The sequence below is a fragment of the Pseudomonas sp. QC2 genome, assembly GCF_002859085.1.
In the GTDB taxonomy this organism is placed as follows: Bacteria; Pseudomonadota; Gammaproteobacteria; order Pseudomonadales; family Pseudomonadaceae; genus Aquipseudomonas; species Aquipseudomonas petroselini.
The window spans coordinates 230,687-282,369 of record NZ_PKKS01000002.1 but is presented as its reverse complement, the minus strand read 5'-3'; the positions used below and the strand labels follow the sequence as shown (position 1 = coordinate 282,369).

Sequence of the window (51,683 nt, the reverse complement as noted above, 5' to 3'; positions counted from 1 at the left end):
ACCATGCTGGCAGCCTTGAGCTTGAACTCACTCGAATAAGATTTACGCATATCCAAACACCTCAGATTTGGGCGCTATCATAGCGCCCGATTGAAGTGTCCAAAATCATTAGGCCAGTTCAGCTTGCCCCCGATTGCAGTGTGTCAGTCCCAGTATCTTTGACTGATACACCGCTATCGGGGGCAAGCCCCCTCCCACAGTTTGATCCCATTTCAACTTGAGATCAGGATCAGACCTGCAGGTAATCCAGGATCCCTTCAGCCGCATTGCGGCCTTCGAAGATCGCGGTCACCACCAAGTCAGAACCGCGCACCATATCGCCGCCCGCAAAAATCTTCGGGTTGCTGGTCTGGTGCTTGTACTTCCCTTGCTCCGGGGCAACCACGCGGCCCTGGCTGTCGGTCTGAATCTCGAACTGCTCGAACCATGGCGCCGGGCTTGGGCGGAAGCCGAAGGCGATGACCACGGCGTCGGCCGGGATGATCTCTTCGGAGCCGGGGATCGGCTCGGGGCTGCGACGGCCACGGGCGTCCGGTTCGCCAAGACGGGTCTCGACCACCTTCACGCCTTCAACGCGGTCTTCACCGACGATGGCAATCGGCTGGCGGTTATAGAGGAATTTCACGCCTTCTTCCTTGGCGTTCTTCACCTCTTTGCGCGAGCCCGGCATGTTGGCTTCGTCACGGCGATACGCACAGGTCACCGACTTGGCACCCTGGCGGATCGACGTACGGTTGCAGTCCATCGCGGTGTCACCACCGCCGAGTACCACGACCTTCTTGCCTTTCATGTCGACGAAGTCTTCCGGCGATTTTTCAAAGCCCAGGTTGCGGTTGACGTTGGCGATCAGGAAGTCGAGCGCGTCATACACACCCGGCAGGTCCTCACCGGCAAAGCCGCCCTTCATGTAGGTGTAGGTGCCCATGCCCATGAACACGGCATCGTATTCTTCAAGCAACTGCTCCATGGTGATGTCTTTGCCGATTTCGGTATTGAGGCGGAACTCGATACCCATGCCGGTGAACACTTCACGACGGTTGCTCAGTACGGTTTTTTCCAGCTTGAACTCGGGGATGCCGAAGGTCAGCAGGCCGCCGATTTCCGGGTTCTTGTCGAACACCACCGGGGTCACGCCGCCACGCACCAGTACGTCGGCACAGCCCAGGCCCGCCGGGCCCGCGCCGATGATCGCAACGCGCTTGCCGGTCGGCTTGACCTTGGACATGTCCGGACGCCAGCCCATGGCGAACGCGGTGTCGGTGATGTACTTCTCCACCGAACCGATGGTCACCGCGCCGAAGCCGTCGTTGAGGGTGCAGGCACCCTCGCACAGACGGTCCTGCGGGCACACCCGGCCGCAGACTTCCGGCAGGGTGTTGGTCTGGTGCGACAGCTCGGCGGCGGCGAGGATGTTGCCCTCGGCCACCAATTTCAGCCAGTTGGGAATGAAGTTGTGCACCGGGCACTTCCATTCGCAATACGGGTTACCGCACCCCAGGCAGCGGTGGGCCTGGTCGGCCGAGTGCTGGGGTTTGAAGGGTTCGTAGATCTCCACGAACTCTTTCTTGCGTTGACGCAACAGTTTCTTCTTCGGATCTTTGCGCCCGACATCGATGAACTGGAAGTCGTTATTCAGACGTTCAGCCATGTTAAAACCTCATCAAACTCTTCAGGCGCATATCACTGCGGGTTGGCACGGATGCTGGAAAGCAACGATTTCAGGTTGGCAGCCTTGGGCTTGACCAGCCAGAAACGACGCAGGTAATCATCGAGGTTCTCGGCGAGGTTACGACCCCATTCGCTGCCGGTCTCCTCGACGTACTCGTCCAGCACGTGCTGCAAGTGGTTCCGGTAGGATTCCATGGCTTCGCCGCTGATCCGCTGGATCTCGACCAACTCGTGGTTGACCTTGTCGACGAAAGTGTTGTCCTGGTCGAGCACGTAGGCGAAACCGCCGGTCATGCCCGAACCGAAGTTGTAACCGGTCTTGCCCAGTACTGCGACAAAGCCCCCGGTCATGTACTCACAGCAGTGATCGCCCGTGCCCTCCACCACGGTGTGGGCACCGGAGTTACGCACGGCGAAACGCTCACCGGCGGTACCGGCGGCGAACAGCTTGCCACCCGTGGCGCCGTACAAGCAGGTGTTGCCGATGATGGCACTGTCCTGGGTCTTGTAGACGCTGCCTTTAGGCGGAACGATCACCAGCTTGCCGCCGGTCATGCCCTTGCCCACGTAGTCGTTGGCGTCGCCTTCCAGGTACATGTGCAGGCCGCCGGCGTTCCACACGCCGAAGCTCTGCCCAGCGGTGCCCTTGAAGCGGAAGGTGATCGGCGCTTTCGCCATGCCCTGGTTGCCGTGCTTGCGCGCGATTTCGCCGGAGATGCGTGCACCGATGGAGCGATCGCAGTTGCAGATATCCAAGGCGAATTCGCCGCCGCTGGCGTCATTGATCGAGGAGCCGGCCATGTCGACCATCTTCTCGGCCAACAGGCCTTTGTCGAACGGTGGGTTGCGGTCAACCTGGCAGAATTGCGGCTTGTCGGCCGGGATGTGATCGCTGCCCAACAGCGGCGTCAGGTCCAGGTGATGCTGCTTGGCGGTCTGGCCTTCGAGGATGTCCAGCAGGTCGGTACGCCCGATCAGCTCTTCGAGGGAACGCACGCCCAGCTTGGCCAGCCACTCACGGGTTTCTTCGGCCACGTAGGTGAAGAAATTCACCACCATGTCGACGGTGCCGATGTAGTGATCCTTGCGCAGCTTCTCGTTCTGAGTGGCGACGCCGGTGGCGCAGTTGTTCAGGTGGCAGATGCGCAGGTATTTGCAGCCCAGGGCGATCATCGGTGCAGTGCCGAAGCCAAAGCTTTCGGCGCCGAGGATCGCGGCCTTGATCACGTCGAGGCCGGTTTTCAGGCCGCCGTCGGTCTGTACCCGAACCTTGCCGCGCAGGTCGTTACCGCGCAGGGTCTGGTGGGTTTCCGCCAGGCCCAATTCCCACGGTGCACCGGCGTACTTGATCGAGGTCAGCGGCGAAGCGCCGGTGCCGCCGTCGTAGCCGGAGATGGTGATCAGGTCGGCATAGGCCTTGGCCACACCGGCGGCGATGGTGCCCACGCCGGCTTCTGCTACCAGTTTCACCGAGACCAGGGCCTGCGGATTGACTTGTTTCAGGTCGAAAATCAGCTGCGACAAATCTTCAATCGAATAGATGTCGTGGTGCGGTGGCGGCGAAATCAGCGTCACGCCCGGCACTGCATAACGCAGCTTGGCGATCAGACCGTTGACCTTGCCGCCTGGCAGCTGGCCGCCTTCACCGGGCTTGGCGCCCTGGGCGACCTTGATCTGCAGCACTTCGGCGTTGACCAGGTATTCCGGGGTTACACCGAACCGGCCGGTCGCGACCTGCTTGATTTTCGAGCTCTTGATGGTGCCGTAGCGCGCCGGGTCTTCGCCGCCTTCGCCGGAGTTGGAACGCGCACCCAGGCGGTTCATGGCTTCGGCCAGGGCTTCGTGAGCCTCAGGCGACAAGGCACCCAGGGAAATGCCGGCGGAGTCGAAGCGCTTGAGGATCGATTCCAGCGGCTCGATTTCGCTGATAGCCAACGGCGTGTCCAGGGTTTTCACCTTGAACAGGTCGCGGATCATCGACACAGGGCGGTTATCCACCAGCGCGGTGTATTCCTTGAACTTGGCGTAGTCGCCCTGCTGCACGGCGGCTTGCAGGGTGCTGACCACGTCCGGGTTGTAGGCGTGGTATTCGCCACCGTGTACGAATTTGAGCAGGCCACCTTGCTGGATCGGCTTGCGCGCGCTCCAGGCTTCGGCTGCCAGGGCTTTCTGTTCGGCTTCGATGTCGACGAAACGCGCACCCTTGATGCGGCTCGGTACGCCACGGAAGCTCAGGTCGCACACTTCTTCAGACAGGCCGATGGCTTCGAACAGCTGTGCGCCACGGTAAGAGGTGACGGTGGAGATGCCCATCTTCGACAGGATCTTCAGCAGGCCCTTGGTGATGCCCTTCCGGTAGTTCTTGAACACCTCATAGAGGTCGCCCAGCACTTCACCGGTACGGATCAGGTCGCCCAGCACTTCGTAGGCCAGGAACGGGTACACAGCCGAGGCGCCGAAGCCGATCAACACCGCAAAGTGATGCGGGTCGCGGGCAGTGGCGGTTTCCACGAGGATGTTGGAGTCGCAGCGCAGGCCTTTTTCGGTCAGGCGGTGGTGCACTGCACCGGTAGCCAGCGACGCGTGGATCGGCAGCTTGCCCGGCACAATGTGACGGTCGGTCAGTACGATCTGGGTACGACCGGCGCGCACAGCTTCTTCGGCCTGGTCGGCGACGTTACGCACAGCGGCTTCAAGGCCGAGGCTCTCGTCGTAGTTCAGGTCGATGATCTGGCGGTCGAAGCCTGGGCGCTCCAGGGTCATCAGCGAGCGCCACTTGGCCGGCGAAATAACCGGCGAGCTGAGGATCACGCGAGAAGCGTGCTCAGGCGATTCCTGGAAGATGTTGCGCTCGGCACCGAGGCACACCTCCAGGGACATCACGATGGCTTCGCGCAGCGGGTCGATCGGTGGGTTGGTCACCTGGGCGAACTGCTGGCGGAAATAGTCGTACGGCGTACGCACGCGCTGGGACAGCACGGCCATTGGCGTGTCGTCGCCCATGGAGCCGACGGCCTCGTAGCCTTGCTCACCGAGCGGGCGCAGCACCTGGTCGCGCTCTTCGAACGTGACCTGGTACATCTTCATGTACTGCTTGAGCTGGTCGACGTCATAGAAAGCCGAACCGTGGTCATTGTCTTCCATGGTCGCCTGGATGCGCAGGGCGTTCTTGCGCAGCCATTGCTTGTACGGGTGACGGGACTTCAAGCGGTTGTCGATTGCGTCGGTGTCGAGGATCTGCCCGGTTTCGGTGTCCACGGCGAGGATCTGGCCAGGGCCTACGCGGCCTTTGGCGATGACGTCTTCGGGCTGGTAGTTCCACACGCCGATTTCCGACGCGAGGGTGATGAAGCCGTTGGTGGTGGTCACCCAACGCGCCGGGCGCAGACCGTTACGGTCGAGCAGGCACACCGCGTAGCGGCCGTCGGTCATGACCACACCGGCCGGGCCGTCCCACGGTTCCATGTGCATCGAGTTGTACTCGTAGAACGCACGCAGATCCGGGTCCATGGTTTCGACATTCTGCCACGCAGGCGGAATGATCATGCGCACGCCACGGAACAGGTCGATGCCGCCGGTGACCATCAGCTCGAGCATGTTGTCCATGCTGGAGGAGTCGGAGCCCACGCGGTTGACCAGCGGGCCGAGCTCTTCCAGGTCCATCAAGTCGTTGGCGAACTTGGTGCGACGGGCCACGGCCCAGTTGCGGTTGCCGGTGATGGTGTTGATCTCGCCGTTGTGGGCGAGGAAGCGGAATGGCTGGGCCAGCGGCCACTTCGGCAGGGTGTTGGTGGAGAAGCGCTGGTGGAACACGCAGATTGCGGTTTGCAGGCGCTCATCGCTCAGGTCTGGATAGAAGGCGGTCAAGTCCGCCGGCATCATCAGGCCTTTATAAATGATGGTCTTGTGGGAAAAGCTGCAGATGTAGTGTTCGGTGTCGGCGGCGTTGGACACCGACGAGCGACGACGGGAGGTGAACAGCTTGATCGCCATGTCCTGGTCGCTGAGGCCGTCGCCGGCGATGAACACTTGTTCGATCTGCGGCAGGCGCTCCAAGGCCAGGCGGCCGAGCACGCTGGTGTCGATCGGCACTTTGCGCCAGCCGACGAGTTGCAGGCCGGCAGCGAGGATCTCGCGGTTCATGTTCTCGCGAGCGGCTTCGGCTTTGACCGGGTCTTGGTTGAAGAACACCATGCCCACGGCGTACTGCTTGGGCAGGTCGGCCGCAAAGTGCTCTTTGGCGACAGCGCGCAGGAACAGGTCGGGCTTTTGAATCAGCAAGCCGCAACCGTCACCGGTCTTGCCGTCGGCGTTGATCCCACCGCGGTGGGTCATGCAGGTCAGGGCCTCGATGGCCGTTTGCAAAAGGGTATGACTGGGCTCGCCCTGCATATGGGCTATCAGGCCGAAACCGCAGTTATCCTTGAATTCATCGGGTTGGTACAGACCTGCTTTCATAGACACTTTCTCACCAGGCTGCCTCTTATACCGAGGCAAATTTCTTTTCAATTCAACCGGTTACCTTCCACGTCGAACGTACGCCGACTTAGCGGGGGCAAAAGGGAGGTCATTGTACACACCGACACAGACGCCCACAAATTTAGCGACGAAATGTCGCAAATCTATGTCGCATTTATGAAAGGTTTAAAGCGATATGCTGTGCTAGTCAAAACTTTTTTAATTCTGACCGCTACGACTCAAAAGCCACTGTGACGCAGACACCACAAAGCGCGCGGCCTGGAGGGGCTGCACGCCTTGCGATCTTTTTTGAGGTGCCGGGAGGGCGGCCTGGGTAAGGCCGCCGGATCTTCAGCGAGTTGCTGCCAGTTCTTGTTGAACGCTGGCGACAGTGCGAGGCCAAGGTTTACCAGCCTGAACCTTCGCTGGCAAGGCTTTGATGGCAGAATCAGCTGCAGCACGGCTGGAGAAGTTGCCGTAGGTGATCACGTAGAGAGGCTTGCCGTTGAGCACTTTCTTGAAATAACGGTACTCGCCGCCCTGCTCTTTCACGAACGCCTGGGCGTTGGCTTCGGAGCTGGTGCCGAGGATCTGCACCACGAAGTTGCCGGTAGGTTGGCTGGCGTACCAGCTGCTGCCAGCGGCGCCGGCTTTGGCGACAGTGGCGGCGGGTTTTTCAGCAGGCTTGGCCGCTGGCGCTGGCTTGGCGGCCGGTGCAGGGGCGACAGGCTTGGTAACCGGTGCCGGCTTCGCGGTGGCGACCGTTGGCGCAGGCGTTGGCTTGGCGGCTGGCTGACCCGCTGGCACGCCCGCAGGCGGTGCAGTCGTGGTCACGGTCGGCGGCGTGGCGCTGGAGCCTTCCACCGGCACACCGTCGTCACCTTCGGAGATACCACCGGCTTCTTCGGCGAGTGGGCCGCGCATCACAGGTTGGCCCACCATCGGCAGGCTGGTCGGTTGACCGGAGTTGGCAAATTCGACATTTGGCGTGGGCTTGCCCAGTGGCAACTGCGCCTGTTCGGTTGGCGCGCCGGCGGTCGTCGGTGCCTTGCTGCGGCCTGGGATCAACCAGGCGGCGGCGACAGCGACCACAACAACGGCGGAAATAGCCAATACGTGTTTCTTAGGCATCGTGAACCCCATCTTTGGACGCTTGACCGCAGTGCGGCTGGCAATCATGGCTTCGATCATGGCATCGCGGGCGACCTGGTTGATGGTGCCAGGCCAGCCGTCGGAGCTTTCGTGAATATCAGAGATCTGTTGAGCAGAGAAAAGTTCGATGCCCGCCCCTGCGCCTTCCAGGCGTTGAGCCAGGTATTCGCGGGTTTCTTCCTCTTCGTACGGCTGCAACTCGATAACGTGGAACAGCTCCTGCTCACCGCTGATCTGCTCCAGGTCGGCGATCAACGACGACTCACCAAACAGGAACACGTGCGGGCGACCTTCCGGCGTACCCGCCGCCAGCGCCAGCAGCGCTTCAAGGGCGGATTCGTCGAGCTGCTCGGCATCATCCACCAGCAGGTAGACTTCCTGGCCGGTCAGGCCCAGCTGCACGACCTGCTTGAGGATCGCGTTCGGCTCAGCGGTGGCCACCTCCAGCGCTTGGGCGACCTGGCGCAACACGCCCGCCGCATCACCGGCACCACGGGCCGACACCACCACGCTCTGTACCGACTGCTTGTTGGTGCTGGCCACCAAGGCCTGGCGCAGCAGGGTCTTGCCGCTGCCCAACGGGCCGGTCACGACCAGCAGCAGTTGGCTGTAGCGCGCCAGATGGTGCAACTGACCCAGCACCGGTTTGCGCTGGGCCGGGAAGAATTTGAAACCAGGCACCCGCGGAGCAAAAGGGTCGTGGCTTAACTGGTAGTGGCCGAGGAACGCCTCGTCGGCATGCAAACTAGTCATCGGGTCTTATTAACCTTTCAGCTGAGCCAGGGCGCGGTAATCCGCTCCCAGCGTGGCCTGTAAAATCTCTTTCGGATAATCGTCGGTCACGACCGCTTCGCCCATGTGGCGTAGCAGCACCAGTCGCAGTCGACCGTCGATCACTTTCTTGTCTATCGCCATATGTTCGAGGAAGTCCGCCTCGGTCATTTCCTCAGGCGGAATGACCGGCAAACCGGCGCGCTGGAACAGACGGATGCCACGATCACGCTCTTGGGCGCTGATCCAGCCCAGGCGCTGCGACATGTCCAATGCCATCACCGTGCCAGCCGCGACGGCCTCCCCATGCAACCACACACCATAGCCCATGTGCGTTTCGATCGCATGGCCGAAGGTGTGGCCCAGGTTCAAGGTGGCCCGTACACCGGACTCCCGTTCGTCGGCATTCACCACCAGCGCCTTGGCGGCACAGGAGCGCGAAATCGCCTCGGTGAGCGCCACTTGGTCGAGGTTGCGCAACGCATCCACGTGTTCTTCCAGCCAGGTCAGGAACGGCTCGTCGCAGATCAACCCGTACTTGATGACTTCCGCCAGGCCCGCCGACAACTCACGCGGTGGCAGGGTATTGAGGGTCGCGGTGTCGATCAGCACGGCTTGCGGCTGATAGAACGCACCGACCATGTTTTTGCCCAGCGGGTGGTTGATACCGGTCTTGCCGCCCACCGAAGAATCGACCTGGGACAGCAGGGTGGTCGGCACCTGGATAAAGTCCACGCCACGCTGGTAGCAGGCCGCTGCAAAGCCGGCCATGTCGCCGATCACACCGCCGCCCAGGGCGATCACGGTGGTGCGGCGGTCATGGCGAGCGGTGAGCAGGCCATCAAAAATCAGTTGCAGGGTTTCCCAGTTCTTGTGGGCTTCGCCGTCGGGCAAGATCACAGAAATCACTGAGTACGCCGCCAGGCTGCGGTTCAGACGCTCAAGATACAACGGCGCGACCGTTTCGTTGGAGATGATCGCCACTTGCCGCCCGGCAATATGCGGTGCGAGCAGCTCGGGTTGGTCCAACAGACCTTCGCCGATATGGATCGGGTAGCTGCGCTCGCCTAAATCGACCTTAAGTGTCTGCATGTGTCCCCGCGTTGAAGATGTATTGACGACCGGCAACGCCAAGCGCTGGCGTCACCTGATGGCTCTACGCCACACCCCACAGGGTGATAGCGCGCCGCCGAGAATAGCGCATTTCGGGCCTGGCTTTAACGGGGTGGCAGCCGTTGCAGGCGCTCAAGAATGTCGAGGACCACCATTCGAGGTGGCCGCTCATCGGTTTCTACCACCAGATCGGCGATTTCCCGATAGAGCGGATCACGCAAGGTGAGCAGGTCTCGCAAGGTTTTCTCCGGGTTGGCCGTACGCAGCAACGGACGATTGCGATCTCGGGCAGTGCGGCCCACCTGCTGCTCAACCGACGCATGCAGGTACACCACCCGACCACCGGCATGCAGCGCACGACGGTTTTCATCGCGCATCACTGCACCACCGCCCGTGGCCAATACCACGCCATCGCAGCCGCACAGCTCGGCGATCATCGCCTGCTCGCGGTCACGAAAGCCCAGCTCGCCTTCCTTATCGAAGATCCATGGGATATTGGCACCCGTGCGCAATTCAATTTCCTTGTCGGAATCTTTGAATGGCAGGCGCAGCTCTTTGGCCAGCAAACGGCCGATGGTGCTTTTTCCAGCCCCCATCGGTCCTACAAGAATCAAATTTCGCACAGAATCAACGACTCACAGCAATCGCCTGGTTATTCATAATACGCGGAGTCAGGAATACCAGCAGCTCGGATTTTTTCTCCGCCACCACATCGCGCCGGAAAAGGCGGCCAAGATACGGCACATCGCCCAAAAATGGCACTTTATCTACCACTTTGCTTTGGGTATTGGAGAAAACCCCGCCGATGACAATGGTCTCGCCGTCCTTGACCAACACCTTGGCGTTGACCTCGTTTTTCTTGATCGGCGGCACATCGTTGAGTTTGTTGAGGTAGTCAGGCTCATCCTTGGTGACCTTGACCTCCATGATCACCCGGTCGTCAGGGGTGATCTGCGGGGTGACTTCCAGCGACAACGAAGCCTCCTTGAAGGACACCGACGTGGCGCCACTGGAGCTGGATTCCTGATAGGGGATCTCGGTGCCCTTGAGGATGCGCGCGGTTTCCTTGTCAGACGTGACCACCTTGGGTTGCGAGACGATTTCACCGTTGCCGGTTTTCTCCATGGCGGTCAGCTCCAGGTCCAGCAGCAGGTTATCGGTGATAAAGGCGATGCCCAGGCCCGAGGTGCCCGTCAGCGAACCCAAGTCGACAAAGGGCGAACTGGGCGGGTTTTCCGGCGGTTCCGCGCCTTCAGGTTGAGGTTTGGGAATGCCGCCCGCGCCCCAGTTACCGCGGTTGAGTCGCCCACCCCAGCGTGCGCCCAGACTTTTGTCGTAATCGACATTGGCCTCGACAATCCGCGCCTCGATCATGACCTGGCGCACCGGAATATCCAGCTGTGCCACGATCCGCCGCAGCTCCTCCAAACGCTCCCCGGTCTGGTAGGCGATGATGTTGTTGGTGCGGTCATCGACGGCTACCGAACCACGCTCGTCGGTGACGCCCTCAAGGCCGGTGACCGACTGGAACAGTTTGGCCAAGTCGGCCGCTTTGGCGTAATTGACTTGCAGCAGCTCCCGCCGCAAGGGCGCCAGTTCAGCCATTTGCTTGCGCGACTCGAGGGTCAGCAGCTCACGCGCAGCCAACTCTTCGGCGGGCGCCACCAGCAATACGCCGGCCTTGACCCGCTTATCCAAGCCTTTGGCTTGCAGCACCAGGTCCAGCGCCTGGTCCCAGGGCACATCCTTGAGGCGCAGGGTGATCGAGCCCTGCACATCGTCGCTGGCGATCAGGTTGAGGCCCGCCACATCGGCAATTTGCTGCAGCGCGGTGCGCAGCTCGATGCTCTGGAAGTTGAGGTTAAGCCTGTCCCCTTTGTAGGCGCCCACTGTGGCGCTAGCGGGGGGCGGCAACTGGATCAGGTCTACGCGATTGGGCATAGCAACAGCCATCGGTGTCGTGAACGCTATCCATAGCGCCACACCGAAGGACGAGAAAGTCCTTTTCATTGTTTGATTCCGTTATGAGTTGACGTTTAACACGAGGGTTCGAGGGCGTTCCAGCCAGGCTCCCTGGCCATCAGGAAACAGTTCGACCAGTTCTATATAACGCTCATGAATGGCCGTGACCCGGCCATGGTCCGGCCCCAAATAGTCACCGACCGCCAGGCGATGCACCTTGGATGCGGCACGCAGCAGGGCAAAAGCCTGCAGCCCACGGGACAGCGTGCCGACCATCTGGAACTGTTCCACCGCAAGGCTTTCCAGGGCTCCGCGCGGCCGGCCGAGGTCCGGCGCACGGGCTGGCCGACCAGGGACATGATCGACTTGAACGGCAAGCCGCCGGAACGGGTCGCGTAAGCCGCTGATATTGTAGGCAAAGGGCTGCCTCCGCTGGACCTGCCCAGCCACCCCGCCGCCTTGCCGCCAGTAGGCCTTGGCCAGCAGATCGAGGCGCACCAGCGTGCCCTCACGCCGTAGGGTAAGGTCGTGCACCGTGGCGATTCGCGGCAGGCTACCCAGGCTGCTCAGGAACATTGCCTGGTCGTGATAAGCCCCGGTCAAACCGATCTGCACCGGCTGCTCGTGATAGAACGACCGAGGCTGCTCATCCAGCGGAGTGACACTCTCGACCAGCAAACCATTGGCCAACGCCAAGCCAGCGATGTCTTCCAGCAAGCCGGGCATTTCGGACGCTCCAGGCAGCGCCTGAAAAAGCTCATCGGCTGTCGACTGCATCAGCTGGAGCTGTTGCGTGCGTGCCTCAAGGCTGGCGGCCAGGACTGTCTTCTGTGTGACGTGCTGCTGCAGGGCCACTTCCCGCGCCTCGACCTGGCGCAACCGCTCCCGCGAAGGGCTCAGGTACACAAGGTCGCCCACCACAAACACCACGCCCGCCAGTGCACAGCCCAACAGGGCCTTGCCAGGTAGGGGCCATTTCGCAGCGTTGTGAGTGAGTGCAGAAAGAGTGAGCCTTGGCAGGCTCAAGGTTGAGCCCCGGAGGACTGGCCCTGGCGCACCATCAGCTGGAATTCGTTGTTGCCGCGTGCGCCATCCGTTCGCACCTGTTGCAACCGAGTGGAATGGGCACCTTGCGCCGCCTCCAGGCGGCGCATCAACTGGGCGATGTCCTGGCTGGATTCGGCGCTGCCGCTGATACTCACCGTATCGCCCTTCGCCACCACTTCGTGCAGGTGCACCCCGTCGGGTACCGCGCGCGCCAACTGATCCAACAGTTGAGCACCGGATGAGCGGGCATCGTGCAGGTCTTGCACGACCTTCATGCGCTGCGCCAATTGCTGGCTTTGCTCCTGCAGGTCGTCGATGGTCTTGATACGCGAATCCAGGCCAGCGATGTCCTTGCCCAGATGGTCATTGCGGGTCACCTGCCGGTCAATCGCCTGGTCGATCACCTGGTCCGCCAGCCATACGGCGGCGAGCGCGGCGCAGGCGAACGCCAGCAAAAACGCCAGCCAATACTTGCGTCGCCGCTCTGCCAGCGCCTGGCGCCATGGCAATAGGTTGATTCGTGTCTTCAAGCGAAACTCCTCAGGGCCAGCCCGCAAGCAATTCCCATCCCTTGGGCATCCACGGCCCATTGTGCACCATCGACTCGATGGCCCGGCGTGAAGCTGGCGAAATCCTGACTGCAAGCGCGCGCCAATGCAAACGCTTCGACGTCGACCACCCTCGGCACCAACCCGGCCAGGGCCAGAACGGCTTGCCGCGCTTCCACCTGTTCTTTCAGGCACGCGGCCAGCAGTACCTCGACACGGCCTGGATTTAGGGCTGTTGGCCCGCGCACTTGAAAGTCGATAGCCACGTCATCCAGTGGATAAGGAATGTACTGGTCCGCCTCCATCTGGATCATCCAGGTCATCTCATCGTCAGTGAGCCCGGCCTCCATCTCGATCATCCGCGTGATCACCGAAGGCCCGGCCACGGCAGCCGCAGCGCCACGGGCCGACGTCGACAACCGCGACAACGCGCTGCGCAGGGCGCGTGCCACACCGTCGAGATCGAGGAATGTGCCGTCGACCACCGCGTGCGCAGGCAGTGCCTGCGTGACGTAGCCCTGAACGCTGTAGCCTGAAGTGCAGCGGCCCAACTCGACCAGCCGTATGGCCGTGTCATTGATGTCGACACCCAGAAGCGTGTCGACTTTGCGCGTGAAAAATCCCTTTCCCATAAAACTCCCCAACACTTTGTCTGTCATACCGCCTGATTGCCGCCGGGCGCCATGCATTCGGTCGACTTGTTGAACAGGCGCGAATGACGCCCGAAGTCGAAAAATGCTTTAATGCCCAGCGTTTTTTCCCGCTTTTATCTGCAGCTCGGGTCGATCCATCGTTTGCCATGCATGCCCCGACGCCTAACTCATTCTTTTCTCTGGAAATCCAAAAGCCTTGATTCGTCTGCTGAAGTTTTTCGGGTACTCCATTGTCGCCATCGTTTGCGGGCTGCTGCTCGTGCTCAGCGGGGCCTACCTCTACCTTAGTCCGGGTTTGCCCTCCGTAGAGGCCCTCAGAAGTATCCAGTTGCAGATTCCTTTGCGGGTCTACAGCAGCGATGAAAAACTGATCGCGGAGTTCGGCGAAATGCGCCGCACACCGATCCGTTTTGCCGATATTCCGCCCAATTTCATCAGCGCCCTGCTCTCGGCCGAAGACGATAATTTTGCCAACCACTATGGCGTCGACCCCAGCAGCCTGGTGCGTGCGGCGACACAATTGGTAAAAAGCGGACACATTCAATCCGGCGGCAGCACCATCACCATGCAGGTGGCGAAGAACTTCTTCCTCACCAGCGAGCGCAGCTTTTCGCGCAAGGCCACCGAGATCCTCCTGGCACTGCAGATCGAACGTCAGCTGACCAAGGACGAGATCCTCGAGCTGTACGTGAACAAGATCTACCTGGGCAACCGCGCCTACGGAATCGAGGCGGCCTCCCAGGTCTACTATGGCAAGTCCATCCGTGACGCCAGCCTGGCGCAGATGGCCATGATTGCCGGCCTGCCCAAAGCGCCATCGCGCTTTAACCCACTGGCCAACCCGGCCCGCAGCAAAGAACGTCGCGACTGGATCCTGGGCCGCATGTACAAGCTGGGCAAAATCGACCAGGCCGCTTACGAAAGCGCCGTGGCCGAGCCTTTGAACGCCAGCTACCACGTGCCGACGCCGGAAGTGAACGCCCCTTATATCGCCGAGATGGCGCGTGCCGAGATGGTCGGCCGTTACGGCAGCGAGGCCTACACAGAAGGCTTCCGCGTGACCACCACCGTACCGAGCAACTTGCAGGACATCGCCAATGAGGCGGTGCATTCAGGCCTCATCACCTACGACCAGCGCCACGGTTACCGTGGCCCTGAATCGCGCCTGCCGGGCAAAACGCTGAGCGCCTGGACCACAGAGCTTGGCAAACAACGCCCGATCAGCGGCCTGGAGCCGGCCATCGTCACCCAGGTGAAGAAAGATGGCGTGCAGGTGCTGACCCGTACCGGCGAAGCCCATGTGGCGTGGGACAGCATGAAATGGGCGCGCCCTTTCCTGAATACCAACAGCATGGGCGCGATGCCTAAGCAGCCGTCGGACGTGGCGCAAGTGGGCGATCTGATCCGCGTACAACGCCAGAAGGACGACAGCCTCAAATTCAGCCAGGTGCCACTGGCCCAAGGCGCGCTGGTTTCGCTGGACCCACAGAATGGTGCAATCCGCGCCCTGGTCGGCGGCTTCGCGTTTGAGCAAAGCAACTACAACCGTGCGACCCAGGCCAAGCGCCAGCCAGGCTCGAGCTTCAAGCCGTTCATCTACAGCGCCGCACTGGACAACGGCTACACCGCCGCCAGCCTGGTCAACGATGCGCCTATCGTGTTTGTCGACGAGTACCTGGACAAGGTCTGGCGCCCGAAGAACGACACCAACACCTTCCTCGGCCCGATCCGCATCCGTGAGGCGCTGTACAAGTCGCGTAACCTGGTGTCGATCCGCTTGCTGCAGGCCATGGGCGTGGGCAAGACCATCGATTACATGACGCGCTTTGGCTTCGCCAAGTCGGACCTGCCGCCGAACCTGTCCCTGGCCTTGGGTACGGCGACCCTTACACCGATGGAAATCGCCACCGGCTGGAGCACGTTTGCCAACGGCGGCTACAAGATCGCTCCGTATCTGATCGACAAGATCGAAAGCCGCAACGGCGACACCCTGTTCACGGCCAACCCCCCGCGCGTGCCGGGTGATGTGGTCAACGGCGTGGCGGCGACTGATGGCCTGGCAGCCCCGAGCAACGGAGGCATCACCATCGAGCCGACCCCAGGCACAACGCCTGCGGCCAACGGCACGCCGGCTGAGCCCCAGACGCCTGCCGTCGCCGAGCGCATCGTCGACGGCCGTACCACTTACATCCTCAACAGCATCCTGGAAGACGTCATCAAGAAAGGTACCGGCCGCCGCGCACTGGCGCTGAACCGTCCGGACATCGCCGGCAAGACCGGTACCACCAACGAGTCCAAGGACGCCTGGTTCTCCGGCTACAACGCCGACTACGTGACCACCGTATGGACCGGTTATGACCAGCCGGAAAGCCTGGGCCGCCGCGAGTTCGGGGGCACCGTCGCACTGCCGATCTGGATGAGCTACATGGGCGCGGCCTTGAAGGACAAGCCGCCGCACACGCAGCCTGAGCCGGAAGGCATCCTCAGCCTGCGCATCGACCCGGTCAGCGGCCGCGCGGCCTCGCCAAGCACGCCGAATGCGTACTTCGAACTGTTCAAGAGCGAAGACACGCCGCCATCGGTCAATGAGCTGGGCAATGGCGTTGCGCCAGGCAGCCCACTGCCGGCGGACGAGGCGGCGCCGATCGATTTGTTCTGACCTGTAGTGAGCGGGCTTGTCGAGTCGTCGCACCGCCCGCGCTGGGTGGCGAAGCCGCCCTAATCCAGGCACCGAGTTTCTCCAGTTGGAACCAAGTGTCAGTTTTGGGGCGGCTTCGCCACCCGGCGCGGGGCAAGCCCGCTCACTACAAGGCCATCGGCGAACACCACACAGCAAAAAGCCCCGACTCGTGAGAGCCGGGGCTTTTTGTTGGTGCGCTACAACGGCTTAGCCGTTGAACACATCATCCACGCTTTGCAGCGGGTAGTTTTTCGGATACGGCAGGGTGGCCACACCGGTCTCGATGGCGGCTTTGGCCACGGCATCGGAGATCAGGGTGATCAGGCGCTTATCCATTGGTTTCGGGATGATGTACTCACGACCGAATTCCAGCTTGGCGCCACCGTAGGCATCGCACACATCCTGAGGCACCGGCAGCTTGGCCAGTTCGCGCAGGGCGTTGGCGGCCGCCACTTTCATCTCTTCGTTGATGCGCTTGGCGCGAACGTCCAGGGCGCCACGGAAGATGAACGGGAAGCCCAGTACGTTGTTGACCTGGTTCGGGTAGTCCGAACGGCCGGTGGCCATGATCACGTCGTTACGGGTGGCGCGTGCCAGTTCCGGGGCGATTTCCGGATCAGGGTTCGAGCAGGCGAACACGATCGGGTTGGCCGCCATGGACTTCAGGCCTTCGGCGCTCAGCAGGTTCGGACCGGACAGGCCGACGAACACGTCGGCACCGTTCAGGGCGTCAGCCAGGGTGCGCTTGGAGGACGGGTGGGCAAACATCGCCTTGTACTGGTTCAGGTCGGTACGCTCGGACTGGATCACGCCCTTGCTGTCGACCATGTAGATGTTTTCCAGCTTGGCGCCCATGCTGACAATCAGCTTCATGCAAGAGATGGCTGCAGCGCCGGCGCCCAGGCAGACGATCTTGGCATCAGCCAGGGTCTTGCCGGCGATTTCCAGGGCGTTGATCATGCCGGCCGCGGTAACGATCGCGGTGCCGTGCTGGTCATCGTGGAATACCGGAATGTCGCACTGTTCGATCAGGGCCTTTTCGATCTCGAAGCACTCAGGTGCCTTGATGTCTTCCAGGTTGATGCCACCGAAGGTGATGGAAATGCGCTTGACCGTGTCGATGAAAGCCTGCGGGCTTTCGGAGTCGACTTCGATGTCGAAAACGTCGATGCCGGCAAAGCGCTTGAACAGCACGCCCTTACCTTCCATCACCGGCTTGGAAGCCAATGGGCCGAGGTTACCCAGGCCGAGAATCGCGGTGCCATCGGAAATCACTGCAACCAGGTTGCCTTTGCCGGTGTACTTGTACGCCAGTTCAGGGTCGCGGGCGATTTCACGTACGGGCTCGGCAACACCAGGGCTGTAGGCCAGCGACAGGTCGCGGGCGGTAGCAGTGGCCTTGGTGAGCTCTACACTCAGCTTTCCTGGACGAGGATGGGCATGATATTCGAGAGCGGCAGTTTTCAAATCAGACATATCGGCATTCCGCTTTTACTGTTGGTCGACGGACCGCCGAGGATACGCGTGTCGTAAAGTCCCTACAAGACTGGGCAGTCACAGGTGTCAAGGCCCCAAAGCGCCGTACTTTGGTCTAAGGCCACGGGATACAAGGGCTTAACTGTTCACAATCGACGAAAAAAATGTCTACAATTTTTTCTTATTCAGTCGATTTAAGCATGCTGGGATCGGTCAGCGGCAACAGCCAGCGGGCCTGGTCGTTTTTCAGGCCGCCACGCTCAGCACGGTCCTGCACCCAGCCACGCGCCTCAATTGTCTTACCTTGCAGGCCACTGAGCCATGCGGCGTCGAATTGGCGGACGAGGTCGGGTGCAATGCGTAATACCAGTGCCCCCTGCAATTCGATCCAGATTCCGCCGCGATTGCGCTCGATCTTGCTTACCCGCCCGCTGACCAAGGCAAAGCCGGATTGCTTGAGTTGCGCCACATTTTGCACGGGTGATTGCCGCCAAAGACCCAGCCGCGCCTTGCGGGCAGCGTTTTCGGCAGCCTGCTGGCAAGCGACGAGATCGACATTGGGCGCAACACCTACTTGAAACCCCAGCCCCTGGGCCAGCAGTTGTGCTTCCAGGTTCTCACCATCAGCGCTGTAGAGGTGAGCCAACGTTCGGCCGTAACGGTCCTTGCTCTCGCGGCCCGGCACCAGCCCGACACGGTGGTTGCTGGCATCCACCAAGGCCTGCAAATGCTGGCGGGCAGCGACGGCATAGGGCTCATCGGAGCGGCCACGCTTGCCGGTTTCCGGTGCATTGAGACCAATCATCCGCACGCTGCGACCATCCTTGAGGCGCACCGTGTCGCCATCCACCACGCGCTGCACCTCCACCTGGGCCAGGGCGGCCGGAGCGGGGCAAAACACCTCGGCCTGGGCGACTGAAAGCCAAATCCCAGGCATAAAAAAGGCGCCCGCGAGGGACGCCTTTTTCAACAGCTTGCAAAAGCCCATAAGGCTTTTGAGCCTTACTCTGCTGGAGTAGCAGCAGGCTTCTTGCCGAAAGCACCAAAGCGATCTGCGAAGCGCTGTACACGGCCGCCGGTGTCCAGAGTTTTCTGCTTACCGGTGTAGAACGGGTGGCACTCGTTGCATACGTCAGTACCCAGTGGCTTGCACAGGTTCGAACGGGTTTCGAACTTGTTGCCGCAGCTGCAGGTGACTTCGATGGTTTCGTACGCTGGATGGATATCGGCTTTCATGGCACTTCCTCGGGCTAGCGTGCCGCCACTCGACACTATTGTCGAATACCGCACGTAATTAGGCCGCGGATTCTACCAGACCTTTTCAATCGCGCAAGCGGCGACACTATTTGCTTGTAAAGATAAAAGCACCTTTCATCAGAAAAGCGCGGCATACCCAAGCCACCCCTCGTCTGCTAGGCTCGCGCCCCTGCGCCACCGCCTGCCTTTATATGAGACCCCTCGCGTGCCCGACGCCATATTGCGCCTAGCCCTGCCCTCGCCCCTGCGTCGCCTGTTCGATTACCGGGCCCCTGCCGGCGTGCTGCGGGCGCAGTTGCAGCCGGGCATGCGCGTGCGCGTACCGTTCGGGCGCCGAGAGATGATCGGCATCCTGGTAGAAATCGCCGATCACAGCGAAGTGCCGGCCGAGAAACTCAAGCCGGCCTTGGCGATCCTCGACGCCACCCCACCGCTGCCACCCGCGCTGTTCAAGCTGTGCCTGTGGACCGCCCAGTATTACCAGCACAGCCTGGGCGACACCTTGAGCTGGGCGCTGCCGGTGCTGCTGCGCCAGGGCGAACTGGCCGAAGCGCGCCAGGAACGCTTCTGGTCGATGGTCCCCGGGGCGCGACTCGACGACCCGCGCATCGCCCGCGCGCCGCGCCAGCGTGAAGCCTTGGCCACATTGGCGCAGCACCCCCATGGCGTGGCTCACCAGCTATTAAGCAAGCTGATGCTGAGCAAAGACAGCCTCGACCTGCTGTTGGCCAAAGGCATGGTGCAGGTGGAAATCCGCAAGCACGCCCCCGATGCCCGTCACGAACACTGGCTGGCGCAACCGGAACTGCCGCTGAACCCCGAACAACGCGCCGCCTATGAGGCGATTCGCGCCGGCTTCGACAGTTTCCACGCCTTCCTGCTGGCCGGCGTCACCGGCAGCGGCAAGACCGAAGTCTATCTGCAGTTGATCCGCGAAACCCTGCAGGCCGGCAAACAGGCGCTGGTGCTGATCCCCGAGATCAACCTGGGCCCGCAGACCCTGGCGCGCTTCGAACAGCGCTTCAACGCACGCATCGCGCTGGTGCACTCGGCGGTCAACGACCGTGAACGCCTGGAGTCCTGGCTGGCCGCGCGAGATGGCGACGCCGACATTATTATCGGCACCCGCTCGGCCCTGTTTACGCCGATGAAAAACCCCGGACTGATCATCATCGACGAGGAGCATGACGGCTCCTACAAGCAGCAGGAAGGCCTGCGCTACCACGCCCGCGACCTCGCACTGGTGCGCGCACGCCAGGAAGACATCCCGATTGTGCTGGGTTCGGCCACGCCGTCCCTGGAAAGCCTGCACAACGCCTACACCGGCCGTTACGGCCTCCTGCGCCTGAACGAGCGGGCGGGCGGCGCCAAGCAGCCACGTTTCCTGCGCCTGGACGTCAAAAGCCGCCCGCTGGACAGCGGCATTTCCGGTCCGATGCAACAAGCCATCGGCCAGACCCTCGCCGCCGGCCAGCAGGTGTTGGTGTTTCTCAATCGCCGAGGCTTTGCGCCGACCTTACTGTGTCATGACTGTGGCTGGATGTCCGAATGCGAGCGCTGCGATGCGCGCATGACCGTGCACCAGCGCCATGGCGAGTTGCGCTGCCACCATTGCGGCCATGTGGAACGGGTGCCGCGTCACTGCCCGCAGTGCGGCAAGGTTGACCTGCGACCGGTAGGCGCAGGGACCGAACGGGCCGAAGAACGCCTGGGCATTCTGTTCCCAGACTACCCGGTACTGCGCGTCGACCGCGACAGCACGTCGCGCAAGGACGCGATGAACCAATTGTTCGCCACCATCCAGAAAGGCCAGCCGTGCATCCTGATCGGCACGCAAATGCTTGCCAAAGGGCACCACTTTCCACGAGTGACGCTGGTATCGATCCTGGATGCCGATGGCGGGCTGTTCTCCGGGGATTTTCGCGCCAGCGAACGCATGGCACAGTTGATCGTCCAGGTCGCCGGCCGCGCGGGCCGCGCCGAAGAGCCAGGCCGGGTGATTATCCAGACGCACCTGGCCGACCACCCACTGCTGATCCAACTGACGGAACAAGGCTACTTTGCCTTCGCCGAACAGGCGCTCAGCGAACGCCGCGCCGCCGGCCTGCCGCCGTTTTCCCACCTGGCCTTGCTGCGCGCCGAGGCCCACAAACCGGGGCAAGCAGAGAGCTTTCTGGATGAAGCGTGCAGCGCCGCCGAACGGTTGCTCGCCGAACTGGGTCTGAGCGGCATCGAACTGCTCGGCCCGGTGCCCGCGCCCATGGAGCGCCGCGCCGGGCGCTATCGGGCTCAGCTACTCTTGCAGGCAACCTCGCGCGCGCCCCTGCATCGGCTATTAAGTAGCTGGTTGCTTGCCCTGGAGCAAATGCCCAGCGGCCGACAGGTGAGATGGTCGCTGGACGTTGACCCGGTAGACCTTTATTGAATTGCCCTTGTGGCGAGGGAGCTTGCTCCCGCTGGGGTGCGAAGCGGCCCCAACGATTTTGGGAGTGCTCCGCACTCCAGCGGGAGCAAGCTCCCTCGCCACAGGTTAATCGTCTGTGAAGGTCCGACGAAGGTTGGCAAGCCCGCCCTCGCCACGGATAATGCCCAGTTTTTCCACCTGCGCATCGCGCGCCGCCGCTTGCGGTCGAAAGAGAACACCATGAAAGACACCATTCGCCAGCTGATCCAACAAGCCCTCACCCAACTCGTCAACGAAGGTGTGTTGCCTGAAGGCCTGACGCCGGCGATCCAGGTGGAAAACACCCGCGACAAGACCCACGGCGACTTCGCCAGCAACATCGCGATGATGCTGTCCAAGCCTGCTGGCATGAAACCGCGCGACCTGGCGGAAAAAATCATCGCTGCGCTGCCTGTCGACGAGCGTGTGACCAAGGCCGAAATCGCCGGCCCAGGTTTCATCAACTTCTTCCAGAACACCCAGGCGTTGGCCGGCCGTCTCGACGCGGCCCTGGCCGATGCCCGCGTGGGCGTGCGCAAGGCCGGTCCGGCCCAGCGCACCGTGGTCGACTTGTCGGCGCCTAACCTGGCCAAAGAGATGCACGTTGGCCACTTGCGTTCGACCATCATCGGCGACGGCGTGGCCCGGGTATTGGAGTTCCTCGGTGATGAGGTCGTCCGCCAGAACCACGTGGGCGACTGGGGCACGCAGTTCGGCATGCTGATGGCCTACCTGCAGGAAAACCCGATCACCAGCGACGAACTGTCGGACCTGGAAAACTTCTACCGCGCCGCCAAGAAACGTTTTGACGAGTCGGAAGCGTTCGCCGACCGCGCCCGCGGCCTGGTCGTCAAGCTGCAAGCCGGTGATGCCGAATGCCTGGCACTGTGGACCAAGTTCAAAGACATTTCGCTGTCCCACTGCCAGAAGATCTACGAACTGCTCAACGTCAAGCTGACCATGGCCGATGTGATGGGCGAGAGCGCCTACAACGACGACCTGATCAACGTGGTCAATGACTTGAAGGCAGCGGGCATGTTGGTCGAGAGCAACGGCGCCCAGTGCGTGTTCCTCGACGAATTCAAGAACGCCGACGGCGAGCCGCTGCCGGTGATCATCGTCAAGGCCGATGGCGGCTACCTCTACGCCACCACCGACCTGGCCGCCGTGCGCTACCGCAGTGGCACGCTCAAGGCTGACCGCGCCCTGTACTTCGTCGACCAGCGCCAGGCCCTGCATTTCCAGCAAGTGTTCGCCGTGGCGCGCAAGGCCGGTTTCGTGACCCACCCGATGGACATGGAACACATGGGCTTCGGCACCATGAACGGCGCCGATGGCCGCCCGTTCAAGACCCGTGACGGCGGCACCGTAAAGCTGATCGACCTGCTGACCGAAGCCCAGGAACGGGCCTACACCCTGGTGAAGGAGAAGAACCCTGAGCTGGCCGAGGCTGACCTGCGCAACATCGCCCGCGTGGTGGGCATTGGTGCGGTGAAATACGCCGACCTGTCCAAGCACCGCACCAGCGACTACAGCTTCAACTTCGACCTGATGCTCAACTTCGAAGGCAACACCGCGCCGTACCTGCTGTACGCCTACACCCGCGTGGCCGGCGTGTTCCGCAAGCTGGGCAAGGACTTCAGTGAAGTCGAAGGCCAGATCGACCTGCAAGCGCCGCACGAACAGGAACTGGCCGCCAAGCTCGCGCAATTTGGCGAAGTGCTGAACAGCGTGGGTGAAAAAGGCACGCCGCATATCCTCTGCACCTACCTGTACGAAGTCGCCGGCCTGTTCTCCAGCTTCTACGAGAACTGCCCGATCCTCACCGCCGACGACGAAGCCCAGAAGCAAAGTCGCCTGCGCCTCGCCGCACTGGCTGGACGGACCCTCAAGCAAGGCCTGGAATTGTTAGGCCTGGAAACCCTGGAGCGTATGTAAGTTGGCTGCCAAGAAAAAACCTGCACCCAAGCGCGGCGCCAGCCGCTACCAGGCCCCAGCGAAAAAGCCGATCCCGGGCTGGTTGTGGATGGCGATCGGCCTCACGGTCGGCGCGTTTGTCGTGTTTCTGATGAAGCTGGACCCCGGCCAGGGTGACGACGTCAAACGCGTCAAACAGGAGCAGCAGAAAGCCACCAAAATGGCCGAAGCCAACAAGACCGCACCAAGCCCGACGGCACCGGTGAAGCCGAAGTACGACTTCTACACGCTGCTGCCGGAATCGGAAGTGATCGTGCCGCCTGACGCCGTTCCGGAGAAAACCCTGCCGACACCGCAAGTGCCGACCACACCGGTGACCCCGGCGGAAGCGGCAAAAATCGACACCGCGCGTGCCCAGGCCGCACTGGCCGGGATTACGCCGCCGCCAGCCCCGCCGGTAGCAGAGACCAAGGCCGCACCGGTGACCAAGTTCTTCCTGCAGGCGGGCTCGTTCCCGAAACAGGCGGACGCGGATCGCGTGCGGGCGCAGATCATTCTGCTGGGCCAGACGGTGACAGTAGAGTCCGGCACAGTGAAGGAGGCGACGTGGTATCGCGTGCTGGTGGGGCCGTTCAGCAACCGTGAACAACTGACTGTGGCGCAGAAACAATTGGCCGGCGCCGGGTTTAGCAACCTGTTGTTACAACAACGCCAGAGCCGCTGACCTTCAGCCAACCTGGATCAAATGTGGGAGGGGGCTTGCCCCCGATAGCAGTAGATCAGTCAACATTTTCGGTGACTGACACACTGCCATCGGGGGCAAGCCCCCTCCCACATTTGGTTTTACACCGCTCTGGAATGGGTGTCAGACCAATAAACACCACTCGTCCGCCATAAACCCCTACAGTTGAAATCCCCCCCACCACCCCCATATCAGTTTCCATCAGGGCATTTTCGCCCCGCTGCGTGGAGACTCTCCCCTTGACCACCATCGTTTCAGTACGTCGCCACGGCAAAGTCGTCATGGGCGGCGACGGCCAGGTTTCCCTGGGTAATACCGTGATGAAAGGCAACGCCAAGAAAGTGCGTCGCCTGTACCACGGCCAGGTTCTCGCGGGCTTTGCCGGCGCTACCGCCGACGCCTTCACCCTCTTCGAGCGCTTCGAAGGCCAGCTGGAAAAACACCAGGGCCACCTCGTGCGTGCCGCCGTCGAACTCGCCAAAGAATGGCGCACCGACCGCTCCCTCAGCCGCCTGGAAGCCATGCTGGCCGTCGCCAACAAAGACGCTTCCCTGATCATCACCGGTAACGGCGATGTGGTTGAGCCTGAACATGGCCTGATCGCCATGGGTTCCGGCGGTGGCTACGCCCAAGCCGCAGCCAGCGCACTGTTGAAGAAAACCGACCTGTCGGCCCGCGAAATCGTCGAGACCGCCCTGGGCATCGCCGGTGATATCTGCGTGTTCACCAACCACAACCAGACCATTGAGGAGCAGGACCTCGCCGAGTAAGCCGTAGGCTTATTCGCGCTTGAGGCCGCCAAACACTATGTCCATGACTCCCCGCGAAATCGTCCATGAACTCAACCGCCATATCATCGGCCAGGACGATGCCAAGCGCGCCGTTGCCATTGCGCTGCGTAACCGCTGGCGCCGGATGCAACTGCCCGAAGAACTGCGCGTTGAAGTAACGCCGAAGAACATCCTGATGATCGGCCCGACCGGCGTCGGTAAAACCGAAATCGCCCGTCGCCTGGCCAAGCTGGCCAACGCGCCGTTCATCAAGGTCGAAGCCACCAAGTTCACCGAAGTGGGCTACGTCGGCCGCGACGTCGAGTCGATCATTCGTGACCTCGCCGACGCCGCCTTGAAGCTGCTGCGCGAACAGGAAATGACCAAGGTCAGCCACCGCGCCGAAGACGCCGCCGAAGAACGCATCCTCGATGCCCTGCTGCCACCGGCCCGCATGGGCTTCAACGAAGACGCCGCGCCGGCCTCGGATTCCAATACCCGCCAGCTGTTCCGCAAGCGTCTGCGTGAAGGCCAGCTGGACGACAAGGAAATCGAGATCGAAGTCGCAGAAGTCTCCGGCGTCGACATCTCTGCGCCGCCTGGCATGGAAGAAATGACCAGCCAGTTGCAGAACCTGTTCGCCAACATGGGCAAGGGCAAGAAGAAAAGCCGCAAGCTCAAGGTGAAGGAAGCGCTGAAACTGGTGCGCGACGAAGAAGCCGGGCGCCTGGTGAATGAGGAAGAACTCAAGGCCAAGGCCCTGGAGGCGGTCGAGCAGCACGGCATCGTGTTTATCGACGAGATCGACAAGGTCGCCAAGCGCGGTAACTCGGGCGGCGTGGACGTGTCCCGTGAAGGCGTACAGCGCGACCTGCTGCCGCTGATCGAAGGCTGCACCGTGAACACCAAGCTGGGCATGGTCAAGACCGACCACATCTTGTTCATCGCCTCCGGTGCGTTCCACCTGAGCAAGCCAAGCGACCTGGTGCCGGAGCTGCAAGGTCGCCTGCCGATTCGCGTGGAGCTCAAGGCGCTGACCCCGGGCGATTTCGAACGCATCCTCAGCGAGCCGCATGCGTCGCTCACTGAGCAGTACCGTGAGCTGCTGAAAACCGAAGGCCTGGGTATCGAGTTCCAACCGGACGGCATCAAGCGCCTGGCGGAGATCGCCTGGCAGGTCAACGAGAAGACCGAGAACATCGGTGCGCGTCGCCTGCACACCTTGCTGGAGCGCTTGCTGGAGGAAGTGTCCTTCAGCGCCGGTGACCTGGCAGGTGCGCAGAATGGCGAAGTGATCAAGATCGACGCGGATTACGTCAACAGCCACTTGGGCGAATTGGCGCAGAACGAAGACTTGTCGCGCTACATTCTGTAAGCCTCACACAGAATCGCTTCGCTTCAATGTGGGAGGGGGCTTGCCCCCGATAGCGGTTTGTCAGACAGATATATGCTGACTGACACACTGCTATCGGGGGCAAGCCCCCTCCCACATGTTGAAGCCGGTTTCTTCAGGATCACTACCTATGTCCAAATTCCCCACCGCGGTAAACCTGCACAAAACCTCCAACACCCTCGGCCTCACCTACGGGCCCGACGAGGTGTATCAACTGCCTGCCGAACTGCTGCGCACCCACTCGCCTTCCGCCGAGGTCCAGGGCCACGGTAAACCCATCCTGCAATTCGGCAAGCTCAACGTCCGGTTGACCAAGATCGAACCGGCCGGCCAGTACGCACTGAAATTGACCTTCGACGACGGGCATGACAGCGGACTGTTCACCTGGGACTACCTCTACCAGTTGGCCGTGCGTCAGGATGCACTGTGGGCTGATTATCTCGCCGAGCTCAAAGCGGCCGGCAAAACCCGCGACCCGAACGAGTCGGTCGTGCGCCTGATGCTCTAGCCCAGGCCTCTTGCTCATTAGTGGGCATTTTCTAATCGCTTCTGCTTGAATGCCCTGTCGCGTGACCAAAGATTGGTCCGCTTGCGAAAAAAATTAAACTCGGGTAACCAATGGAGCTGGCAAGTTCCCTGCATTTGACGATGCGGTATCAACGGTCACCCGAGTCGCAGTACCAGGCTTGTGTTGTGTATCGAAACTTCGTACGCAGCGGTACCCGGTACTCGTCTTTCGGACAATGGAGCGTCGTAGATGAGTAACAAGAACAACGATGACTTGAAACGCCAGGCCTCGGAAAACACCCTGGGGCTTAACCCGATCATCGCGTTACGCAAAAAGGATTTATTGGCGTCGGCGAAGATGGTGCTGACCCAAGCCATCAAGCAACCGTTGCACAGCGTCAAGCACGTCGCGCATTTTGGCGTCGAGTTGAAGAACGTGATGTTCGGCAAATCCCAACTGACCCCCGAAAGCGACGACCGCCGCTTCCACGACCCGGCCTGGAGCCAGAACCCGCTCTACAAACGGTATTTGCAAACCTACCTGGCGTGGCGCAAGGAACTGCACGACTGGATCGGCGACAGCAACCTGTCGGAACAGGACATCAGCCGCGGCCACTTCGTGATCAACCTGATGACCGAAGCCATGGCCCCCACCAACAGCGCGGCCAACCCGGCGGCGGTCAAACGCTTCTTCGAGACCGGCGGCAAGAGCCTGCTCGATGGCCTGTCCCACCTGGCCAAGGACATGGTGCACAACGGCGGTATGCCGAGCCAGGTCAACATGGGCGCCTTTGAAGTGGGCAAGACCCTGGGCACCACCGAAGGCGCGGTGGTGTTTCGCAATGACGTACTGGAGCTGATCCAGTACAAGCCGATCACCGAACAGGTGCACGAACGCCCGCTGCTGGTGGTGCCGCCGCAGATCAACAAATTCTATGTCTTCGACCTGAGCCCGGAGAAGAGCCTGGCGCGCTTCTGCCTGCGCAATGGCCAACAGACGTTTATCGTCAGCTGGCGCAACCCGACCAAGGCCCAGCGCGAGTGGGGCCTGTCGACCTATATCGAAGCGCTGAAGGAAGCGGTCGACGTGGTCACGGCGATTACCGGCAGCAAAGACGTGAATATGCTCGGCGCCTGCTCCGGCGGCATCACCTGCACTGCCCTGCTGGGCCACTACGCCGCGCTGGGGGAGAAGAAGGTCAACGCCCTGACCCTGCTGGTGAGCGTGCTGGACACCACCCTGGACACCCAGGTGGCGCTGTTCGTCGATGAGCAGACCCTGGAAGCAGCCAAGCGCCACTCCTACCAGGCCGGCGTGCTGGAAGGCCGCGACATGGCCAAGGTGTTTGCCTGGATGCGCCCCAATGACCTGATCTGGAACTACTGGGTCAATAACTACCTGCTGGGCAACGAGCCGCCGGTGTTCGACATCCTGTTCTGGAACAACGACACCACACGCCTGCCGGCCGCCTTCCACGGCGACCTGATCGAATTGTTCAAAAATAACCCACTGGTGCGCGCCAACGCCCTGGAAGTGTGCGGCACGCCTATCGACCTCAAGCAGGTCACCGCCGATATCTACTCACTGGCCGGCACCAACGACCACATCACGCCGTGGCAGTCCTGCTACAAGTCGGCACAGCTGTTTGGTGGCAAGGTCGAGTTCGTGCTGTCCAGCAGTGGGCATATCCAGAGCATCCTCAACCCACCGGGCAACCCCAAGGCGCGCTACCAGACCAGCGACAGCCTGGCGGGCAAGCCGCTTGAGTGGCAGGAGAATGCGACCAAGCACACGGATTCGTGGTGGCTGCACTGGCAAGTGTGGCAGGCGGAGCGGGCGGGCAAGATGAAGAAGGCACCCACAAGCCTGGGTAACAAAACCTACACCGCAGCGGAAGCCGCCCCAGGCACCTACGTACACGAACGCTAAATTGAAATGCATTCCGGCTGTAACACTTCACAGGGCTTGAGCATGCCGCAACCGTTCATCTTCCGTACCATCGACCTGGATGGCCAGACCATCCGCACGGCGGTACGCCCGGGCAAGCCTCACTTGACGCCGTTGCTGATCTTCAATGGCATCGGCGCCAACCTTGAGTTGGTGTTTCCGTTCGTCCAGGCGCTGGACCCGGACCTGGAAGTGATCGCCTTCGACGTGCCCGGCGTGGGCGGTTCATCCACACCGAACCGGCCGTACCGTTTTCCCGGCCTGGCCAAACTCACCGCACGCATGCTCGACTACCTGGACTATGGCCAGGTCAATGCGGTGGGCGTGTCGTGGGGCGGCGCATTGGCACAACAATTTGCCTACGACTACCCGGAGCGCTGCAAAAAGCTGATCCTCGCAGCCACGGCGGCGGGTGCGGTGATGGTGCCGGGCAAGCCCAAAGTGCTGTGGCTGATGGCCAGCCCACGCCGTTACATCCAACCGTCCCACGTGGTGCGCATTGCGCCGATGATCTACGGCGGTTCGTTCCGCCGTGATTCGAAACTGGCCGCCGAGCACGCGAGCAAAGTGCGCTCGGCGGGCAAACTGGGCTACTACTGGCAGCTGTTCGCCGGGTTGGGCTGGACCAGCATCCATTGGCTGCACAAGATCCGCCAACCGACGCTGGTGCTGGCGGGAGACGACGACCCGCTGATCCCACTGATCAACATGCGCATGCTCGCCTGGCGCATCCCCAATGCACAGTTGCACATCATCGATGACGGCCACCTGTTCCTGATTACCCGGGCCGAAGCCGTTGCACCGATCATCATGAAGTTTCTCGAGGAGGAGCGCATGCGCGCGGTGATTCACCCGCGACCGGCAGTGTAAGGACCACACTGCCGCGCAACTTGCCGAGAACCGACTATGGTTCTGAATTGGCGTGCCTGTTGATGGCTTGACGAAGGAGTGTTGGCTCATGCGAGAAAGACCCGTGACGAACCCGGCGCCCACCCCTGCCGCGTTCATCAATGCGCAAAATGCAATCACCGGCCTGCGGGGTCGGGATTTGCTGTCGACCCTGCGCAGCGTTGCCGCCCATGGTTTGCGAAACCCGGTGCATACCGCCCGTCACGCCCTGGCGCTGGGCGGTCAACTGGGTCGCGTCCTGCTGGGGGAGACGGTGCATGAACCCAACCCTCACGACAGCCGCTTCATTGACCCGACGTGGAAGCTCAACCCGTTCTACCGACGCAGCCTGCAAGCGTATTTGGCCTGGCAGAAACAGACCCGTCACTGGATCGATGACAGCACGCTGAGTGCCGATGACCGCGCCCGTGCGAACTTTGCTTTCTCGCTGTTCAACGATGCGGTCTCGCCCTCCAATACCCTGCTCAACCCGCTGGCCGTCAAGGAGCTGCTCAACTCCGGCGGCAACAGCGTGGTGCGTGGCGTGAGCAACCTGTTCGACGACCTGCTGCACAACAACGGCCTGCCGCGGCAGGTCAGCAAGCAGGCCTTTGAAGTCGGCAAAACCGTGGCCACCACGCCCGGCTCAGTGGTGTTTCGCAATGAGCTGCTGGAGCTGATCCAGTACAAGCCCATGAGCGAAAAACAGTACGCCAAGCCCCTGCTGATCGTGCCGCCGCAAATCAACAAGTACTACATTTTCGACCTGAGCCCGGCCAACAGTTTTGTGCAATACGCCCTGAAAAACCGCCTGCAGACGTTCATGGTCAGCTGGCGCAATCCGGATGTGCGGCATCGCGAATGGGGCCTCTCCACTTACGTGGCGGCGCTGGAAGAAGCGCTCAACGTCTGCCGTGCCATCACTGGCGCCCGCGAAGTCAACCTGATGGGCGCCTGCGCCGGCGGCCTGACCATTGCCGCCCTGCAAGGCCACCTGCAAGCCAAACGCCAACTGCGGCGGATCTCCAGCGCCAGCTACCTGGTGAGCCTGCTGGACAGCCAGATCGACAGCCCCGCCACGCTGTTCGCCGATGAGCAAACCCTGGAAGCCGCCAAGCGCCGCTCCTATCAGCAAGGCGTGCTCGACGGCCGCGACATGGCCAAGGTGTTCGCCTGGATGCGCCCCAACGACCTGATCTGGAACTACTGGATCAACAACTACCTGCTGGGCAAGGAACCGCCGGCCTTCGACATCCTGTACTGGAACAACGACAACACGCGCCTGCCTGCCGCGCTGCATGGTGACCTGCTGGACTTCTTCAAGCACAACCCGCTCAGCCACCCCGGTGGGCTGGAGGTGTGCGGTACACCCATCGACCTGCAAAAGGTCACGGTAGACAGCTTCAGCGTGGCCGGGATCAACGACCACATCACGCCATGGGACGCGGTGTATCGCTCTACCCAATTGCTCGGCGGTGAGCGGCGCTTCGTGCTGTCCAACAGCGGGCATATCCAGAGCATTCTCAACCCACCGGGCAACCCCAAGGCCAACTACGTCGAGAGCCCCAAGCTGAGCAGCGACCCGCGTGCCTGGTACTACGACGCCAACCACGTCGAAGGCAGTTGGTGGCCGCAGTGGCTGGAGTGGATCCAGCAGCGCTCAGGCGTACAACGCGAAACCCTCACCGCCCTGGGCAACCAGAATTACCCACCGATGGAAGCGGCGCCGGGCACCTATGTGCGGGTGCGCTGAGCTCAACGATCACATTAAGAAGACTGGATGAAGACGCGCGACCGTATCCTTGAATGTGCCCTGCAGTTGTTCAACCAGAAGGGCGAGCCGAACGTGTCGACCATGGAGGTGGCCAATGAAATGGGGATCAGCCCCGGCAACCTCTACTACCACTTCCATGGCAAGGAGCCACTGGTGCTCGGGCTATTCGAGCGGTTCCAGAATGAGCTGGCGCCCTTGCTCGACCCGCCGGCGGATGCCCAACTGGAAGCCGAGGATTACTGGCTGTTCCTGCACCTGATCGTCGAGCGCATGGCCCATTACCGGTTTCTGTTTCAAGACCTGTCGAATCTGGCGGGGCGCCTGCCGAAATTGGCCAAGGGCATTCGCAACCTGCTGACGGCACTCAAACGTACGCTGGCGTCATTGCTCGCGCGGTTGAAGGCGGCGGGCCAGTTGGTCAGCGGCACCCAGGCGTTGGGGCAGTTGGTGGAGCAGATCACCCTGACCCTGCTGTTTTCCCTGGATTACCAGCGGATCCTTGATCGCGAAGGTGAGGTGCAGGTGGTGGTCTACCAGATCATGATGCTGGTAGCGCCGCACTTGCTGCCACCGGCGCGGCAGGCAACCGAGAAGTTCGCGCTGAAATACCTTGATGACCCCCACACATAAAAAATGCCCGACCTTTGCAGGCCGGGCATTTTTTGTGCCCTGAAAAGATCAGGACTGACTGGATGACGTCGGGGTTGCCGGCGTTGCAGTCGGGGTCACAGCAGCAGGGGCCGGTGCGGACACCGAGTTGGCTGTGGAAGCGGTTGGCGCAGTAGCAGGCTTGGCCGCAACAGCAGGCTTCGGTGCTGCTGGTTTTTTCGCTACGGCAGGCTTCTTCGCGGCGGCAGGTTTTGCCGCTGGTTTGGCTGCGGCAGGCTTGGCCGCCGGCTTCGCGGCGACTGGCTTGGCTGCAGGTTTCGCAGCGGCCGGTTTGGCAGCGGGTTTTGCAGCGGCGGTTTTGGCCGCAGGCTTGGCGGCAGGTTTTGCTGCTGCCTTGGCTGCGGGTTTAGCGGCAGGCTTGGCAGCCGCTTTAGCCGCTACCGGTTTAGCAGCAGGCTTGGCGGCCGGCTTAGCGGCTGCGGTTTTGGCCGCTGGCTTGGCTGCTGGCTTAGCGGCAGCTTTGGCGGCGGGCTTGGCGGCTGCTTTTACCAGAGGCTTGGCGGCAGCTTTTGCAGCCGGTTTGGCAGCGGCCGTTTTAGCGGCAGGCTTGGCAGCCGGTTTGGCCGCTGCGGTTTTCGCCGGAGCCACTTTGGCGCCGGTGAGTTTTTCAATTTGCTTGGTCAGGGTATCAACCTTGCTGTGCAACGTTTTCAATTCAGCTTTGCTCGGCACGCCCAGTCGCGAAATAGCACTGTTGAGGCGTTTGTCGAAAGTCTCTTCCAACTTGCCCCACGTGTCAGAAATGCTCGACTTGGCGGAACCGGCAGTTGCCTTGGCGGCTTCAACTTTTTTACCAACCGTGGTTTTGGTCAGTTTCTCGGCCTTTTCGCCGTCCTTGACCAAAGTCTCGAAGTATTTGCCACCGTCACTGCTAACCTTCGAGTACACGCCTAAACCAGCAAGCCAGATCTTACGGGAATATTTTTCAACTTCCCCGACCCACGAGCTGCCTTCTTTCTGAGTAGTCTTTTTAACAGCCATCCCGATGTCTCCTTAGTGTTTACGCGCGACACGTTCGAGCAATGCCGTCAGCTCTTCGAGCTTAGCAGAGAGTGTCTCCACGTCATGTTTAGACGCAATGCCGATTCGATTCAAGGCACTTGCAACACGAGTATCAAAAGCTTTTTCAACTTTATCCAGCTGAACTTCTACCAGACCTTTGACAGAGGAGACATTACTCTTTACTTGGTCAATCTGACTGTTGGCGGCCTCAAGTTGTTCAACTGCAACTTTTTTACCTTTACTTTCAACATGTTGGCCCGACTTAACCAGCTCTTTAAAGTACTCGCTGCCCTCGCTTCCGACCTTGGCGTAGGCACCGAGTCCTGCCAGCCAGATCTTGCGGGCGTAGGATTTAACGTCACTCAGGGCAGTGGTCTGGGCGTCGATTTTTTTCTTCAGGATAACTTTGGCCATGGTGCACCTCACGCAAAATAGGGGGGAGGAACGGCCCACAGGAGTTGAGGGCTTGGGCACAAAGTAGGCTGGAAAATTAGAATCGGCACCCTAAGAACAATCGGATCAAACCAGCGCCTTATCCAGGGCCTTCTCGATTTCGGACTTGATGGTGCCACTCATGGCCGACATCAACAGCCCCAGTTCCACATCAATGCGCAGCGAATCATCGGCGACTAATACCGTGCCTTTAACCCCCGAACGCTTGAGGTTCAAGGTATCGCCGGACCACGAAGGCTCCAGGCCATATTGCTCCTTGAGTTTGAGCGCCAACTTATCGGCCTTTGCCCGTGCGCCTTCTTTACCCAGGGAATGTGCACGCTCAACGGTTATACGGGCCATTGCAATGACTCCTCTTTATAGGGACTTGGATACCTTCGATGCGGCAAAAGGTCTCGGTGACCGCCCATCTTACCTTCAGCCTTGCCAAGACAAAGCAGGCCTTGGGGATTATCATGTCCCGCATTCTCTTTTGGTGACAGCGATATGACTGATCAGCGCAAAGGCAGCGATGCCGAACCCACCACTCACTTCGGCTTCAAGAACGTCCCGGAAAGCCAGAAAGCGGAAAAAGTCGCTGAGGTGTTTCACTCCGTAGCGGCCAAGTACGACCTGATGAACGATGTGCTCTCCGGCGGCATGCACCGCCTGTGGAAGCGCTTCACCATCGAGCTGTCGGGTGTACGCACCGGCAACCGCGTATTGGATATCGCCGGCGGTACGGGCGACCTGGCGGCCAAATTCTCCAAGCTCGTGGGTCCGACCGGCCAAGTGGTATTGGCGGACATCAACGGCTCGATGCTCAAGGTCGGTCGTGACCGCCTGCTCGACAAGGGCGTGGCCGGCAATATCGAATTTGTCCAGGCCGATGCGGAAAAGCTGCCGTTCCCCGACAACCACTTCGATTGCGTGACCATCGCTTTCGGCCTGCGCAACGTGACCCACAAGGAAGACGCGATCCGCTCGATGCTGCGCGTGCTCAAGCCGGGCGGCCGCCTGTTGGTGCTGGAGTTCTCCAAGCCGACCAACGCGCTGATGTCCAAGGTCTACGACACCTACTCCTTCGCCTTCATGCCGTTGATGGGCAAGCTGATCACCAATGACGCCGAGAGCTATCGCTACCTGGCCGAATCGATCCGTATGCACCCCGATCAGGAAACCCTGAAGTCGATGATGGTAGAGGCCGGTTTCGACCGCGTGACCTACCACAACATGACCTCGGGCATCGTGGCCCTGCACCGCGGCATCAAGCCCTGATGCTGCTCAAAGGCCTCCTCGCCAGCGTCGAACACGGCCTCAACCGTGTGCTGCGCCTGGACAGCACCGCCCTGGCGCGGCTTGCGCATTTGAACGGCAAGGTCATCGCCGTCGACTGCAGCAGCCCCGCCTTGCAACTGTTTATCCTGCCCAGCGATGAAGGCCTGCTGCTCGCGACCCAATGGGCTGCCGAGGCTGATTGCACCCTGCGTGCGCCGGCGTCCAGCCTGTTGCACCTGGCGCTGAGCCGCAACAAAACCGCGATCCTCCACGGCACTGAAGTGCATTTGGAAGGTGACAGCTCGGTGCTGATGGACCTGGCCGCCGTGCTGCAGGACCTGGAGCTGGACTGGGAATACGAGCTGTCGCGCTGGATCGGCCCCGTCGCCACCCAGTTGATCAGCGGGCACCTGCGCAGCCGCTCGCGTTGGTACCAGCAGGGGTTCGCCAGCCTCAACCAGAACCTCGCCGAATACCTGAGCGAAGAATCGCGCACCCTGGTCGGAGAACGTGAAGCGCAAGCGCGCTTTCGTGAACTCGACAAGGCCAAAATCGACCTGGAACGCCTCGAGGCCCGCTTCGAGCGCCTGAGCCGTTCCCTTGATCCAAGCGATAACGCATGAAGCTGCTCGCCGTCCGCCGTTTGTTTCGTATCCAGCGCGTCGTAATCCGCTACCGCCTCGATGACCTGCTGTTCGCCCTGCCTCTGCCGTGGTTCCTGCTCGCTGTACGTTATGTACTGCCGTGGCGCTGGTTCCCGCGCAAACAGCTGGAGCTGAGCCGTGGCGCGCGCCTGCGCCTGGCGTTGCAGGACCTGGGGCCGATCTTCATCAAGTTCGGTCAGATCCTCTCGACCCGCCGCGACCTGCTGCCCGAAGACATCGCCGACGAGCTGATGCTGTTGCAGGACCGCGTGCCGCCGTTCGATTCCCAGCAATCGATGAAGCTCATCGAAGAACAGCTGGGCAAGAAGATCAGCGAGGTGTTCAGCCGCTTCGACGTCGACCCGCTAGCCTCTGCTTCGGTCGCACAAGTGCACGCGGCGCAGCTCAAGACCGGCGAAGAAGTGGTGGTGAAGGTGATCCGCCCCGGCCTCAAGCCGATCATTGGCCAGGACTTGGCGTGGCTGTTTATTCTCGCCCGCGCTGCCGAGCGTTTCTCGGCCGATGCGCGCCTGCTGCACCCGGTGGATGTGGTCGCCGACTACGAAAAAACCATCTACGACGAACTCGACCTGCTGCGCGAAGCCGCGAATGCCAGCCAACTCAAGCGCAACTTCGAAGGCTCGCCGCTGCTGTACGTGCCGCAAGTGTATTGGGATTGGTGCCGCCCCAAAGTGCTGGTGATGGAGCGCATCTACGGCGTGCAGGTCACCGACCTCGCGACGCTGGCCGACCAGCGTACCGATATGAAGATGCTCGCCGAGCGTGGCGTGGAGATTTTCTTCACCCAAGTGTTCCGCGACAGTTTCTTCCACGCCGACATGCACCCGGGCAATATCTTCGTCAGCACCGTCAACCCGTGGAGCCCGCAGTACATCGCGATCGACTGCGGCATCGTCGGCAGCCTGACGCCGGAAGACCAGGACTACCTGGCCCGCAACCTGTTCGCCTTCTTCAAGCGCGACTACCGCCGCGTGGCGCAATTGCACATCGATTCGGGCTGGGTGCCGGCTGAGACCAAGCTCAACGAATTCGAAGCGGCGATCCGCACCGTGTGCGAGCCGATCTTTGAAAAACCGTTAAAAGATATTTCCTTCGGCCAGGTCTTGATGCGCCTGTTCCAGACCGCGCGGCGCTTCAATATGGAAGTGCAGCCACAGTTGGTGCTGTTGCAGAAAACCCTGCTCAACATCGAAGGCCTGGGCCGCCAGCTGTACCCGGACCTCGACCTGTGGAATACCGCCCAGCCGTTCCTCGAACGCTGGATGCGCGAGCGGATGAGCCCGAAAACCGTGCTGGGCAACCTGCACAGCCAGATGGAACAACTGCCGCACTTGGCCAACATGACCCGCGACCTGTTGGAGCGCATGTCCCAGCCCCACGCCAAGGACCCGGCGCCACCCTGGAAGAAGCGCAAGGACGACTGGTTCCTGCGCCTGCTGGGCGCTGCGCACCTGGTCGGCGGGGTGATGCTGGCCATCGGTGGTCCGCTGAACCAACTGGGCCACTGGCCGGCTGGCATCATGGTCGCCGTGGGTGTTTATCTGATCGTGCGTCGATAGCCAATCCGGTTATACACTGTCGCAAATTGCCGGAGCCGAACATGAAAGACTGGCTGGACGAGATCAAGTGGGACAGTGACGGCCTGGTGCCGGCCATTGCCCAGGACTACAAGACCGGGCGCGTGCTGATGATGGCCTGGATGAACCGCGAGGCCCTGAGCCTCACTGCCACTGAGCAGCGCGCCATCTACTGGTCACGCTCGCGTGGCAAACTGTGGCGCAAGGGCGAAGAGTCCGGGCACGTGCAAACCCTGCACGAGATGCGCATCGACTGCGACGCCGACGTGGTGATCCTCAAGGTCGAGCAGATCGGCGACATCGCCTGCCACACCGGCCGTCACAGCTGTTTCTATCGCGTGTTCGAGAACGGCGAATGGAAAGTCGTGGAGCCGGTGCTCAAAGACCCGCACGCCATCTACTCGGCAGGACACTGAACATGAGCGATACCCTGAACCGTGTGGCCCAGGTGCTGGAAGACCGCAAAGGCGCGGACGCTGACAGCTCCTACGTCGCCAGCCTGTACCACAAGGGCTTGAACAAGATCCTGGAAAAACTCGGCGAAGAATCCGTCGAGACGATCATCGCCGCCAAGGACGCGCAAATCAGCGGCGACTGCAGCGATGTGATCTACGAAACCGCCGACTTGTGGTTCCACAGCCTGGTCATGCTCGCCCAACTGGGGCAGCATCCACAGGCAGTGCTGGATGAACTGGACCGTCGCTTCGGCTTGTCCGGGCATGCCGAAAAGGCTTCGCGCCCGTCCGCTTGAATAACGTTGACTGAGGAATTGCAGCATGGGCATTTTTGACTGGAAACACTGGATCGTCATTCTGGTGGTCGTGGTACTGGTATTCGGCACCAAGAAACTCAAGAACCTCGGCACCGACGTCGGCGAGTCGATCAAGGGCTTCCGTAAAGCCATGAACGACGACGAAAAACCGGCCGACCCGGTGGTCAATCCCGTACCGCCGGCCCAGCCTGTGCACCCGCAGGCCACCCAGCCGATCACCGAGCGTCGTACCTTCGACGTGCAGGCTGAAAAAGTCGAAGAGCCGACCCGCAAAGACTCGTGAGCACTGACTAATGTTTGGTATCAGCTTCTCTGAACTGCTGCTCGTCGGCCTGGTAGCCCTGCTGGTACTGGGGCCGGAACGCCTGCCCGGTGCGGCACGCACGGCCGGCCTGTGGATCGGGCGCCTGAAACGCAGTTTCAACGCCATCAAACAGGAAGTTGAAAGGGAAATCGGCGCCGACGAAATCCGCCGGCAACTGCACAACGAACATATTCTGTCGTTGGAGCAGGAAGCCCGGAAGATTCTGTCACCCGTGCAGGAACCCGCCAAACCGGTGGAGCCGGTGGCTGACAACACCATCGCGCCAACCGTAGAGGCCGCTCCCGTGCAGCCCACCGCGCCAACCGAGCCTGCGCCGACGCCTGCCGCGTCGCCCGCGCCCCATGACCCCACATTGCCGCCGCGAGCCCCATGAGCGCTGATAAACCGGAAAACGACCAGCATATGCCGCTGGTCTCGCACCTCACCGAGCTGCGTACCCGCCTGCTGCGTTGCGTAGCGGCCATCTTCATCATCTTTGCCGGGTTATTCGCCTTTACCCAGCAGATCTACACCTTCGTCTCCACGCCGCTGCGCCAGTACCTGCCGGCCGGCGCGACGATGATCGCCACCGATGTGTCATCACCGTTCCTGACGCCGTTGAAGCTGACCATGATGGTCTCGCTGTTCCTGGCGATCCCGGTGATCCTGCATCAGATCTGGGGCTTTATCGCACCGGGCCTCTACAAGCATGAGAAGCGCATCGCGGTGCCGTTGCTGGTGTCGAGCATCCTGCTGTTCTACACCGGCATGGCGTTCGCCTACTTCCTGGTGTTCCCGTTGATCTTCAAATTTTTCGCCGCCGCCACCCCGGCCGGCGTGGAAATGATGACCGACATCACCAGCTACCTCGACTTCGTGATGACGCTGTTCTTCGCCTTTGGCGTGGCCTTCGAAATCCCGGTGGCCGTGGTGTTGCTGGTGTGGATCGGCGTGGTCAACGTGCAATACCTGAAGAAGATCCGCCCCTACGTGATCATCGGCTGCTTCGTGGTCGGTATGATCCTCACCCCGCCGGATATTTTCTCCCAGACCCTGCTGGCCGTGCCGATGTGGATGCTGTTCGAGATTGGCATCCTGTTCAGCAGCTTGATCACCAAGCGCGGCGAACACCCGGATGACCAAACCGCCGACGACGACCAGCCGCCAGCGACCCAGCCGTGAACCTGCTGCTGCTGGAAGAGGCCGACTTTATCGCGGCCGACCGTGTGGTGCTGCGTGATCGGCGCCTGGTGCACATGCAGGAAGTCCACCGCGCCGTCGTAGGCGACAGCCTGCGTGTCGGGCGCATCGGCGGGTTGATGGGCAATGCACAACTGGTGCGCCTGGAAGCCCGCGAAGCCGACCTGCAAGTGAGCTTCGACCAACCTCCACCGGCCAAACTGCCGCTGACGCTGCTGCTGGCCCTGCCGCGCCCGAAAATGCTGCGCCGGGTGCTGCAGACCGTGGCCGCCATGGGCGTGCCCAAGGTGGTGCTGGTCAACAGCTACCGGGTCGAGAAGAGCTTCTGGCAAACCCCGTTCCTGGAGCCCGAGGCGATTCGCGAGCAATTGATCCTCGGCTTGGAACAGGCCCGGGACACGGTGTTACCCGAGATTGTTATCGAAAAGCGCTTCAAACCCTTCGTCGAAGACCGCCTGCCGGCCATGACCGAAGGCACCCTGGGCCTGATCGGTCACCCAGGCGATTACCCGGCGTGCCCACGTGGGCTGGATGAGCCGGTGACCCTGGCGATCGGGCCTGAGGGCGGCTGGATTCCCTACGAAGTGGACCTGCTGACCCAAGCAGGGCTGCAGCCGGTGCAACTCGGTGCACGCATCCTACGGGTCGAAACGGCCGTCACCGCCCTGCTCGCCCGGCTCTTCTAACCAGAAACCTGGCAAACGACGCAGCTCCCCTGTGTCACTACAGATTCCTGCGTATCTGCCGATAACCCGTGAATAAGTCCAAGCCTTGTTCCACGGGAGTTTGCAGTATGTATCGTTGGTTAGCCGAAAAGCTGGGGAATGTCAGCGTCAAAACCAAACTTGGCGTGGGCTTCGGCCTGGTATTACTGCTGACGCTAATGATCACCTTCACCGGCTGGACCGGGCTCTCAGGCGTGATCAGTCGCGGGGACAAACTGGGTTATATCGCCAGCCTCAACGACCTGAGCAAGGACCTGCGCATTGCTCGCTTGGACTTCGAAATGCGCCGTGGCGAACAGGGGCCGGCAGCCGTCAATGAGCTGCTTGGCAAGCTGGAAGGCGGCCTGAAAACCGCGCGCACACTGATTGAGCAGCCCGCTGATATTGCCCTGATCGATGATCAACTGGCAGGGGTCGACCAGTACAAACGGGCATTTGATGCCATGGTCCAGGCCGGAGCCAATCGCGAAAACGCACGTAGCAAATTGGGCGATACCGCTGACAACGCGGTACTCAAGATAAACGAAGTCGAAAAATCCCTGCTGCAAGGTGACAGCGTCAGCCAGTTCAACAGCGTTGTCGATGTGAGCAAATTGATCCAGCAAGCCCGCTTTCAGGTGCGCGGCTATACCTACAGCGGCAAGGTCGAAGCAGAGCAGCCCGCGCTGGACGCCATCGACAATGCCCTGAAAAAAATCGCCAGCCTCACGGGCCAAATCCCTGAACAATATTCGACCAACCTGCAACAGGCCAGCGTGTCACTGCAAGCCTATCGCGCAGCGGTCAGCCAATACCGCGACTCTCAGGTTGCCAGCGCTGCAGCGATGAAAATCATGGGCGTGCAGGGCGACATACTGCTGGACCGCAGTAACAAGCTGACCACCTCGCAAACGGTGGTGCGTGACGCCGATGCGGCAAACGCCAAGCAACTGTTGCTGTTGGCCACCGTACTGGCGCTGATCTTCGGCCTCGTCGCCGCCTGGGCCATCACCCGTCAGATCATCATCCCGCTCAACCAGACACTCCAGGTGGCCGAGCGCGTGGCCTCGGGTGACCTGAGCCACAACCTGACCTCTCTACGCCAGGACGAACTGGGTCAACTGCAACGCGCCATGCAAAGCATGACCGTCGGCCTGCGTGAGCTGATCGGTGGCATCAGCGACGGCGTCACCCAAATCGCCAGCGCCGCTGAACAGCTGTCCGCCGTGACCGAGCAAACCAGCGCCGGGGTCAACAGCCAGAAAGTCGAGACCGACCAGGTCGCCACCGCCATGAACGAAATGGCCGCCACCGTGCAAGAAGTGGCGCGCAACGCCGAGGAAGCCTCCGAAGCTGCCGTGGCCGCTGACCAGCAGGCCCGTGAAGGCGACAAAGTGGTCGGCGAAGCCATCGCCCAGATCGAACGCTTGGCCACCGAAGTGGGCAACTCCACGGCGGCCATGGGCGACCTGAAGCGCGAAAGCGACAAAATCGGCAGCGTGCTCGACGTGATCAAGTCCGTGGCCCAGCAAACCAACCTGCTGGCCCTCAACGCCGCGATTGAAGCCGCACGTGCCGGCGAAGCCGGGCGAGGTTTCGCCGTGGTGGCGGACGAGGTACGCAGCCTGGCCCAGCGCACACAGAAGTCCACCGAAGAGATCGAAGAGCTGATCGTCGGCCTGCAAAACGGCACCCAACAGGTCGCAAGCATCATGGACAACAGCCGTGGCCTGACCGACAGCAGCGTCGAGCTGACCCGCCGTGCCGGTAGCGCCCTGGCGAACATCACCCGTACGGTCTCGACCATCCAGGCGATGAATTCGCAGATCGCCACGGCGGCCGAGCAGCAAAGCGCGGTGGCCGAGGAGATCAACCGCAGTGTGTTGAACGTGCGCGATGTGTCGGAACAAACCTCTTCGGCCAGCGAAGAAACCGCAGCCTCCAGCGCTGAGCTGGCGCGCCTGGGTATCTACCTGCAAACCCTGGTCGGGCGCTTCCGTATCTGACGGTTCTTACGGCGGCGGCCGGTCGAGGCCGCCGCAACTTGTGAAAATTCCTACACAGTTATCAGCCCTCCATCACTCCGAATCGAATTAGCGTGTCTACGCGCTTTATCAGATTTGGAGGTTCACCATGTTTCCTCGGCTGACCCGCTTGCTGGTCAACGCCAGCGTCCGACTCAAACTTGCCCTGGGGTTCGGCCAGGTGCTGGTCCTCAGCCTCGCCATCGCCATGACCGGCTGGCAAGCCTTGAATGCGGTGCTTTTCCGCTCAAGCAACTTGATCGTGCTGGGCCAACTGGCCGCTGTCGCAGAGGCCATGCGCGCCGATCGTATCGTGTACCGCACCCTGACAGACGCCACCAGCCTGGGCAAAATGACCCTGCAGATTGGAACAATCGACCAGCACCTCGACTACTTGCAAGACCACCTCAAAGATCCGGCCGACTTGCAGAGCCTGCAGGAAGCGAGACGCCTGGTGGCCGGTTTCAAAGCCGTACTCGTGGAGCTGGCGCCGCTGATCGAACGACGCGAAAACATCCACCCCCTGCTGCAAAAGGCCACACTCCAGGCCGGCGATACACTCGCTCAGTTGGCCAGTGAACTGCCCGACCAGCAGGATCAGCAGGCACTCGATGCCATCGAGAACCTGCGTCAAACCATAGAGCAGGCGGAGGAGCGTGCCCGCAGCCCTGCCTGGGCCGCGGAATCATTACAGGCCTATGCAGAAACGCTCGGCAAGGCGCTCGACACCCTGGCCATCGCTCAAGCCGCTGTCACGCGACTGCCGGTAGACTCGACGTTGCTTGAAACCGACCTGGCGGATTATCGCGCGCAGCTACTGATGCTCAAGGACGCTCAAGTCACCACCGAAACCGCGCAAAACCGCTTCGAGCAACAGCTCAACCAGTTACTCGAGCAAACCGAACGGGTGAGCCAGAGCCAGATCGTCAAGCGTGACAGCGAGGCGGAACACACCCGCATGTTGCTTGTCAGCGTCACGGTTGCCGCCCTGTTGCTGGGGGCGTTGGCGGCCTGGTGGATCGCCCGCCAAATCGCGCTGCCGCTGCACCAAGCCTTGGCAGCCGCCAACCGCATTGCCGAGGGCAACCTGAGCGACAGTGGGGTGGTGGAACGTCGGGATGAGTTGGGCCAGTTGCAGCAAAGCATCGGGCAAATGGCGCGCAACCTGCGCGGCCTGATCAGCGGTATTGGCGACAGCGCCCGACAAATCGCCAGTGCCGCCACACAGCTGTCCACTGTCTCCGAGCAGACCCGCGCCGGGCTCAGCAACCAAAAGGACGAAACCGATCAGGTGGCCACCGCCATGAACGAAATGCTCGCCACCGCCCAGGAGGTCGCCCGGCACGCCGAGCAGGCGTCTATCGCGGCCAATGAAGCGGACCAACAGGCCAGCGCCGGTGACAAGGTGGTTGCACAAGCCATTGAGGAGATCGGCCATCTGGCCAGTGAAATGGCCCTGTCCAGCCGCGCCATGCTGGCACTGCAGCAGGAGAGCCAAAAAATCGGCAGTGTGCTGGACGTGATCAAGTCCGTGTCCCAGCAAACCAACCTGTTGGCGCTGAACGCGGCCATCGAAGCCGCACGCGCGGGCAATGCCGGTGAAGGGTTTGCGGTGGTAGCCGATGAAGTACGCAGCCTGGCGCAACGCACCCAGGAATCGGCCGAAGAAATCGAAGGGCTGATCAGCGGCCTGCACGCCGGTACACAACAGGTCGCCGACATCATGGACAGCAGCCGCCACCTGACCGACCACAGCGTCGGCCTGACCCGCGACGCCGGCGACGCACTGGCGGCGATTGCCCGGACGGTATCGATCATCCAGGAAATGAACCCGCAGATTGCCGCCGCCGCCGAACAACAAAGCGCCGTGGCCGAGGAGATCAATCGCAGTGTGTTGAAGGTACGGGATGTTTCCGAACAAACCGCAGCCGCCAGCGAGGAAACGGCGGCGGCGAGCGTTCAGTTGACGAGATTGAGCCTTGACCTGCAGACACTGGTCGGCAAATTCAGGCTCTGAGACTCACCACATGTGTGGCGACGGGCTTGTTGTGGCGAGCGAGCTTGCTCGCGCTGGGCTGCGAAGCGGCCCTAAAAACCTGCCACTGCGATTTGGCTTAAAAACGCGGATGGGTTTATGGGGGCCGCTACGCGGCCCAGCGCGAGCAAGCTCGCTCACTGCAGGTCAACTTTTAGCGCTCTGGAAGTGTTTACTACAGGACCTGGCGCAGGAACGCCTGGGCGCGAGGGTCTTTCGGTGAGTCGAAGAACTCGGCCGGGGCCGCATCTTCCAGCAACTTGCCATGATCGAAGAACAGCACGCGGTCCGCCACTTCACGGGCAAAGCCCATTTCGTGGGTCACACAGACCATGGTCATGCCCTCCAAGGCGAGCGTCTTCATCACGTCCAGCACTTCGCCGACCATTTCCGGGTCGAGGGCCGAGGTGGGCTCATCAAACAGCATCACCTTGGGCTCCATGGCCAACGCCCGGGCAATCGCGACTCGTTGCTGTTGGCCGCCGGACAAGCGTGAGGGGAACTCATTGGCCTTCTGTGCAATGCCGACCTTCTCCAGCAGCGCCAGGGCCTTGGCCTCGCGCTCCTGCTTGCCGCGCTTGCGCACGACTTTCTGCGCCAGGCACAGGTTTTCCAGCACGGTCATGTGCGGAAACAGGTTGAAGTGCTGGAACACCATGCCGACTTCGCGGCGGTAGGCGTTCACGTCGGTCTTCGGGTCGGCCAGTTGCAAACCGTCGATGCTCACCGAGCCGGAGTCGAACTCCTCCAGGCCGTTGAGGCAACGCAGGAACGTGGACTTGCCGGAGCCGGACGGGCCGATCACCACCAGCACTTCGCCCTTGGCCACCTGGGTGGTCACATGGTCCACCGCACGGACCACATGGCCACGGGTGTCGAAGACTTTTACCAGATCGCGGACTTCAATCACTTTGCGCGAGCCTCCGCTCAAGCCGGCTGGCCATTTTCGACAGCGGCAGGTTGATCAGCAGGTACAGGCCTGCCACGCAGAACAGGATTTCAAACGGCGAAAATGAAGTGGTGATCACTTCACGGCCACTCTTGAGCAATTCGGTAATCGCGATCACCGACACCAGGGACGTGTCCTTGACCAGGCTGATAAATTGCCCGGCCAGCGGTGGCAGCACGCGCTTGAACGCCTGCGGCAGTACCACATGGCGCATCGACTGGCTGGCACTCAGGCCCAGGGAGCGCGCGGCTTCGTTCTGGCCACGGGTAATGGACTGCACACCGGCGCGGACGATTTCAGCCACATAGGCACCGGTAAACAGCGACAGCGCCGCAATCCCGGCGAATTCCCGGGACAGGTTGAGCACCGTACCGATAAAGAAATAGAAGATGAAGATCTGCACCAACAGCGGCGTACCGCGCACCAGCTCGACGTAGATCGTCGACAGATCACGCAAGGTCGGGTTGCTGGACAAGCGGCACAAGCCGGTCGCCAGACCAATCGCCAGGCCGAGGATTCCGGACACCACCGATAACCATAGCGTGGTCCACAAGCCCCACATCAATGGCCCCAACGCCCAATGCCGGGTCACGCCCACCACATCGCCTTCGGCGACATCGTCACCGCGCGCCACTTGCAGGCTGTTGTCGGCAACAGTCAGTTTTTGCTCGGTGCCGGCGTCGTTGCGCAAGGTCACTTCGGCGACGTCGCCTTTGCGGACCAGCTCGACAACCGTGGAGATGTCAGCGGCGCGTTGGGACTCTTCAGCCTGGTAGGCGAAGTACTGCGGTACGCGGTTCCAGCGCCATTCGTAGGACATCAGCGAGGTGGCGTAGTACAGCGCACCGGCCAGGCCAACCAGCACGACCACAGTCAGCAGGTGCCAGGGCCATTGGGCTTTTTTCTGTTTCATTTACTCAGTATCCAAAAGAGTCGGGCGCGCGCCAGCCTTATTCCATGTCCTTGAGCCACTCGGAGCTCTTGAACCACTTGTCATGGATGCGATCGTAGGTGCCGTCGTTGCGGATCTGGTGCAGGAAGTTGTTGATGAAGTTGATGCTGTCGTAGTCGCCTTTCTTCAGGCCAAACGCCAGGGGTTCGAAGGTGAAGGGTTCTTCCAGGAACACCAGCTTGCCATTGCCGACCTTTTTCTCGGCAACCACGTTGTACGGCGCGTCATACACAAAGGCATCGGCCTTGCCGTTGACCACGTCCAGCACGCCTTCCTGCTCGTTGTCGTAGCCGTGGTACTTGGCTTTGGAGATCAACTTTTTGGCGACCATCTCACCGGTGGTGCCCAGCTTGGAAGTCAGGCGGTATTTCTCATCGTTCAAGTCTTTGTAGGACTTGATGGTGCCTTCCAGTTCCTTGCGGATCAGCAGGGTCTGGCCGACCACAATGAAGGGTTCGCTGAAGTTCAGGCGCAGGTTGCGTTCCTGAGTCAGGGTCATGCCGCTGCCGATCATGTCGAACTTGCCGGTCAGGAAGGCGGGGATAATGCCGTCGTAGCCGGTGGATACCAGCTCCAGCTTGACCCCCATGGACTTGGCCATGGCCTTGAGGATGTCGACTTCGAAGCCGATGATTTCACCGCGCTTGTCTGTCATTTCGAACGGCATGTAGGTCGGGTCCATGCCGACTTTCAGCGTGCCGCGCTTGACCGCATCATCGATCGCACCCGCCTGGGCCGCAGTGGCCGCGACCAGTGCGGTGACGCCGAGCAGCAGCATCGAAAGATACTTTTTCATCATCAAGTCCCCTGAACGATTCTTGTAAGGTCGGCGCGCAAAAGGGCTGCACCATTTCGGGGTGCGATCCTAACCCACTCGTTGCTCGTCACAAAGGTTTCACGGCTATTTGTTATCGGCATATGTCGGAAAAGCCCCACATCGGTGCGGCAAAGCTCAGGGGCAGACACTTACGCAGAGGAGTACCGGCAACCGGTTGATGTGTAAGCAGTTATGACTTTCAGTCGATTTCCACCCACCAATCGGTGTCTTTAAACCACTTGTCGTGCAGGCGATCGTAGGTCCCATCCTGGGCCACTTGATTAAGAAAATGGTTGATCCAGTTGAGGCTGTCGAAATCGCCCTTTTTCAAGCCGAATGCCAAGGGTTCGAAGGTAAAGGGTTGCTCAAGTGCCAGCAGCGTGCTGTTTTCCGGGCGGGTCAGGGCGATCAGGTTGTAGGGTGCGTCATGAATAAAAGCATCGGCCGCTCCCGCCAACACCTGGCGTACCCCTTCTTCCGGAGTGGCAAAACTGCTGATGCGGGCCGCCCCCAAAAACCGTCGTGCTGCCGCCTCACCCGTGGTGCCTTCGGTGGTGGCGATCCGGTAACTGGCGTCATCCAGGTCCTCGACACTGCTGACCTTGCCCAGAAGCCTTGGGTGCAACAACACCGACTGGCCGACCACGATGAACGAGTCGCTGAAGTTGAGCTTGAGGTTGCGTTCCTGGGTGACGGTCATGCCGCTGCCGATCAGGTCGAATTTCTTTGCCTGCAACCCCGCCACCAGCTCGGTGTAGGGCACAGTGACCAATTCAAGCTCGACCCCCAAGGCTTGGCTCATGACCTTGAGCAGGTCGATTTCAAAGCCGACGATGCGTCCCTGTTTATCGGTCATTTCGAAGGGCACGTAGGTGGGCGTGGTGCCGACCTTGAGCGCGCCGCGTCGAACGGCGTCGTCAATCGCGCCAGCCTGTGCCAGGCCCATGTGAATCCATGCGACAGCGCTGATCAGCAGCGCAGAACAATAGCCTTTGCTCATGAAGACCCCAGTAGCCGGTTAAATTCGGGGCGATGCTAACTCAGCCACGGGCACGGCAATACGCCTCGAACAAGGGTCTTTTGTTTCGAAATAACAAGAGGTTAAGCCGAGAGGGAAAGTAACGGAAAACGCTGTAGGACCAGCGTTCGGAACACCCCCGAGGAGAACCCTCGGGGGCGTCTGAATCAGGCCGGTTGGGCCTGGGACGACAGCGGTTGCAGCGGCAGCAACGGCGCGTGCGGGTCAGCCTTGATCGATTCCCGCCAGGCAGCGAGCCACTCGGCATGGCCTTCGCTCCAGACCTGCTCGTGCAGGCGAGCCAGGGCTACCGGGTCACTGAGCAAGGCCAGGCGTTCACCGTTGTTGAGGCCGGCAGGACCGACTTTCAACGCGTGACGCACACGTTCGGCACGCAGGTACTCAATCGGCTCGGCCTGCGCGTGACGCGAGGTCGCCAGGGCACAGGCCAGGGCGTTCTGCTGCGGGTCGACCACCGAGCGCACAAAGCCGTCATTCAGCGCATGCCAACGGTTTTCGTGGGTGTACTTGTCGGTGGACAGCAGCGCTTGCGGCGGATTGTATTCCTCAGGGATCAGGAACAGGCTCTCGTCGCGGGACTTGAGGCCCAGCCCGACACGGCTGGAAATCACCGACACCGGGATCGACAGCATCAGCGAACCCACGATCGGCACCAGCCACCACAGGAAGCTTGGGTTCAACCACACCACCAGCAACGCCCAAAAGAAGCCGAGCAAGGTCTGGGTGCCATGGCGCTTGATCGCTTCACCCCATGGGGTGGAGTCATCGTCACGCTGCGGCGAGTTCCAGGTCGCGGCCCAGCCGAGGAACGCGGCGAGTACGAAACGGGTGTGGAAGATCATCCGTACCGGTGCCAGCAGCATGGAGAACAGCATCTCCAGCAGCATCGACAAGGTCACCTTGAACTTGCCGCCGAACTCTTTCGCGCCTTTGGCCCAGATCAGGATGATGCTCAGCAGCTTCGGCAGGAACAACAGCACGATGGTGGTGGAGAACAGCGCCACCGCTTTGTCCGGATGCCATTGCGGCCACAGTGGGTAAAGCTGGCGTGGCGCCATGAAGTACTGCGGCTCCATCAGGGTGTTCACTGCCAGCAGGGCCGTGGACAGCACCAGGAACAGGAACCACAACGGTGCCGACAGGTAGGACATCACACCGGTCAGGAACACCGCGCGGTGCACCGGGTGCATACCCTTGACCAGGAACAGGCGGAAGTTCATCAGGTTACCGTGGCACCAGCGACGGTCACGCTTGAGTTCGTCCAGCAGGTTCGGCGGCAGTTCTTCGTAGCTGCCCGGCAGGTCGTAGGCAATCCACACGCCCCAGCCGGCACGACGCATCAGCGCGGCTTCAACAAAGTCATGGGACAGAATGGAACCGGCGAACGCGCCTTTGCCCGGCAATGGCGCCAGGGCGCAATGCTCGATAAACGGCTTCATGCGGATAATCGCGTTGTGACCCCAGTAGTGGGATTCACCCAACTGCCAGAAGTGCAGGCCGGCGGTAAACAGCGGGCCGTAGACGCGGGTCGCGAACTGCTGCATGCGTGCATACAGGGTGTCCATGCCCGACGCACGCGGCGCGGTCTGGATAATCCCGGCGTCCGGCGTGGCTTCCATCAGGCGCACCAGGCTGGTCAGGCATTCGCCGCTCATGACGCTGTCGGCGTCGAGCACGACCATGTATTTGTAGTCACCGCCCCAACGACGGCAGAAGTCGTCGAGGTTGCCGCTCTTGCGCTTTACGCGACGGCGACGGCGGCGATAGAAGATCTTGCCGAAACCACCCGCTTCACGGCACACGTCGAGCCAGGCTTGCTGTTCGGCGATGCAGATGTCGGCGTCATTACTGTCGCTGAGCACGAAGAAGTCGAAGCGGTCGAGGTCACCGGTGGCGGCGACCGATTCGAACGTCGCACGCAGACCCGCGAATACACGCGGCACGTCTTCGTTGCAGATCGGCATCACCAACGCGGTGCGGGCGTCTTTAGGGATCGGCTCGTCGCCGGCACTCTTACCGGAGATCCGGTATTTATCGTGGCCGGTGAGCAGTTCCAGGAAGCCCATCAACGCGGTCCAGAAACCCGCCGAGACCCAGCAGAACAAGATCCCGAACATGATCAGGATGCTGGTTTGCAGGGCGTAAGGCAGTACCTGGGTAGCGGTTTGCAACAAGGTCTGGTTGCGGATTTCGTCGAAGTCGACCAGCGACCAGCCCTGGTACGGCATGATGCCTTTCATGTACCAGCCGGCCACGATGGTCTGGCCGAGCATCAGCACCAGCAGGATGTAACGACGGATCGAACCCACGGTACGCCAGCGGGCGGCCGGCAATACGCGCTCATCCTTCGGCGGGGCCGGCGGGTTGCTGCGGCCGGTGAGACGACGCCAGCCGCGCACCAGGATATTGGTACGCCAGGGCTCCGGCACCACACGGGTACGACGAATCGGCGGCGTGGCCTTGAGGCACACACGGCCGCTGGCATCCAGCACCAGCATTTCGGCGTCTTGCAGCTCTTCGGCCGTGTTGAGGGTCAAACGGCGGCCTACCGACGCCTGGGCGGCATCGGTGGGCGCGTCGAACGTCGACGACGACAAACGCTCGTGCAACTCGGTGAAGGATGTGCAGCCCGCCAGTTCGGCGCGCTGCTCAGCGGTCATCGGTAGATGCGCCAGGTACTCGGACAGAGTCTCAGGCGTTACTTGAGAATTACTCATCGGCAGGCAACTGATAGCTCCAGGTTTCGGTCAGGACTTGTTCGGTCTTGATCGGCTCCGGCGTGGCTGGGGCAGCTTCTGGCTGCTTGGCTTCCTTGTCTTTCGCGTCTTTCTTGGCCTGTTTCTCGTGTTGCTTGGCCAGGACCTTGTCAGCCTTGAGCACGTGGCTCGAGTCCTGCTCAGGGGCCGGCGGTACAACATCCTGCACCAGCGCCGCGCGCATTTCGGTCGGCTTGCCTGCGTCCTTGATCTTCATGCGCAGGGTCAAGCGCCAGCCTTTGGTGTGCTCGTTGTAGCGCACGCTGTTTTCAACCAGCTCGGCGTTGTCGCTGACACTGACCTGGCTGCGCACCGGGGCATCCGCCGGCAGCGCCTTGAGGGACGGGCCCTCGAAGTCGACCAGGTAGGCCACGCTGCCGTCAGGCTGGCGGATCAAGTTGGATTGCTTCACGTCACCGGTGGAGCGCAGGGTCTGCTTGACCCAGGCGCTGTCGGCCGGGTGCAAGGCTTTCTCGTCCATGGTCCAGTGCAGGCGGTAGGAAACGTCCAGCGGCTGGCCCACTTCCGGCAGTTTTTCCGGGCTCCAGAAGGCAACGATGTTGTCGTTGGTTTCATCGGCGGTCGGAATCTCTACCAGGTTGACGGTGCCTTTGCCCCAGTCGCCCTCAGGCTCGATCCAGGCGCTTGGGCGCTTGTCGTAGTTGTCGTCGAGGTCTTCGTAGTGGCTGAAGTCGCGGCCGCGTTGCAGCAGGCCGAAACCTTTCGGGTTCTCTACGGTGAAGTTGCTGACCGACAGGTGTTTAGGGTTGTTCAGCGGACGCCAGATCCACTCGCCATTGCCGGCATGGATCGACAGACCGCTGGAGTCGTGCAGCTCGCGACGGTAGTTCAGCACTTTGGACGGCTGGTTCGCACCGAACAGGTACATGCTGGTCAACGGGGCTACGCCCAGTTTGGTGACCTTGTCGCGCAGGAACATCTGGGATTTCACATCGACAATGGTGTCGGTGCCCGGACGCAGGATCAGGCGATAAGCGCCGGTAGCCCGTGGCGAGTCCAACAGGGCAAAGATCACCAGTTGTTTCTCACCCGGCTTTGGACGTTCGATCCAGAACTCGGTGAAGCGCGGGAATTCTTCGCCGGACGGCAATGCAGTATCGATCGCCATGCCACGGGCGGACAGGCCATACGACTGACCCTTGCCGACCACGCGGAAGTAGCTCGCGCCGAGCATGGTCATGATTTCGTCTTGCTTGTCGGCCTTGTTGATCGGGTACAGCACACGGAAGCCGGCATAACCCAGCTGTTCGGTGGCTTTAGGATCAAACTTCACGTCGCCGAAATCGAAACGCGTCGGGTCGTACTTGATTTCCTGGACGC

General features: G+C 61.3%; 41 protein-coding genes and 3 pseudogenes (1 of these 44 cut by a window edge). 23 read left to right on the top strand and 21 right to left on the bottom strand.

Annotated features, from left to right (window positions below; genetic code table 11):
• Positions 1-229 precede the first annotated feature (229 nt).
• From QCBJ_RS01500 to pilM, 9 genes and pseudogenes are all read right to left on the bottom strand, one after another.
• Positions 230-1,648 (bottom strand): FAD-dependent oxidoreductase, encoded by a 1,419-nt coding sequence (locus QCBJ_RS01500; RefSeq protein WP_012721819.1) that lies wholly within the window; start codon positions 1,646-1,648, stop codon positions 230-232.
• 32 nt (positions 1,649-1,680) lie between these two features.
• A complete protein-coding gene (gene gltB, locus QCBJ_RS01495) occupies positions 1,681-6,126 on the bottom strand; it encodes a glutamate synthase large subunit (RefSeq protein ID WP_102059983.1) in 4,446 nt (1,481 codons plus the stop codon).
• A 351-nt stretch (positions 6,127-6,477) separates the two neighbouring features.
• Positions 6,478-8,031 carry an SPOR domain-containing protein gene (locus QCBJ_RS01485; RefSeq protein WP_102059982.1) on the bottom strand — a complete coding sequence of 518 codons (1,554 nt, stop codon included), beginning with the start codon at positions 8,029-8,031 and terminating at the stop codon, positions 6,478-6,480.
• A 9-nt stretch (positions 8,032-8,040) separates the two neighbouring features.
• The gene (gene aroB, locus QCBJ_RS01480) at positions 8,041-9,141 is read right to left on the bottom strand and encodes a 3-dehydroquinate synthase (RefSeq protein WP_012721816.1); all 1,101 of its coding nucleotides are present in this window, start codon (positions 9,139-9,141) and stop codon (positions 8,041-8,043) included.
• A 125-nt stretch (positions 9,142-9,266) separates the two neighbouring features.
• Positions 9,267-9,785 carry a shikimate kinase AroK gene (gene aroK, locus QCBJ_RS01475; protein ID WP_010213757.1) on the bottom strand — a complete coding sequence of 173 codons (519 nt, stop codon included), beginning with the start codon at positions 9,783-9,785 and terminating at the stop codon, positions 9,267-9,269.
• A 4-nt stretch (positions 9,786-9,789) separates the two neighbouring features.
• A pseudogene (locus tag QCBJ_RS01470) lies at positions 9,790-11,046 on the bottom strand (type IV pilus secretin PilQ); the annotation flags it as partial.
• 138 nt (positions 11,047-11,184) lie between these two features.
• Positions 11,185-12,150: a pilus assembly protein PilP gene (locus QCBJ_RS01465; RefSeq protein WP_102059980.1), complete on the bottom strand. Its 966-nt coding sequence runs from the start codon at positions 12,148-12,150 to the stop codon at positions 11,185-11,187.
• Positions 12,147-12,701, bottom strand: coding sequence for a PilN domain-containing protein (locus tag QCBJ_RS01460; protein WP_012721814.1), 555 nt, complete (start codon positions 12,699-12,701; stop codon positions 12,147-12,149). Before QCBJ_RS01460 ends, QCBJ_RS01465 begins: the two co-directional genes overlap by 4 nt.
• A complete protein-coding gene (pilM, locus tag QCBJ_RS01455; protein ID WP_043206113.1) occupies positions 12,698-13,351 on the bottom strand; it encodes a type IV pilus assembly protein PilM in 654 nt (217 codons plus the stop codon). The genes QCBJ_RS01460 and pilM overlap by 4 nt, the downstream gene beginning before the upstream one ends.
• 220 nt (positions 13,352-13,571) lie before the next feature.
• On the opposite strand from pilM, the gene QCBJ_RS01450 reads away from it, so the two are divergent.
• A complete protein-coding gene (locus QCBJ_RS01450; protein ID WP_370636104.1) occupies positions 13,572-16,031 on the top strand; it encodes a penicillin-binding protein 1A in 2,460 nt (819 codons plus the stop codon).
• A gap of 228 nt (positions 16,032-16,259) precedes the next feature.
• Here the strand turns inward: QCBJ_RS01450 and QCBJ_RS01445 are convergent, their stop codons facing one another.
• The 3 genes from QCBJ_RS01445 to rpmE all read right to left on the bottom strand — a co-directional run bounded on the left by QCBJ_RS01445 (position 16,260) and on the right by rpmE (position 18,764).
• Positions 16,260-17,528 carry a malic enzyme-like NAD(P)-binding protein gene (locus QCBJ_RS01445; protein ID WP_102059979.1) on the bottom strand — a complete coding sequence of 423 codons (1,269 nt, stop codon included), beginning with the start codon at positions 17,526-17,528 and terminating at the stop codon, positions 16,260-16,262.
• 181 nt (positions 17,529-17,709) lie between these two features.
• On the bottom strand, positions 17,710-18,516 hold the full coding sequence (locus tag QCBJ_RS01440) for a thermonuclease family protein (RefSeq protein WP_046033859.1): 807 nt from the start codon (positions 18,514-18,516) through the stop codon (positions 17,710-17,712).
• 14 nt (positions 18,517-18,530) lie between these two features.
• Positions 18,531-18,764, bottom strand: coding sequence for a 50S ribosomal protein L31 (gene rpmE / locus QCBJ_RS01435; protein WP_005784030.1), 234 nt, complete (start codon positions 18,762-18,764; stop codon positions 18,531-18,533).
• Between the two features lie 226 nt (positions 18,765-18,990).
• On the opposite strand from rpmE, the gene QCBJ_RS01430 reads away from it, so the two are divergent.
• The 10 genes from QCBJ_RS01430 to QCBJ_RS01380 all read left to right on the top strand — a co-directional run bounded on the left by QCBJ_RS01430 (position 18,991) and on the right by QCBJ_RS01380 (position 31,797).
• On the top strand, positions 18,991-21,210 hold the full coding sequence (locus tag QCBJ_RS01430; RefSeq protein WP_102059978.1) for a primosomal protein N': 2,220 nt from the start codon (positions 18,991-18,993) through the stop codon (positions 21,208-21,210).
• A gap of 219 nt (positions 21,211-21,429) precedes the next feature.
• Positions 21,430-23,166 carry an arginine--tRNA ligase gene (argS, locus tag QCBJ_RS01420; RefSeq protein ID WP_102059977.1) on the top strand — a complete coding sequence of 579 codons (1,737 nt, stop codon included), beginning with the start codon at positions 21,430-21,432 and terminating at the stop codon, positions 23,164-23,166.
• A gap of 1 nt (position 23,167) precedes the next feature.
• Entirely contained in the window at positions 23,168-23,869 is a 702-nt protein-coding gene (locus tag QCBJ_RS01415; RefSeq protein ID WP_046033857.1) for an SPOR domain-containing protein, read from the top strand.
• A 257-nt stretch (positions 23,870-24,126) separates the two neighbouring features.
• Positions 24,127-24,657 carry an ATP-dependent protease subunit HslV gene (gene hslV / locus QCBJ_RS01410; protein ID WP_003171209.1) on the top strand — a complete coding sequence of 177 codons (531 nt, stop codon included), beginning with the start codon at positions 24,127-24,129 and terminating at the stop codon, positions 24,655-24,657.
• A gap of 37 nt (positions 24,658-24,694) precedes the next feature.
• Positions 24,695-26,032: an ATP-dependent protease ATPase subunit HslU gene (gene hslU, locus QCBJ_RS01405; protein WP_012721807.1), complete on the top strand. Its 1,338-nt coding sequence runs from the start codon at positions 24,695-24,697 to the stop codon at positions 26,030-26,032.
• A gap of 148 nt (positions 26,033-26,180) precedes the next feature.
• Positions 26,181-26,558: a gamma-butyrobetaine hydroxylase-like domain-containing protein gene (locus tag QCBJ_RS01400; RefSeq protein ID WP_102059976.1), complete on the top strand. Its 378-nt coding sequence runs from the start codon at positions 26,181-26,183 to the stop codon at positions 26,556-26,558.
• A 249-nt stretch (positions 26,559-26,807) separates the two neighbouring features.
• The gene (gene phaC / locus QCBJ_RS01395) at positions 26,808-28,487 is read left to right on the top strand and encodes a class II poly(R)-hydroxyalkanoic acid synthase (RefSeq protein ID WP_012721805.1); all 1,680 of its coding nucleotides are present in this window, start codon (positions 26,808-26,810) and stop codon (positions 28,485-28,487) included.
• A 42-nt stretch (positions 28,488-28,529) separates the two neighbouring features.
• Positions 28,530-29,375 (top strand): poly(3-hydroxyalkanoate) depolymerase, encoded by an 846-nt coding sequence (phaZ, locus tag QCBJ_RS01390; protein ID WP_016979176.1) that lies wholly within the window; start codon positions 28,530-28,532, stop codon positions 29,373-29,375.
• An 88-nt stretch (positions 29,376-29,463) separates the two neighbouring features.
• A complete protein-coding gene (gene phaC / locus QCBJ_RS01385; RefSeq protein ID WP_102059975.1) occupies positions 29,464-31,146 on the top strand; it encodes a class II poly(R)-hydroxyalkanoic acid synthase in 1,683 nt (560 codons plus the stop codon).
• A 27-nt stretch (positions 31,147-31,173) separates the two neighbouring features.
• Positions 31,174-31,797, top strand: coding sequence for a TetR/AcrR family transcriptional regulator (locus QCBJ_RS01380; RefSeq protein ID WP_012721802.1), 624 nt, complete (start codon positions 31,174-31,176; stop codon positions 31,795-31,797).
• A 48-nt stretch (positions 31,798-31,845) separates the two neighbouring features.
• On the opposite strand, the gene QCBJ_RS01375 is transcribed toward QCBJ_RS01380, so the two are convergent.
• From QCBJ_RS01375 to QCBJ_RS01365, 3 genes are all read right to left on the bottom strand, one after another.
• Complete coding sequence (locus QCBJ_RS01375; RefSeq protein WP_102059974.1) at positions 31,846-32,817, bottom strand: phasin family protein; 972 nt, start codon at positions 32,815-32,817, stop codon at positions 31,846-31,848.
• A gap of 12 nt (positions 32,818-32,829) precedes the next feature.
• Positions 32,830-33,252 carry a phasin family protein gene (locus QCBJ_RS01370; protein WP_046034008.1) on the bottom strand — a complete coding sequence of 141 codons (423 nt, stop codon included), beginning with the start codon at positions 33,250-33,252 and terminating at the stop codon, positions 32,830-32,832.
• Between the two features lie 105 nt (positions 33,253-33,357).
• Entirely contained in the window at positions 33,358-33,633 is a 276-nt protein-coding gene (locus QCBJ_RS01365; protein ID WP_012721799.1) for a polyhydroxyalkanoic acid system family protein, read from the bottom strand.
• 144 nt (positions 33,634-33,777) lie between these two features.
• Between QCBJ_RS01365 and ubiE the strand changes: the two genes are divergently transcribed.
• From ubiE to QCBJ_RS01310, 12 genes and pseudogenes are all read left to right on the top strand, one after another.
• Positions 33,778-34,548, top strand: a complete 771-nt coding sequence (gene ubiE / locus QCBJ_RS01360; protein ID WP_003171186.1) for a bifunctional demethylmenaquinone methyltransferase/2-methoxy-6-polyprenyl-1,4-benzoquinol methylase UbiE — start codon at positions 33,778-33,780, stop codon at positions 34,546-34,548.
• The gene (locus QCBJ_RS01355) at positions 34,548-35,171 is read left to right on the top strand and encodes an SCP2 domain-containing protein (protein ID WP_012721798.1); all 624 of its coding nucleotides are present in this window, start codon (positions 34,548-34,550) and stop codon (positions 35,169-35,171) included. The genes ubiE and QCBJ_RS01355 overlap by 1 nt, the downstream gene beginning before the upstream one ends.
• Complete coding sequence (ubiB, locus tag QCBJ_RS01350) at positions 35,168-36,772, top strand: ubiquinone biosynthesis regulatory protein kinase UbiB (protein ID WP_012721797.1); 1,605 nt, start codon at positions 35,168-35,170, stop codon at positions 36,770-36,772. Before QCBJ_RS01355 ends, ubiB begins: the two co-directional genes overlap by 4 nt.
• Before the next feature lie 41 nt (positions 36,773-36,813).
• Positions 36,814-37,206: a phosphoribosyl-AMP cyclohydrolase gene (gene hisI / locus QCBJ_RS01345; RefSeq protein ID WP_012721796.1), complete on the top strand. Its 393-nt coding sequence runs from the start codon at positions 36,814-36,816 to the stop codon at positions 37,204-37,206.
• A gap of 2 nt (positions 37,207-37,208) precedes the next feature.
• Positions 37,209-37,541 carry a phosphoribosyl-ATP diphosphatase gene (locus QCBJ_RS01340; protein WP_003209299.1) on the top strand — a complete coding sequence of 111 codons (333 nt, stop codon included), beginning with the start codon at positions 37,209-37,211 and terminating at the stop codon, positions 37,539-37,541.
• A gap of 25 nt (positions 37,542-37,566) precedes the next feature.
• On the top strand, positions 37,567-37,845 hold the full coding sequence (locus tag QCBJ_RS01335) for a twin-arginine translocase TatA/TatE family subunit (RefSeq protein WP_012721795.1): 279 nt from the start codon (positions 37,567-37,569) through the stop codon (positions 37,843-37,845).
• 10 nt (positions 37,846-37,855) lie between these two features.
• Positions 37,856-38,260, top strand: coding sequence for a Sec-independent protein translocase protein TatB (tatB, locus tag QCBJ_RS01330; RefSeq protein ID WP_012721794.1), 405 nt, complete (start codon positions 37,856-37,858; stop codon positions 38,258-38,260).
• Positions 38,257-39,048, top strand: a complete 792-nt coding sequence (gene tatC / locus QCBJ_RS01325) for a twin-arginine translocase subunit TatC (protein WP_012721793.1) — start codon at positions 38,257-38,259, stop codon at positions 39,046-39,048. The genes tatB and tatC overlap by 4 nt, the downstream gene beginning before the upstream one ends.
• Positions 39,045-39,752, top strand: coding sequence for a 16S rRNA (uracil(1498)-N(3))-methyltransferase (locus QCBJ_RS01320; protein ID WP_102059973.1), 708 nt, complete (start codon positions 39,045-39,047; stop codon positions 39,750-39,752). Before tatC ends, QCBJ_RS01320 begins: the two co-directional genes overlap by 4 nt.
• 107 nt (positions 39,753-39,859) lie before the next feature.
• Positions 39,860-40,870 (top strand): annotated as a pseudogene (locus QCBJ_RS30615) (methyl-accepting chemotaxis protein); the annotation flags it as partial.
• Between the two features lie 33 nt (positions 40,871-40,903).
• Positions 40,904-41,776 (top strand): methyl-accepting chemotaxis protein, encoded by an 873-nt coding sequence (locus tag QCBJ_RS30610; RefSeq protein ID WP_370636884.1) that lies wholly within the window; start codon positions 40,904-40,906, stop codon positions 41,774-41,776.
• Positions 41,777-41,903: 127 nt separating this feature from the next.
• Positions 41,904-43,811: a methyl-accepting chemotaxis protein gene (locus tag QCBJ_RS01310; protein WP_102059971.1), complete on the top strand. Its 1,908-nt coding sequence runs from the start codon at positions 41,904-41,906 to the stop codon at positions 43,809-43,811.
• 193 nt (positions 43,812-44,004) lie between these two features.
• Here the strand turns inward: QCBJ_RS01310 and QCBJ_RS01305 are convergent, their stop codons facing one another.
• The 6 genes and pseudogenes from QCBJ_RS01305 to QCBJ_RS01280 form a co-directional block, all read right to left on the bottom strand.
• The gene (locus QCBJ_RS01305) at positions 44,005-44,739 is read right to left on the bottom strand and encodes an amino acid ABC transporter ATP-binding protein (RefSeq protein WP_032890203.1); all 735 of its coding nucleotides are present in this window, start codon (positions 44,737-44,739) and stop codon (positions 44,005-44,007) included.
• A complete protein-coding gene (locus QCBJ_RS01300) occupies positions 44,732-45,691 on the bottom strand; it encodes an amino acid ABC transporter permease (RefSeq protein ID WP_012721788.1) in 960 nt (319 codons plus the stop codon). Before QCBJ_RS01300 ends, QCBJ_RS01305 begins: the two co-directional genes overlap by 8 nt.
• A 37-nt stretch (positions 45,692-45,728) precedes the next feature.
• Positions 45,729-46,526 (bottom strand): transporter substrate-binding domain-containing protein, encoded by a 798-nt coding sequence (locus QCBJ_RS01295; RefSeq protein WP_046034015.1) that lies wholly within the window; start codon positions 46,524-46,526, stop codon positions 45,729-45,731.
• 220 nt (positions 46,527-46,746) lie between these two features.
• The gene (locus tag QCBJ_RS01290; RefSeq protein WP_102059970.1) at positions 46,747-47,547 is read right to left on the bottom strand and encodes a transporter substrate-binding domain-containing protein; all 801 of its coding nucleotides are present in this window, start codon (positions 47,545-47,547) and stop codon (positions 46,747-46,749) included.
• A gap of 183 nt (positions 47,548-47,730) precedes the next feature.
• Positions 47,731-50,303 (bottom strand): annotated as a pseudogene (gene mdoH / locus QCBJ_RS01285) (glucans biosynthesis glucosyltransferase MdoH); the annotation flags it as partial.
• On the bottom strand, positions 50,296-51,683 hold the 3' portion of the coding sequence (locus QCBJ_RS01280) for a glucan biosynthesis protein G (protein ID WP_102059986.1). Its footprint extends 349 nt past the window's final position; 1,388 of the gene's 1,737 nt are visible here — the last part of the coding sequence; its start codon lies beyond the right edge, outside the window — the gene reads right to left on this strand; it ends in the stop codon at positions 50,296-50,298. The gene QCBJ_RS01280 and the pseudogene mdoH, both read right to left, overlap by 8 nt.

Coding starts and splice junctions, on each gene's coding strand:
- QCBJ_RS01500 (WP_012721819.1), bottom strand. CDS start 1,648: ATGGCTGAACGTCTGAATAACGACTTCCAGTTCATCGATGTCGGGCGC.
- gltB (WP_102059983.1), bottom strand. CDS start 6,126: ATGAAAGCAGGTCTGTACCAACCCGATGAATTCAAGGATAACTGCGGT.
- QCBJ_RS01485 (WP_102059982.1), bottom strand. CDS start 8,031: ATGACTAGTTTGCATGCCGACGAGGCGTTCCTCGGCCACTACCAGTTA.
- aroB (WP_012721816.1), bottom strand. CDS start 9,141: ATGCAGACACTTAAGGTCGATTTAGGCGAGCGCAGCTACCCGATCCAT.
- pilM (WP_043206113.1), bottom strand. CDS start 13,351: ATGGGAAAGGGATTTTTCACGCGCAAAGTCGACACGCTTCTGGGTGTC.
- QCBJ_RS01445 (WP_102059979.1), bottom strand. CDS start 17,528: ATGTCTGATTTGAAAACTGCCGCTCTCGAATATCATGCCCATCCTCGT.
- QCBJ_RS01440 (WP_046033859.1), bottom strand. CDS start 18,516: ATGGGCTTTTGCAAGCTGTTGAAAAAGGCGTCCCTCGCGGGCGCCTTT.
- rpmE (WP_005784030.1), bottom strand. CDS start 18,764: ATGAAAGCCGATATCCATCCAGCGTACGAAACCATCGAAGTCACCTGC.
- argS (WP_102059977.1), top strand. CDS start 21,430: ATGAAAGACACCATTCGCCAGCTGATCCAACAAGCCCTCACCCAACTC.
- hslU (WP_012721807.1), top strand. CDS start 24,695: ATGTCCATGACTCCCCGCGAAATCGTCCATGAACTCAACCGCCATATC.
- QCBJ_RS01400 (WP_102059976.1), top strand. CDS start 26,181: ATGTCCAAATTCCCCACCGCGGTAAACCTGCACAAAACCTCCAACACC.
- phaC (WP_012721805.1), top strand. CDS start 26,808: ATGAGTAACAAGAACAACGATGACTTGAAACGCCAGGCCTCGGAAAAC.
- phaZ (WP_016979176.1), top strand. CDS start 28,530: ATGCCGCAACCGTTCATCTTCCGTACCATCGACCTGGATGGCCAGACC.
- phaC (WP_102059975.1), top strand. CDS start 29,464: ATGCGAGAAAGACCCGTGACGAACCCGGCGCCCACCCCTGCCGCGTTC.
- QCBJ_RS01380 (WP_012721802.1), top strand. CDS start 31,174: ATGAAGACGCGCGACCGTATCCTTGAATGTGCCCTGCAGTTGTTCAAC.
- QCBJ_RS01375 (WP_102059974.1), bottom strand. CDS start 32,817: ATGGCTGTTAAAAAGACTACTCAGAAAGAAGGCAGCTCGTGGGTCGGG.
- QCBJ_RS01370 (WP_046034008.1), bottom strand. CDS start 33,252: ATGGCCAAAGTTATCCTGAAGAAAAAAATCGACGCCCAGACCACTGCC.
- QCBJ_RS01365 (WP_012721799.1), bottom strand. CDS start 33,633: ATGGCCCGTATAACCGTTGAGCGTGCACATTCCCTGGGTAAAGAAGGC.
- ubiE (WP_003171186.1), top strand. CDS start 33,778: ATGACTGATCAGCGCAAAGGCAGCGATGCCGAACCCACCACTCACTTC.
- QCBJ_RS01355 (WP_012721798.1), top strand. CDS start 34,548: ATGCTGCTCAAAGGCCTCCTCGCCAGCGTCGAACACGGCCTCAACCGT.
- ubiB (WP_012721797.1), top strand. CDS start 35,168: ATGAAGCTGCTCGCCGTCCGCCGTTTGTTTCGTATCCAGCGCGTCGTA.
- hisI (WP_012721796.1), top strand. CDS start 36,814: ATGAAAGACTGGCTGGACGAGATCAAGTGGGACAGTGACGGCCTGGTG.
- QCBJ_RS01340 (WP_003209299.1), top strand. CDS start 37,209: ATGAGCGATACCCTGAACCGTGTGGCCCAGGTGCTGGAAGACCGCAAA.
- QCBJ_RS01335 (WP_012721795.1), top strand. CDS start 37,567: ATGGGCATTTTTGACTGGAAACACTGGATCGTCATTCTGGTGGTCGTG.
- tatB (WP_012721794.1), top strand. CDS start 37,856: ATGTTTGGTATCAGCTTCTCTGAACTGCTGCTCGTCGGCCTGGTAGCC.
- tatC (WP_012721793.1), top strand. CDS start 38,257: ATGAGCGCTGATAAACCGGAAAACGACCAGCATATGCCGCTGGTCTCG.
- QCBJ_RS30610 (WP_370636884.1), top strand. CDS start 40,904: ATGCAAAGCATGACCGTCGGCCTGCGTGAGCTGATCGGTGGCATCAGC.
- QCBJ_RS01310 (WP_102059971.1), top strand. CDS start 41,904: ATGTTTCCTCGGCTGACCCGCTTGCTGGTCAACGCCAGCGTCCGACTC.
- QCBJ_RS01300 (WP_012721788.1), bottom strand. CDS start 45,691: ATGAAACAGAAAAAAGCCCAATGGCCCTGGCACCTGCTGACTGTGGTC.
- QCBJ_RS01295 (WP_046034015.1), bottom strand. CDS start 46,526: ATGAAAAAGTATCTTTCGATGCTGCTGCTCGGCGTCACCGCACTGGTC.
- QCBJ_RS01290 (WP_102059970.1), bottom strand. CDS start 47,547: ATGAGCAAAGGCTATTGTTCTGCGCTGCTGATCAGCGCTGTCGCATGG.